Annotated in this window: 52 protein-coding genes (2 of these 52 only partly in view); 27 read left to right on the top strand and 25 right to left on the bottom strand. The window is 68.3% G+C overall.

Annotated features, from left to right (window positions below; all coding sequences use genetic code 11):
* The 3 genes in view from RTK35_RS14560 to RTK35_RS14550 are tightly spaced (at most 1 nt apart) and all read left to right on the top strand, a layout consistent with a single transcriptional unit that may run on beyond the window.
* Positions 1–737 carry the 3' portion of a hypothetical protein gene (locus RTK35_RS14560; protein WP_316908307.1) on the top strand. Its footprint begins 2500 nt before the window's first position, so 737 of the gene's 3237 nt are visible here — the last part of the coding sequence; the start codon falls outside the window, past its left edge; the stop codon is at positions 735–737.
* A complete protein-coding gene (locus RTK35_RS14555) occupies positions 734–1942 on the top strand; it encodes a hypothetical protein (RefSeq protein WP_316908306.1) in 1209 nt (402 codons plus the stop codon). Before RTK35_RS14560 ends, RTK35_RS14555 begins: the two co-directional genes overlap by 4 nt.
* A gap of 1 nt (position 1943) precedes the next feature.
* A complete protein-coding gene (locus RTK35_RS14550) occupies positions 1944–3152 on the top strand; it encodes a hypothetical protein (RefSeq protein WP_316908305.1) in 1209 nt (402 codons plus the stop codon).
* A 25-nt stretch (positions 3153–3177) separates the two neighbouring features.
* Here RTK35_RS14550 and RTK35_RS14545 read toward each other — a convergent pair whose 3' ends face one another.
* The 4 genes from RTK35_RS14545 to RTK35_RS14530 form a co-directional block, all read right to left on the bottom strand.
* The gene (locus tag RTK35_RS14545) at positions 3178–3849 is read right to left on the bottom strand and encodes a helix-turn-helix transcriptional regulator (RefSeq protein ID WP_044412143.1); all 672 of its coding nucleotides are present in this window, start codon (positions 3847–3849) and stop codon (positions 3178–3180) included.
* Positions 3850–3923: 74 nt separating this feature from the next.
* A complete protein-coding gene (locus tag RTK35_RS14540; protein WP_044412141.1) occupies positions 3924–4289 on the bottom strand; it encodes a cupin domain-containing protein in 366 nt (121 codons plus the stop codon).
* A gap of 123 nt (positions 4290–4412) precedes the next feature.
* Positions 4413–5711, bottom strand: a complete 1299-nt coding sequence (locus tag RTK35_RS14535) for an NAD(P)/FAD-dependent oxidoreductase (protein ID WP_044412138.1) — start codon at positions 5709–5711, stop codon at positions 4413–4415.
* A 279-nt stretch (positions 5712–5990) separates the two neighbouring features.
* Positions 5991–6485, bottom strand: a complete 495-nt coding sequence (locus tag RTK35_RS14530) for a heme-binding protein (protein ID WP_316908303.1) — start codon at positions 6483–6485, stop codon at positions 5991–5993.
* Positions 6486–6677: 192 nt separating this feature from the next.
* Between RTK35_RS14530 and RTK35_RS14525 the strand changes: the two genes are divergently transcribed.
* The 4 genes from RTK35_RS14525 (at position 6678) to RTK35_RS14510 (ending at position 10319) form a co-directional block, all read left to right on the top strand.
* Positions 6678–7736 (top strand): extracellular solute-binding protein, encoded by a 1059-nt coding sequence (locus RTK35_RS14525; RefSeq protein ID WP_316908302.1) that lies wholly within the window; start codon positions 6678–6680, stop codon positions 7734–7736.
* Positions 7737–7790: 54 nt separating this feature from the next.
* A complete protein-coding gene (gene hpaR, locus RTK35_RS14520; protein ID WP_044412130.1) occupies positions 7791–8213 on the top strand; it encodes a homoprotocatechuate degradation operon regulator HpaR in 423 nt (140 codons plus the stop codon).
* Between the two features lie 220 nt (positions 8214–8433).
* Entirely contained in the window at positions 8434–9687 is a 1254-nt protein-coding gene (locus RTK35_RS14515) for a HAMP domain-containing sensor histidine kinase (RefSeq protein WP_316908301.1), read from the top strand.
* Positions 9684–10319, top strand: a complete 636-nt coding sequence (locus RTK35_RS14510; protein WP_044412124.1) for a response regulator transcription factor — start codon at positions 9684–9686, stop codon at positions 10317–10319. Before RTK35_RS14515 ends, RTK35_RS14510 begins: the two co-directional genes overlap by 4 nt.
* Before the next feature lie 139 nt (positions 10320–10458).
* Here the strand turns inward: RTK35_RS14510 and RTK35_RS14505 are convergent, their stop codons facing one another.
* The 3 genes from RTK35_RS14505 to RTK35_RS14495 all read right to left on the bottom strand — a co-directional run bounded on the left by RTK35_RS14505 (position 10459) and on the right by RTK35_RS14495 (position 13333).
* Positions 10459–11727, bottom strand: coding sequence for an OprD family porin (locus tag RTK35_RS14505; protein WP_316908300.1), 1269 nt, complete (start codon positions 11725–11727; stop codon positions 10459–10461).
* A gap of 110 nt (positions 11728–11837) precedes the next feature.
* Complete coding sequence (locus RTK35_RS14500; protein ID WP_172434279.1) at positions 11838–12698, bottom strand: MBL fold metallo-hydrolase; 861 nt, start codon at positions 12696–12698, stop codon at positions 11838–11840.
* Positions 12699–12733: 35 nt separating this feature from the next.
* On the bottom strand, positions 12734–13333 hold the full coding sequence (locus RTK35_RS14495) for a glutathione S-transferase family protein (protein WP_316908299.1): 600 nt from the start codon (positions 13331–13333) through the stop codon (positions 12734–12736).
* A 146-nt stretch (positions 13334–13479) separates the two neighbouring features.
* On the opposite strand from RTK35_RS14495, the gene RTK35_RS14490 reads away from it, so the two are divergent.
* The 10 genes from RTK35_RS14490 (at position 13480) to modC (ending at position 23342) form a co-directional block, all read left to right on the top strand.
* Complete coding sequence (locus RTK35_RS14490) at positions 13480–14052, top strand: TetR/AcrR family transcriptional regulator (protein ID WP_142015925.1); 573 nt, start codon at positions 13480–13482, stop codon at positions 14050–14052.
* A 102-nt stretch (positions 14053–14154) separates the two neighbouring features.
* Entirely contained in the window at positions 14155–15375 is a 1221-nt protein-coding gene (locus RTK35_RS14485; protein ID WP_316908298.1) for a DUF5610 domain-containing protein, read from the top strand.
* 106 nt (positions 15376–15481) lie between these two features.
* The gene (locus tag RTK35_RS14480) at positions 15482–15721 is read left to right on the top strand and encodes a glutaredoxin family protein (protein WP_316908297.1); all 240 of its coding nucleotides are present in this window, start codon (positions 15482–15484) and stop codon (positions 15719–15721) included.
* Positions 15722–15915: 194 nt separating this feature from the next.
* Positions 15916–16392, top strand: coding sequence for a MarR family winged helix-turn-helix transcriptional regulator (locus RTK35_RS14475; protein ID WP_044412103.1), 477 nt, complete (start codon positions 15916–15918; stop codon positions 16390–16392).
* Positions 16385–17857 (top strand): efflux transporter outer membrane subunit, encoded by a 1473-nt coding sequence (locus RTK35_RS14470; protein ID WP_142015931.1) that lies wholly within the window; start codon positions 16385–16387, stop codon positions 17855–17857. The genes RTK35_RS14475 and RTK35_RS14470 overlap by 8 nt, the downstream gene beginning before the upstream one ends.
* A 14-nt stretch (positions 17858–17871) precedes the next feature.
* Positions 17872–19059: an efflux RND transporter periplasmic adaptor subunit gene (locus RTK35_RS14465; protein ID WP_044412098.1), complete on the top strand. Its 1188-nt coding sequence runs from the start codon at positions 17872–17874 to the stop codon at positions 19057–19059.
* Positions 19060–19069: 10 nt separating this feature from the next.
* On the top strand, positions 19070–20605 hold the full coding sequence (locus RTK35_RS14460) for a DHA2 family efflux MFS transporter permease subunit (protein WP_316908296.1): 1536 nt from the start codon (positions 19070–19072) through the stop codon (positions 20603–20605).
* Positions 20606–20763: 158 nt separating this feature from the next.
* Positions 20764–21525, top strand: coding sequence for a molybdate ABC transporter substrate-binding protein (gene modA / locus RTK35_RS14455; protein ID WP_107330858.1), 762 nt, complete (start codon positions 20764–20766; stop codon positions 21523–21525).
* Between the two features lie 43 nt (positions 21526–21568).
* Positions 21569–22249, top strand: a complete 681-nt coding sequence (gene modB, locus RTK35_RS14450) for a molybdate ABC transporter permease subunit (protein ID WP_069563663.1) — start codon at positions 21569–21571, stop codon at positions 22247–22249.
* Between the two features lies 1 nt (position 22250).
* Entirely contained in the window at positions 22251–23342 is a 1092-nt protein-coding gene (gene modC / locus RTK35_RS14445) for a molybdenum ABC transporter ATP-binding protein (protein WP_316908295.1), read from the top strand.
* Positions 23343–23348: 6 nt separating this feature from the next.
* Here modC and RTK35_RS14440 read toward each other — a convergent pair whose 3' ends face one another.
* From RTK35_RS14440 to RTK35_RS14415, 6 genes are all read right to left on the bottom strand, one after another.
* The gene (locus RTK35_RS14440; protein WP_107330859.1) at positions 23349–24002 is read right to left on the bottom strand and encodes an HAD family hydrolase; all 654 of its coding nucleotides are present in this window, start codon (positions 24000–24002) and stop codon (positions 23349–23351) included.
* Complete coding sequence (locus RTK35_RS14435) at positions 24002–24988, bottom strand: ABC transporter ATP-binding protein (RefSeq protein ID WP_069561008.1); 987 nt, start codon at positions 24986–24988, stop codon at positions 24002–24004. The genes RTK35_RS14440 and RTK35_RS14435 overlap by 1 nt, the downstream gene beginning before the upstream one ends.
* Positions 24985–25782, bottom strand: coding sequence for an ABC transporter permease (locus RTK35_RS14430; RefSeq protein ID WP_316908294.1), 798 nt, complete (start codon positions 25780–25782; stop codon positions 24985–24987). The genes RTK35_RS14435 and RTK35_RS14430 overlap by 4 nt, the downstream gene beginning before the upstream one ends.
* Positions 25769–26611 carry an ABC transporter permease gene (locus RTK35_RS14425; RefSeq protein ID WP_044408876.1) on the bottom strand — a complete coding sequence of 281 codons (843 nt, stop codon included), beginning with the start codon at positions 26609–26611 and terminating at the stop codon, positions 25769–25771. The genes RTK35_RS14430 and RTK35_RS14425 overlap by 14 nt, the downstream gene beginning before the upstream one ends.
* Positions 26608–27414, bottom strand: coding sequence for an alkaline phosphatase family protein (locus RTK35_RS14420; RefSeq protein WP_142015951.1), 807 nt, complete (start codon positions 27412–27414; stop codon positions 26608–26610). Before RTK35_RS14420 ends, RTK35_RS14425 begins: the two co-directional genes overlap by 4 nt.
* 63 nt (positions 27415–27477) lie before the next feature.
* Positions 27478–28536 carry an ABC transporter substrate-binding protein gene (locus RTK35_RS14415; RefSeq protein WP_208275942.1) on the bottom strand — a complete coding sequence of 353 codons (1059 nt, stop codon included), beginning with the start codon at positions 28534–28536 and terminating at the stop codon, positions 27478–27480.
* A 302-nt stretch (positions 28537–28838) separates the two neighbouring features.
* On the opposite strand from RTK35_RS14415, the gene RTK35_RS14410 reads away from it, so the two are divergent.
* The gene (locus RTK35_RS14410) at positions 28839–29555 is read left to right on the top strand and encodes a UTRA domain-containing protein (RefSeq protein WP_044408867.1); all 717 of its coding nucleotides are present in this window, start codon (positions 28839–28841) and stop codon (positions 29553–29555) included.
* A 457-nt stretch (positions 29556–30012) separates the two neighbouring features.
* On the opposite strand, the gene RTK35_RS14405 is transcribed toward RTK35_RS14410, so the two are convergent.
* The 8 genes from RTK35_RS14405 to RTK35_RS14370 all read right to left on the bottom strand — a co-directional run bounded on the left by RTK35_RS14405 (position 30013) and on the right by RTK35_RS14370 (position 40171).
* Positions 30013–32013 carry a TonB-dependent receptor gene (locus tag RTK35_RS14405; RefSeq protein WP_316908293.1) on the bottom strand — a complete coding sequence of 667 codons (2001 nt, stop codon included), beginning with the start codon at positions 32011–32013 and terminating at the stop codon, positions 30013–30015.
* Positions 32014–32116: 103 nt separating this feature from the next.
* On the bottom strand, positions 32117–32971 hold the full coding sequence (locus tag RTK35_RS14400; RefSeq protein ID WP_316908292.1) for a transporter: 855 nt from the start codon (positions 32969–32971) through the stop codon (positions 32117–32119).
* An 82-nt stretch (positions 32972–33053) separates the two neighbouring features.
* The gene (locus tag RTK35_RS14395) at positions 33054–35168 is read right to left on the bottom strand and encodes a PQQ-dependent dehydrogenase, methanol/ethanol family (protein WP_316908291.1); all 2115 of its coding nucleotides are present in this window, start codon (positions 35166–35168) and stop codon (positions 33054–33056) included.
* A 169-nt stretch (positions 35169–35337) separates the two neighbouring features.
* A complete protein-coding gene (feaR, locus tag RTK35_RS14390) occupies positions 35338–36267 on the bottom strand; it encodes a transcriptional regulator FeaR (protein ID WP_316908290.1) in 930 nt (309 codons plus the stop codon).
* A gap of 172 nt (positions 36268–36439) precedes the next feature.
* On the bottom strand, positions 36440–38386 hold the full coding sequence (lapD, locus tag RTK35_RS14385) for a cyclic di-GMP receptor LapD (protein WP_316908289.1): 1947 nt from the start codon (positions 38384–38386) through the stop codon (positions 36440–36442).
* Between the two features lie 3 nt (positions 38387–38389).
* Positions 38390–39031 carry a cysteine protease LapG gene (lapG, locus tag RTK35_RS14380; RefSeq protein WP_044408850.1) on the bottom strand — a complete coding sequence of 214 codons (642 nt, stop codon included), beginning with the start codon at positions 39029–39031 and terminating at the stop codon, positions 38390–38392.
* Between the two features lie 145 nt (positions 39032–39176).
* Positions 39177–39578: a YbaN family protein gene (locus RTK35_RS14375; RefSeq protein WP_044408847.1), complete on the bottom strand. Its 402-nt coding sequence runs from the start codon at positions 39576–39578 to the stop codon at positions 39177–39179.
* 8 nt (positions 39579–39586) lie between these two features.
* Entirely contained in the window at positions 39587–40171 is a 585-nt protein-coding gene (locus RTK35_RS14370) for a YecA family protein (RefSeq protein ID WP_074970267.1), read from the bottom strand.
* Positions 40172–40309: 138 nt separating this feature from the next.
* On the opposite strand from RTK35_RS14370, the gene recQ reads away from it, so the two are divergent.
* The 6 genes from recQ to RTK35_RS14340 all read left to right on the top strand — a co-directional run bounded on the left by recQ (position 40310) and on the right by RTK35_RS14340 (position 49268).
* Entirely contained in the window at positions 40310–42436 is a 2127-nt protein-coding gene (recQ, locus tag RTK35_RS14365) for a DNA helicase RecQ (RefSeq protein WP_044408841.1), read from the top strand.
* A 175-nt stretch (positions 42437–42611) separates the two neighbouring features.
* Entirely contained in the window at positions 42612–43781 is a 1170-nt protein-coding gene (locus tag RTK35_RS14360) for a diguanylate cyclase (protein WP_074970269.1), read from the top strand.
* A gap of 99 nt (positions 43782–43880) precedes the next feature.
* Positions 43881–44891 carry a DUF2804 domain-containing protein gene (locus RTK35_RS14355; RefSeq protein WP_316908288.1) on the top strand — a complete coding sequence of 337 codons (1011 nt, stop codon included), beginning with the start codon at positions 43881–43883 and terminating at the stop codon, positions 44889–44891.
* A 79-nt stretch (positions 44892–44970) separates the two neighbouring features.
* Positions 44971–45405 (top strand): MarR family transcriptional regulator, encoded by a 435-nt coding sequence (locus tag RTK35_RS14350; protein WP_044408832.1) that lies wholly within the window; start codon positions 44971–44973, stop codon positions 45403–45405.
* Entirely contained in the window at positions 45405–46808 is a 1404-nt protein-coding gene (locus RTK35_RS14345; protein WP_142015976.1) for a DHA2 family efflux MFS transporter permease subunit, read from the top strand. Before RTK35_RS14350 ends, RTK35_RS14345 begins: the two co-directional genes overlap by 1 nt.
* A gap of 252 nt (positions 46809–47060) precedes the next feature.
* Complete coding sequence (locus RTK35_RS14340; protein ID WP_316908287.1) at positions 47061–49268, top strand: FimV/HubP family polar landmark protein; 2208 nt, start codon at positions 47061–47063, stop codon at positions 49266–49268.
* Between the two features lie 66 nt (positions 49269–49334).
* Here the strand turns inward: RTK35_RS14340 and RTK35_RS14335 are convergent, their stop codons facing one another.
* On the bottom strand, positions 49335–51527 hold the full coding sequence (locus RTK35_RS14335; protein WP_044408826.1) for a patatin-like phospholipase family protein: 2193 nt from the start codon (positions 51525–51527) through the stop codon (positions 49335–49337).
* 71 nt (positions 51528–51598) lie between these two features.
* Between RTK35_RS14335 and RTK35_RS14330 the strand changes: the two genes are divergently transcribed.
* Positions 51599–51883, top strand: a complete 285-nt coding sequence (locus RTK35_RS14330) for a SelT/SelW/SelH family protein (RefSeq protein ID WP_044408823.1) — start codon at positions 51599–51601, stop codon at positions 51881–51883.
* A 118-nt stretch (positions 51884–52001) separates the two neighbouring features.
* Positions 52002–52508, top strand: a complete 507-nt coding sequence (locus tag RTK35_RS14325; protein WP_044408820.1) for a hypothetical protein — start codon at positions 52002–52004, stop codon at positions 52506–52508.
* On the opposite strand, the gene RTK35_RS14320 is transcribed toward RTK35_RS14325, so the two are convergent.
* The 3 genes from RTK35_RS14320 to RTK35_RS14310 all read right to left on the bottom strand — a co-directional run bounded on the left by RTK35_RS14320 (position 52501) and on the right by RTK35_RS14310 (position 54558).
* Complete coding sequence (locus RTK35_RS14320; protein ID WP_279814666.1) at positions 52501–53388, bottom strand: DMT family transporter; 888 nt, start codon at positions 53386–53388, stop codon at positions 52501–52503. The two genes, RTK35_RS14325 and RTK35_RS14320, sit on opposite strands and share 8 nt — an antisense overlap.
* Entirely contained in the window at positions 53385–53723 is a 339-nt protein-coding gene (locus tag RTK35_RS14315; RefSeq protein ID WP_074970279.1) for a tRNA-binding protein, read from the bottom strand. Before RTK35_RS14315 ends, RTK35_RS14320 begins: the two co-directional genes overlap by 4 nt.
* 82 nt (positions 53724–53805) lie before the next feature.
* Entirely contained in the window at positions 53806–54558 is a 753-nt protein-coding gene (locus tag RTK35_RS14310; protein WP_083422377.1) for a helix-turn-helix domain-containing protein, read from the bottom strand.
* Between the two features lie 135 nt (positions 54559–54693).
* Here RTK35_RS14310 and RTK35_RS14305 point away from each other — a divergent pair, with 135 nt between their 5' ends.
* On the top strand, positions 54694–55491 hold the 5' portion of the coding sequence (locus RTK35_RS14305; protein WP_044408811.1) for a UDP-2,3-diacylglucosamine diphosphatase. The gene runs 33 nt beyond the window's last position; 798 of the gene's 831 nt are visible here — the first part of the coding sequence; it begins with the start codon at positions 54694–54696; its stop codon lies off the right edge, out of view.

The following is a 55491-nucleotide window of genomic DNA, read 5'->3' as shown; positions in this document are numbered from 1 at the left end:
CCTGGGTATTGGGCGCGGGGGTTGTGCTATTGCTGGGCGGCGCGGTGGCCGCCGCGCTATTGGCCGATGGCGCCATCGAGCAGGCGATCAAGCACGGCCCATTTGGCAAGGAAAAGCGCCTGCCCCATATGAACGACCCCAGGGTCGCCTATCAGCAACTGCTCGGCGCTATCGGCCAGCCCCAGGTACGCATCGAGCGCTTGGGCAATTGGTATAAAAGCGCCTCCGTAGACGATCAGGCGAAGCTGCGGGCAGCGGCAGCCGAGGGTAAAAGCCACCTTGACCCGCTGGACTGGGCCGTCGAGTTGCAGTCCGGCCTGCTGAGCCACTACCCCAGCGGCCAGGGTTTTATCCTGCTGGCGTCCGAGCTCAAGCTGGAGCGTGGTCACTACAGCGGTTGGCAGCCCAGGCCAGCCAAGGTCATCGCGCAGGAAAAACTCGGGGCCGTGGTACTGGACGGCACTCGGGTGCTCTATGTGCTGCCCTATCAACATCCGCCGGCCTTCAAGCCGTTGGCTGTTAGCCAATACGCCCTCAAGGTGCGCGCCCAGTTTCGCCTCAGCCATCAAGCGTGCCGAGTAGGCGATCCTTTCCCGAGGTATGACGACCTGGTCTTGCCGCAGCCAAGCCCGCGCCAGTGGGCGACCTTCAATCCAGCGCTGCGGCCCAAGGACGATCAAGTGATGGATGACGTGCCCTATTGGCTGATCGAACAGAGTGACTACGAAAAACTATGAACACCCCTGTAATAGAACCAAGCCCTTATACAGCCAGCGCCTACGACTCCAGCGCTATCCCCACCCAGCCGCCGCATAAATGGCGGGAGGATGCCAACCGCAGCAACCTGCGGCGCACCCAGTTGCGCTGGGGCCACTATGCCAACTTGCAACCCTGGCAACTCGTCGATCTCCAATTGCAGGCCAAGGAGCAGACCTTTGTCGAACGCACGGGAGAGACTGAGCTGTATTGCGATCAACAGCGTTGGCGGTTTGAGAATTTCAACAAGCTGCTGATGCTTATTCCAGCATTGAAGTTTGCTGCGCTATTTGTGGCGCCTTGGATGTTTTGGATGTTTACGACCGGGGATTTGTTGCCGAAAATACTGTCGCTTCTTTTTTTGCTGGTGCTGTTTACTCTGTTGATGATCGGCGTTAGTTGCTGGCTCTATTGGGAGAAGAGCCTGAAAGCGTACTTAATTCAAGTCGGTACGGGCTTGGTGACGGCCTTGCTTAGCGCAGTATTTACTTACAGTACGTCCAGCTACGGTACCGATCTGTTTTTGTTTTGCGGAATCATGGCCTTCTCCATCTTCATGGGCGTAGTCGGCTTCGATTTTTTGCTGGATCTGTATTTGCGCCTCTTCAAATACGACGGCAGCGAGTTCAACCGGCAAACGGGCATGGTGACCATCGCCCGGCGTTTTCGTAAGCCGTTCGTGGCGCCTTTCTATGAGTTCGACACCACCATGGAGTTTCGCCCCGGGCCTCATGGCAGTGGTGGCATGGCGCTGTGGTTGCATCACCGTTATGCCGATTGCGAGCTATTCCTCGGCGGCAAGATGCATCCGCTGGGCCTTACCCCGGAAGAGGCGCTGGCCTTCTGGGATTGCCTGCAGCGCTATATGGACATCAGCCAGCCGCTACCTGAACTGCCGGTGCTCGAACAGTTCCGCCACCTCGACCCCACCACAGCCGAGCACGACCGGCAGAGCAAGCGAGAGGCGCGTTACTGGCGCGAGATGCCCTACCGTGCCTGGCAAGGCCGTGGCCAACACGAGACGATGAAGCGCAACCAGAAATACCCCTGGCAACAGCACCCCTGCATCCTCCAGGCCCGGATCGATCCGGCGCTGAGCATCGAAGCCTATTACCGCAGCCAGGAAGCCAAGGGCATCCACGCCACACCCAAGGGTGATGACTTCGACGACATCCACAGGGGTTGAAATGAACGCCTCCATCATAGAACCAAGCCCTTATACGGCCAGCGCCTACGACTCCAGCGCTATCCCCACCCAGCCGCCGCATAAATGGCGGGAGGATGCCAACCGCAGCAACCTGCGCCGCACCCAGTTGCGCTGGGGCCACTATGCCAACTTGCAACCCTGGCAACTGGTCGATCTCCAATTGCAGGCCAAGGAACAGACCTTTGTCGAACGCACGGGAGAGACTGAGCTGTATTGCGATCATCAGCGCTGGCGGTTTGAGAACTTTAATAAGCTACTTATATTGATACCCTTTCTGAAGTATATTTCGTTATTTATGGTGCCTTGGATTTTTTGGGCGTTTGCGACTGGGGGATTACTGCCGAAGACATTGCCGCCAAATATTGTGCACGGAATATTTTCGGTCTTGATGATTGGTGTTAGCGGTTGGCTCTACTGGGAAAAAAGCTTAAAGGCTTATTTGATTCAAGTCGGTACGGGATTCGCTACAGCCCTGCTTGGCGCGGTGCTTACCTACAATACATCCAACTACGGCACTGATGTATTTTGGGTTTGCGGAGTCATGGCCTTCTCCATCTTCATGGGCGTAGTCGGCTTCGATTTTTTGCTGGATCTGTATTTGCGCCTCTTCAAATACGACGGCAGCGAGTTCAACCGGCAAACCGGCATGGTGACCATCGCCCGGCGTTTTCGTAAGCCGTTCGTGGCACCTTTCTATGAGTTCGACACCACCATGGAGTTTCGCCCCGGGCCCCATGGCAGTGGTGGCATGGCGCTGTGGTTGCATCACCGTTATGCCGATTGCGAGCTATTTCTCGGCGGCAAGATGCATCCGCTGGGCCTTACCCCGGAAGAGGCGCTGGCCTTCTGGGATTGCCTGCAGCGCTATATGGACATCAGCCAGCCGCTACCTGAACTACCGGTGCTCGAACAGTTTCGCCACCTCGACCCCACCACCGCTGAGTACGACCGGCAGAGCAAGCGAGAGGCGCGGTACTGGCGCGAGATGCCCTACCGCGCCTGGCAAGGCCGTGGCCAACACGAGACGATGAAGCGCAACCAGAAATACCCCTGGCAACAACACCCCTGCATCCTCCAGGCCCGGATCGATCCGGCGCTGAGCATCGAAGCCTACTACCGCAGCCAGGAAGCCAAGGGCATCCACGCCACGCCCAAGGCCGATGACTTCGACGACATCCACCGCCCCTGAGCCCATCGCCTGGGGCTGGATGCCTTCAGTCCCCCTGCAAGAACAACATCCCCACCAGCTCCGTCCGGTTACGTGCGCCCACCTTGCGGAACAGGTTGAGCAGGTGCGTCTTGACCGTGGGCAGGCCGAGGTCGAGGTGGCGGGCGAGGGCCTTGTTGCCGAGGCCGTCGCGCAGGAGCAGGGCGATCTCCCGTTCGCGGGGGGTGAGTTCGGGCAGGGTGGGGGGAAGGGGGGCGAGGTGTTCGGCGCCGGCCTGCATCAGGCCGTGGAGGGCGCCGAGGCTGGCCAGTTCGGTGGGTTCGAAGGCGGGGAGGCCTTCATGGCGCAGCAGGGAGAGGCCGGCGATGGGGCGGTTGCCGGCGCGGGCGATCACTTCCACCACGTCGATCACCCGGTGCTGGCGCAGGAAGCCGAGGTACTGGCGGTTGTCCGCGTCGCTGCGGTGGGCCTGGCCGGTGCGCAGTGGCACCACGGGCAGGCCGATGGCCTGGCAGGTCTGCGGCTGCAGCGGGTCGAGGTGGCGGTAGTGGTTGAGGTAGTCGGTGTGCATGCCCGGCTGCATGTGCAGCAGGTGGAAGTCGTGGGCCTGCAATTGGTCGTCGATGCGGTAGAAAGCGGCGACGGACGCGGGGACGAAGTGGGTGAAGGTGTTCAGGCAGTGCCGGGCGAAGCCGGCGGGGTCGCGGGGGGCGGTCATGGCGGGTTCCTCGCGCTGGGCGGCCGCTCGCGGGCGAGGGCCGCAGGCCTGCCCCATGGGGCAGGCCGGGTGGTTCAGGCCACGGCGTAGTAGTGCTTGACGAAGCCGTCGCCGGGCACTTCCCAGAGCACCGGGGTGCCCTTGGCGACGAACCAGCTGTCGCCGGCCTTGAAGCGGGTGGTCTGGCCGGTGGATTCGTCGGTGAGGATCACCTCGCCGCTGACCACGGTGGCCTGCTCGTTGAAGGGGTAGGTCATGCGGAACTTGCCGGCGGTGGTGCCGAAGTAGGCGGCGCTGACCGGGTCGGTGGGGGCGCCGGCGGTCATCTTGCCGAAGGCCTTGACCTCGCCTTCGAGGATTTCCGAACCCAGGTCGGCCACGGTGCCCCAGGCATCCAGTTCAGCCAGGGTGATTCCGTTCTTGATGGGGGTGAGGGACATGGCAGTTGCTCCTGCGAGTGATGAAAACGGTGATGGTCGTTTAGTGGGTTCCCGCCTTCGCGGGAATGACGGTATTCGCTTTTCCGCTGCATCGCTTCCGACGCTCAGCCGCGTCGATCACTGTTAGCGGCGGCCGGTCCAGAAGCCGGACACCTGGTGCCAGGACTTGCCGGCGGTGAGCAGCAGCGGGCGCAGCTGGTCCTTGCCGACGATGTTGATGCGCCGCACCGAGCTGATCAGGTCGTAGCGCGCCGAGCCTTCGCTCATGCCCTCGGCCAGCACCTTGCAGATGATGTGGCTGGGGGTGACGCCGAAGCCGGAGTAGCCCTGCACGAAGAAGGCGTTGGGCCGGCCGGGCAGGGTGCCGATCTGGGGGAACAGGTTGGCGCTGCAGGCCATGGGGCCGCCCCAGGCGAGGTCGATCTTCACGTCCTTGAGGTAGGGGAAGATCTTCAGCATCAGGTTGCGGTTCCAGGCCTTCAGGTCGCGCGGGATGTGCTCGACGAAGGGGGTGGCCGCGCCGAACAGCAGGCGGTTCTCGTTGGTCACGCGGTAATAGTCGATGACCGGGCGGATGTCGCTGTACGCCCCGCGGATCGGGCTGATGCGCTGGATGAGCTCGTCGGACAGCGGCTCGGTCATCATCTGGAAGGCGTAGGTGTTGATGGTGGTGCGATGCAGCTCGGGCTCCAGCTTGTTGAGGAAGCTGTCGCAGGCCCACAGCAGCTTGCTGGCCTTCACCGAGCCCTGGCCGGTGCGCACGGTGATGCGCTCGCCGTAGGTCACCTCCAGTGCCGGGCTGTATTCGAAGATCTTCACGCCGTGGCTGGCCAGGGCCTTGGCCTCGCCCAGCAGCAGGTTGAGCGAATGCACGTGGCCGCCGCCCATGTGCAGCAGGGCACTGCTGTAGGCATCGGAGCCGATGATCTGCTTCACCTCCGAGCCGCCGAGGAAGCGGATCTCGTGGGGCGAACCGAGGGATTTGAACTCCTTCTCCCAGGCCCGCAGGGTCTTTTCCTGGCGGGCGTTGAAGCCCATGTAGCCGTAGCCGTGGCAGAAGTCGGCGTCGATGCCGTACTTGGCGATGCGGCCCTTGATGATGTCGGCGCCCATGTCGCTGATCTCGAAGATCTGCCGCAGGCCGTCCTCGCCCACGTCGTGGCGGATCTTCTCCAGGTCGTGGCCGATGCCGGCCATGATCTGCCCGCCGTTGCGGCCGGTCCCGCCGAAGCCCAGGTAGCGGGCCTCCAGCACCACGATGTTGGTGATGCCCTTTTCCGCCAGCTCCAGGGCGGTGTTGATGCCGGAGAAACCTCCGCCGATCACGACGACGTCCGCTTCCAGGTCCTGCTGGAGGGTGGGGAAGCTGAGGTCGTACTTCTTGGTGGCCGTGTAGTAGGTGGGTGTCTCGATGTTGATCATGACTGCAGCCTGGACAGTGGGGGGACGGCTGGCGCCGAAGCGCACCTCTAAAAACTACCTGCGTTGTCATCGCGGCGTTAAAAACAGCCTCGTGCGCGAGTCCGATCAAAGTGCTCATTTACCGCACTTAAACTGCGCTTTTTCGCCTGTTTGACGCGCTGGTACGCGCCCTTCGGGCCAGCCTTCGGCTGTTACTCCCGTTGGTCGTTGCGCCTTGCGCTGACTGCCTCGCCTACGTTTTTAGCGGCGCGCCGAGCGGCCCGTGCCTGACGACGGATATTAGGAGCCGCTGCGGGGGATGGCGTCTTGTTCCTCAGTGCCGGGGTTCTTGTCCAGGTTTGACAAGTACCGGGCAACGCTCTGGGACGCGGCCTGGGCGCAGGCGCTGTCGATGGCTTCGGAGGCGCCGGAGATACCGATGGCGCCGATCACCCTGCCGTCATGCAGGAACGGCTCGCCACCGCCGAACAGCGCCAGGTTCGGCTGCAGGGGCAGGCCCTGGCGTACACCGGGAGAGCAGGCGGCCAGGCGCTGGTCCCAGGCGCGGGTGGCGACGCCGAAACCGGCGGCGGTGATGGCCTTGTGCAGGGCGATGTCGCGGCTGGGCTGGGGGGCGCCGTCCATGTGGGCGGTGTGGATCGGCAGGCCGGAGGCATCCACCACGGCGATGCTGATGCGCACGCCATGCTGTTCGGCGGCCTCCAGGGTGGCGTGCAGGGCCCGCATGGCGAGGGCGAGGCCGAGGTGGGTCTGCTGGTACAGCGGGGCGGGCATGGCGGCGACTCCGGGCTGGGCGGTGCCCGATCATGAATAGGTTAACGAGTGGCGGCAATGCCCGGTCGTGCAGCCGGGCAGGGCGGCAGGCAGGGACAAGCGCCCGTGGCAGGCAGCGACATGACGGGCACCCCGTGCCCCGGCCTAATGGCGCGTCCCGGCGCATCGCCGGTTGCCGCAAGGAGTCGCGCAATGAGAGTGCTGGCCGGCCTGTTGCTGGTGTGGGCCCTGGATGCCCGCGCCGACGAGGTGCTGCGGGTGCTGAACTGGAAGAACTACATCGAGCCCCAGGTGCTCGAGGCCTTCCAGCAGTCGACCGGTATCCGCGTCGACTACCGCACCATGACGGCAGCCGAAGAGCTGGACGCCGCCCTGGCCACCGGCGAGGCGTTCGACGTGGTGGTGCCGTCGCATTTCCAGCTCGCCCGGCTGCTCCGCGAGAAGCGCCTCCAGCCCCTGGATACCGGCGCCCTGAGCCATTACCGCCAGGTCGACCCGGGCCTGCTGGCGATGCTCGCGGGCATCGACGGCGCCAATCGCTACGCCGTGCCCTACCTCTGGGGCTCGGTGGGGTTGGTGATCAACCCGGGGCCGGCCGAAGCGGCCTACGGCGGCGCCCTGCCCAACAGCTGGAGCCTGCTGTTCGACGAGCGCCAGGCCACCCGCCTGGCCACCTGTGGCATCGCCCTGCTGGACGCCCCGGAAGAGACGGCCTCGCTCTGGTTCAACTACCGTGGTCGCAGCCTCGCCCTGCAAGGCCCCCGGCAGATCGAGCGGGGCCTGCAGGCGCTGCCCGACATCGCCCGGCAGGCCCGCTACCTGGACAACGAGGCCTACATCGCCGCCCTGGCGGAAGGCCGGCTGTGTCTGGCCATGGGCTGGGTGGGGCACGCCCTCACCGCATCGGCCCGCAACCCGGCGTTGCAGTACCGCATTCCCGACGAGGGCGCGATGGTCTTCATCGACAGCCTGGCCATCCCCGCCAACGCCCCGCGGCCCGACCTGGCGCTGCGCTTCATCGACTTCCTGCTGGAGCCCCGCAACGCCCTGGCCGATGCGCGCGCCAGCCAGTTCTACTCGCCGCTGCCGGCGGATTCCGCCGAGCAGGCCGAACTGGCCCGTGAACGCCCGATGCAGGTGCTCAAGGCCGAGGAGCGGCGCCGCCTCTATCTGCTCGAACGGCTGACGGCCGAGCAGAAGGCCGCCCTCGACAAGGTCTGGGCCCAGGTCAAGGCCGCCCGCGCGCCGTGACGCCTGAAGGCTTGATCGTTAAACTGTGAACAATTTTTTCGACCCACCAGACCCATGTCCAACACCCGCACATCCCTGACCCTCAGCCTGCTCCAGGCACGCGAAGCCGCCATGCGCTTCTTCCGTCCGCAACTCAACCTCCACGGCCTCACCGAGCAGCAGTGGCGGGTGATCCGCATCCTGCGCCAGAACGGCGAGATGGAGAGCCACCGCCTCGCGCGGCTGGCCTGCATCCTCAAGCCGAGCATGAGTGGCGTGCTGCTGCGCCTGGAGCGCGACGGCATGGTGCGCCGACGCAAGCAGGAGCAGGACCAGCGCCGCGTGCTGGTCAGCCTGGCGCCCAAGGGCGAGCAGTGCTTCGAGTCCATGAGCGTGGAGATGGAGCGCAACTACCAGCGCATCCAGGAACGCCTGGGGCCGGAGAAGCTCGCCGAGCTGCTGGCCCTGCTGCAGGAGCTCAAGGGCATCCGCCCCTGACCCTCGGCTGACCAAAGTAGGAGCGCGACCGGTACCAAGGTAGTAATCGGCTTGCCCGGGGGTACGCCTAGCATGGGCGCATCGGAAAATCCGCTCGAGGATCGGCCATGCGCGTGCTCAAGGCCCTGCTGCTGCCCCTGCTGCTGATCATCACCCTGATCGGCCTGGACCGCGTTCATGGCCCGCAGCCGCCCAGCGCCCAGCCGGAGCGGGCGCGGCCATGAGCACGGCCCTGCGCATCCAGCTCTGGGTCAGCCTCTGCTTCGCCGCCGTGGCGCTGCTCTGCAGCCTGGTGCTGGTGCATCAGGGCGCCCAGTCCCTGGCCGAGGAACTGGCCACCGAGCGGGCCGCTGCCCATTACCTGCGCCAGGCCGCCGAGCAGGACCCGAACGTGCTCGACTCGGCCCTCGCCGCCGGGCTGCGGCACCTGCAGATCGTGCGCCTGCCGATGAATGCTTCGTCGCCCTTGACCCGCAGTGCCCCGAGCTGGCCCTTCCCACCGGCCGAGACGGTGGGCGACCCGCTGCCCCTGGCTGGCGGCGAACAGGCCTGGCTGCTGCTCGACCCCCGTGACGGCATCGACGAGGTACGCAACGGCGTGCTGCAGCTGCTGGTGCTGTTCGCCCTGGCCCTGGCGCTCAGCCTGGCCGCCATCCGCTGGGCCCTGGCCCGCGGGCTGCAGGCGCTGGAGGAGCTGCAGCAGGCCTTCGACGCGGTGGCGGAAGGGCGCCTGGACGTACGCCTGGCAGGGCACCCGCTGGACGAGGCCCAGCGCCTGGTGGGGCACTTCAACGGCATGGTCGGCACCCTGGAGCGGGTGCGCGACGAAAACGCCGCGCTCACCCAGGCCCTGCTGGACCTGCAGGAGCACGAGCGCAAGCACCTGGCGATGGCCCTGCACGACGACATCGGCCAGTACCTGGTGGGCATCCGCGCGCAGTTACTGCTGCTGCGCTCGCTGTCCGGCCAGGCACCGGGCACCGTCACGGTGCTGCAGGACCTGGAGGGCAACTGCCAGCGCATGCAGGCCGCCTTCCGCGCGCTGGTGCGCGACCTCTACCCGACCGCCCTGGAACGCCTGGCCCTGGACGACGCCCTGCGCCTGCTCGCCGAGCAGTGGCAGCAGGCCCAGGGCATTCCCCTGCGCCTGCACCTGGGAACGTCGCTGCCGACCCTCGCGCCGGGCGAGCGCGCGCACCTCTACCGCCTGCTGCAGGAGGCGCTGACCAACGTCGCCCGGCATGCCGGCGCCAGCGCCGTGAGTGTGCGCCTGGAGCGACGCGGGCAGCGGCTGTGCCTGCTGGTGGGGGACAACGGGCGGGGCGCCGAGCGCGCCCCGCAGCCCGGCATCGGTTTGCGCTCCATGTCCGAGCGTGCCCGCTGCCTCGGTGGCCGCCTGCGCCTGCGCACCCGCGCCGGCCGGGGCTGGCTGTTGCGGGTGAGCATGCCGCTGGACGGCCTGGAGGGCCCATGAAGATTCTGTTGGTGGATGACCACTCGGTGGTGCGCCAGGGCTACGCCAGCCTGCTCCGCGCCTTGCTGCCCGAGGTGCAGGTGAGCGAGGCGGCCAGCGGCGAGCAGGCCCTGCAGGCGGTGCAGGAGAGCATTCCCCACCTGGTGGTGATGGACTTCACCCTGCCGGGCATCAGCGGGCTGGAGACCACCCGCCGCCTGCGCCAGCGCCTGCCGCAGCTGCGGGTGCTGTTCTTCAGCATGCACGACGAGTTGCCCCTGGTTCGCCAGGCGCTGGAGGCCGGTGCCTCGGGCTACCTCACCAAGAACGCCTCGCCGGAGGTGCTGGTGGAGGCGGTGCGGCGCATCCTCGCCGGGCACGCCTACATCGAGCAGCCCCTGGCCACCCAGCTCGCCTGCCACCCCAGCCGGGAAGCGGGCGACCCGCGCCTGTCGGGCATGACCCAGCGCGAGCTGGAGATCTTCACCATGCTGGCGCGGGGCATGCCGGTACGGCGCATCGCCGAGCACCTGTGCATCAGCGGCAAGACGGTCTCCAACCACCTGACGATGGTGAAGAACAAGCTGCAGATCGGCTCGCAGGCGGAGCTGGTGCACCTGGCGATCGACACGGGGGTGTTGAGGGTGGGGTGAGGGGCGCCACGGTTCGGAGGGGCTCGGCTGGTCGAGCGAGGCCGAGCTCGATGATCCGCCTGGTCCCGAGCCGGTGATTACCGGCCCATGAAAAACGCCGCCCGGTTCAGGGCGGCGTTTTCAACGCTGGCGGCTCGTCTTACCAGAGCGGAATGACGTAGCTGACGATCAGGCGGTTCTCGTCCAGGTCGTTGCCGAAGTTGGTGGAGCGCACGGTGGCGTTGCGCCATTTCACGCCCAGGTTCTTCAGCGGGCCGTCCTGGAACACGTAGGCGATGTCGGTGTTGCGTTCCCATTCCTTGCCATCCGGCCGGCCGGCGCCCAGGTCGACGTTGTCGCCGGAGAGGTAGCGGGTCATGAAGGTCAGGCCGGGGATGCCCACGGAGGCGAAGTTGAAGTCGTAGCGAGCCTGCCAGGACTTCTCGTCCTTGTTGGCGAAGTCGCCGATCTGCACGAAGTTCACCAGGTACGGGTCGGTGCCGTTGATGTAGGCGTAGCCGGTGTCGCCGCTCATGCTCTGGTAGCCGAGGCCGAAGGCATGGCCGCCGAGGGCGTAGGTGAACATGGCGCCGAAGGCCTTGTTGTCCACGTTGCTGGTGCCTTCGTCGGTGGAGCGGGCGTAGCGGATGTCGCTCTTCAGCGACTGCTTGTCACCCAGCGGCAGCGTGTGCACCAGGGTGAAGATGTGCTGTTTGTAGAGGTCGTCGAGGTTGCCGTAGTTGTAGCCGGTGGTGAGGTTGTCGTTCCACTTGTAGGTGGCCCCGCCGAAGTTGAACGCATCGCTGGTGGTGCCGCTGCGGAAGGTGATGCCGCGCGCGCCGCCGCTGGTGATGGTCATGTCCTCGTAGTCGGAGGAGTCGCGTTGGTTCACCTGGGTCAGGCGGCCGGCGTCGAGGGTCAGGCCGTCGATTTCCAGGGAGTTCAGGTGGCCGCCCTTGAAGGTCTGCGGCAGCAGGCGCGAGTCGTTGTACTGCACGCTGGGCAGTTTGGGCATCAGGGTGCCGACCTTGAGCACGCTCTTGGAGGCGCGCAGCTTGGCGGTCACGCCGAGTTCGCCGTATTCGTCCTGGGCGCGCTTGCTCTCGCGGTCGCGCTTGAGCAGGCCGGTGCCGCTGCGGTCCGGGCTGGAGTCGAGCTTGACCCCCAGCAGGCCGATGGCGTCGACGCCGACCCCGATGGTGCCTTCGGTAAACCCGGACTCGTAGCGCAGCAGGAACCCCTGGGCCCACTCCTCGGCCTTTTTCTGGGAGGCACCCGGCTGGCGGAAGTCACGGTTGAAGTAGAAGTTGCGCAGCTCGACGCTGGCCTTGCTGTCTTTCAGGAATTCGGCCTGGGCGAGGCCGGGCAGGGTGAGGCCGGTGCCGAGAGCCGCCAGGGTGATGGCGGACGCGAGCGAGGTCTTGCTCATTGTTCTTGTCTCCTCGTTGGGGTTGCAGGGCGGTTGGGGCCGCCCTGTTACAACGCGGAAAAATTAAGCACCCGGTAACAATTTCGTCACCTTAGACATTGGTCGCGCACTTATTGGGTCCACTGCGGGTAGTAACCAATACGGTCCTGCACGGCGGCGTCGTGGGCTGGCACCACGGTCAGCGCGGGGTCGGCCTGGATCAGGTCGTGCACCCGCTGGAGCTGGGCCCGCGTGCCTTCGCGGTCGTTGTCGACCATCCGCCGGCTGACCCAGAACTTCTCGTTCGGGCCGGTGAAGCCTTCCAGGCGCCAGCTGGTGTCGCCGGTGAAGAAGAAGCGCCGTCCGTCGGCCAGTGTCAGGAACGCCCCCACCGAGCCCGGTGTATGCCCGGTCAGTGGCACCAGCACCACGCTGCCATCGCCGAACAGGTCGAGGCTCTCGTCGAAGCCCATGTAGGGCGTCGGCTCGAACTCGAAAGGCTGCCAGCGCACGCCATGGGTGAACTGGCTGGGCAGCACGGCGGGCGGGGTGGCTATGTGGCTGAAGTCGATCTCCGCCCAGGGCGCCCACACCGGCACCTCGGGGAAGTCGGCCAGGGCCGAGGCATGGTCCCAGTGCGCATGGGTGAGCAGGATGCGGTCGACGCGGATGCCGTCCCGGTCCAGCTGGTCGCGGGCGGGCGTCACCGTCTGGTACTTGAACAGCGGCTTGTCCCACCAGGGCATGTCCTTCTCGAACTGCGCGTCCACCTGCCGGCCGAGGCCGGTGTCCAGCAGCAGGGTGGCGGCGTGGTGCTGGATGAGCACGGCGGTGTGGTTGACCGGGACGGTCCGGGTCCACTGGCCGCCCTCCACGGTGAAGGCGTCGAGGGTTTCCGCGCCGGAGGTCTTCACCAGGGCGAAGCGCAGGCCTTCGGCCTGGGCGAAGGCGGTGACGAGCAGCAGGGTCAGCAGCAGGGCGAAGCGGGGCATGGTGCGGCGTCCTTGGCAGGGGAGGGGGTGGGCGATCAGCCCGGCAGGCGGGGCGTGTCGATGAAGCCCGGCAGAGCGCGGATGCGCGCCAGCCAGTCGCTCAGGTGGGGATGGGGCGCCAGGTCGAGCCCGCCTTCGCCGGCCATCGCCAGGTAGGGGAAGGCTGCCACGTCGGCCACGCTCGGGGTCTCGCCTTCGGCCAGCCAGCGGTGCCGGGCGAGGTGGGCATCCACCAGGGCCAGCACCTGCTCGCCACGGGCCTGGGCGGCGGCCAGGTCGCCGGGGCGCTTGAACAGCTTGAGCACCCGCGCCTGGGCCGGGCCGTGGTGGATCTCGTTGGCGGTGAAGCTCAGCCAGCTTGCGACCCGCGCCAGGGGCAGGGGGTCCAGCGGCAGCCAGGCGGGGGCGTAGCGGCTGGCCAGGTAGACGAGGATGGCCTGGGAGTCGCCGATGGCCTGGCCGTCATCCTCCAGCAGCGGCACCTGGCCGCGCGGGTTGAGGCCGAGGAATGCCGGCTGTTTCTGCGCGCCGGCCGGCAGGTTGACGAAGACGGTCTCCGCCTCCTGGCCGATCAGCCCGAGGAACAGGCGCACCTTGTAGCAGTTGCCGGAGAGGGGGAAGTCGTGGAGGCGCATGGCAGGTCATCCGTGTGATGGAGGTGGGGTGAAAAATAATAGACAGACCTGTCTGTTTATTTCAATCTTCTTTTCGCCACACCGCGAACCACGCGGTTTGAGCCGCTGCCGGGGGATGCGCATAATGCGCCGTCCAGGAGATTCCAATGGCTTCCAGCAAACGCGACCAGCTCATCGATACCGCCCTTACGCTGTTCTACCGCGATGGGTTCCATGCCACCGGCATCGACCGCATCCTGGCCGAATCCGGCGTGGCGAAGATGACTCTCTACAAGCACTTCAAGTCCAAGGACGAGCTGATCGAGGCCGCCCTGCAGAAGCGCATGGAAGCTCCCCGCGAGCGCATGGCCTGGGCGCTGGAACACCTGCCGCCGCGCACGGCGATCCTGGCGGTGTTCGAGGGGCTGCACGGCCTGCTGCACGAGGCCGAGTACCACGGCTGTGCCTTCGTCAACGCCGCCGCGGAGTTCCATGACCGTGACCACCCCATCCACCGCGTCGCCGCCTCCCACAAGGGCCATACCGAGGCGCATTTCCGCGCGGCGCTGGAGCGCCTGGAGGTGGCCGAGCCGGCGCGGCTGGCGCGCCAGCTGCAGTACCTGCTGGAGGGGGCCATCACCATGGCGCACATCCAGGGGCCGGGTGACCAGGCGCTGGAGGCTGGCGCCGCTGCCGAGGTGCTGCTGTGCGCCGCCGGGGTGCCCGACCCGCAGGCATGAATGCAGCCGACCGTCCATCGGTTGCCCCCTAAATAGTCCTCAAGGTTTTTCTGTAGTCGCCGTCAAAAAATTCTGTACATCCGCTCAGACGGGGCTGCCACCATGAACTCGCTCGATTCCCTGGCTTCGGCCACCAGCCGCCCGAACTACCTGACCCGTAGCGACAGCGCCAACCGCAACGCCACCAACGCTCAGAACGTCCTGGCCAACCGTGTCGCCCAGCGACTCGGCGTCGACCCCGCGACCCTCGCCGGCAAGACCCAGGACGACTACACCCCCGACAAGGTTGCCGGGCGCATCCTCGATTTCGTCGGCGGCCGCATCCAGGCCGAAGCGGCCAATGGCGCCGACCCCGAGAAGCTGCAGAAGATGCTCGACCAGGCCCGCCAGGGCGTGGAGAAGGGCTTCGCCGAAGCCAAGAAGATCCTCCAGGGCATGGGTGTGCTGGGCGGCAAGATCGCCAGCGACATCGAAGACACCTTCCAGCGCGTGCAGGACGGCCTGGCCAAGATCGGCAGCACCTATGGCCTGGGCAACGCCCCGGCTGGCGACACCTCCAGCGTCTCCCGCACGGCGGCCAGCGCCAGTACCAGCACCCTGGTGGCCCGCTCCAGCACCTTCGACATGGAGGTGACCACCCGCGAAGGCGACAAGCTGAAGATCTCCATCGCCCAGGCCTCGGCCAACTGGTCCAGCACCTCGGCCAGCGCCAGCAGCACCCGCACCTCGGGCAACGGCGGCACTTCCACCAGCACCAGTGCCCAGGCCAGCGCCTCCAGCGGCAGCCTGCAGATCGGTGGCTGGTCGGTGCAGATCGAAGGCAACCTCAACGACGACGAGAAGGCCGCACTCACCGACCTGCTCGGCCAGGTGCAGGACATCTCCAGCAAGTTCTACTCGGGCGACCTGTCCGGCGCCTTCGACCGCGCCCTGGCCCTGAACATGAACGGCGACCAGCTCGCCTCCATGTCCCTCAACCTGTCCCAGACCACCTACGCCCAGGCCACCAGCACCTACGGCGCGGTGTCGGAGGAGGGCGGCCAGCCCGCCAGCGCGGTGAACACCTCCCTGCGCGACTACGCCCGTGGCCTGCTGGATGCGATGAAGAGCGCGGCGGGCGTCAGCGACGACGCCAAGGGCACCCTGCAGCAGTTGCTCGACGGCGGCTTCTCCCTCAACCAGAACCTCAGCGAAGGCCAGCTGGAGAAGGCCAAGACCCTCAACGCTCGGCTGCTGGAAGGCCTGGCACCGCTGCTGCAGGGCACTGCCGGCACACCGGCCGAGAAGAGCCCGGTCGACGCCAGCGCGCCCAAGGCCAGTTGATGCCTGGCGGGGGCTGGCACCGTGCCGGCCCCCGTCTGTCCCGCCCGGCAGAAGGGCCGGGAGGCCGTGATAAACTGCGCGCCCTTCCCCTTGCGCGAGCCCTGTGATGCTTCCTGAATGCAGCCTGTTCGGCACCCTCGGATGCCACCTGTGCGAAATGGCCGAGAGCGTGCTCATGCCCTTCGTCGAGCACGGCCTGCTGGTGGAGGTGCTGGACATCACCGATCAGCCCCAGTGGGTGGATGCCTACGCCCTGCGCATTCCCGTCCTGCGCCGCAACGACACTGGTGCCGAGCTGAACTGGCCGTTCGACGCGGCCCAGGTCGCCGCCTTCCTCGAACCCTGACCGTCGGTCGGGCGGATGGCTGCCCGGCGTCCCGCGTTTCATCCCCGCCGCGAGGCCCTGAATCGGGGCTTCCGCTGATCAATCCGTTTGCGGCGGAACGGATTGTCGCGCAAACGCAACAGTGACTGTCTTGCCAAATGTGTCTTCAGGCGTAACATCGCTGCATCGATAGCTGCCTAGGCAGATATTAGGAAATGAAGCACTACAGCCCCTCCGATTACCCCTTCAACGGCTCCATCGGCCAGTACCTCGGTCGATCGGCGCTGCTCAAGGACCGCCTGCTGGACCTCCACCTGGCCCCGCTGGACATCACCGCCGCGCAGTTCAAGGTGCTGGTGTTCATCTTCATGGGCCGCGCCAGCACCCCGGCCGACCTGTGCCGCCAACTGGCCGTGGACAGCGGCTCCATGACCCGCATGCTAGACCGCCTGGAGAAGAAGGGCCTGCTGCTGCGCCAGCGCTGCGAAGAGGACCGCCGCAGCGTGCGCCTGCACCTCAGCGAGCAGGGCCTGGCCCTGAGCCGGGAGACCCCGCGCATCGTCGCTGACGCCATGAACGAGCTGACCAGCCCCTTGACCGCCGAGGAGCTCGGCACCCTGCTCGGGCTGCTGGGCAAGATCCTCCAGGGGCGCGACCCCTTCCTCTCTGCCGGAGACCCGAACCATGAATGAACGCCGTCCCGCCCTGCGTCTGGGGCTGGTGCTCGGTGCCAGCCTGGCCCTGGGCGCCTGCGCCAGCTACAGCGGCCTGGAGCCCGCCGGCCAGCGCCTCGACCCGGCCGGCCTGGCCGCTGGGGACAGCCTCGCCGGCCACGCCGTGGGGCCTGCCGCCTGGCCGCGCCAGGACTGGTGGACCCGACTGGGTGACGCCCAGCTCGACGGGCTGATCGGCGAAGCCCTGGCCGGCTCGCCCGACCTGGCGGCCGCTGCGGCCCGTACCCGCAAGGCCCTGGCCGATGCCCAGGTGCGCGATGCCGATCGCCAGCCCGGCGTCAACGCCAGTGCCGGCTACTCCGGCGCCAGCGCCCCGGAAAGCGTGGTGCCGGCGCCCATCGGCGGGCACTACGCCGGCATCAAGTACCTGTCCCTCAGCTTCAACTACGACCTCGACCTCTGGGGCGGCCGGCGCGCCGCCTGGGAAGCGGCCCTGGGCAAGGCCCGCGCCGCCGAGGTGGACCAGCAGGCCGCGCGCTTGACGCTGTCCGCTGACATTGCCCGGGCCTACAACCAGCTGGCCTATGCCTTCGTTGCGCGGGACCTGGCTGCCGAGGAAGTGAAGCGCGCCGAGCAGCTCTACACCCTCAGCCGCCAGCGCATGGCCGCCGGCCTGGACAGCAAGGTGCAGCTGCAGCAGAGCGAATCCCAGCGCGCCACCGCCCGCCAGCAACTGCTGGCCGCCGAGCAGCAGATCGACAGTGATCGCACCACCCTGGCGGTACTGCTCGGCCAGGGGCCGGACCGCGGCCGCGCCATCCAGCGTCCGCAGGTGCTGCAGCCGGCGGCCCTGGCGCTGCCCTCGGAACTGCCGGCCGAGCTGCTGGGCCGTCGCCCCGACGTGGTCGCCGCGCGCTGGCGGGTGGAAGCCGCCAGCCGGGGCATCGACTCGGCGAAGACCGGCTTCTACCCCAACCTCAACCTCAGCGCCATGCTCGGCCTCGCCGCCCTGGGCGGGGATGGCCTGTTCAAGGGCGACAGCCGCTTCTACCAGGTGGCCCCGGCGCTGTCCCTGCCGGTGTTCGACGGCGGCCGCCTGCGCGCCGAGCTCGACGGCGTCGACGCCGACTACGACCTGGCGGTGGCCCAGTACAACAAGGCCCTGGTGGGCGCCCTGGGGGATGTCAGCGAAGACCTCAGCCAGCTCGACTCCCTGGCCCGGCAGATCGAGGCCCAGCGCGAGGCCCGCGACATCGCCCGCTCCAACTACGACCTGGCCATGCGCCGCTACGGCGAAGGCATCGGCAACTACCTCGACGCCCTCAGCGTCGAGCAGCAGCTGCTGGTTGCCGAGCGCCAGCTGGCCAGCCTGGACGCCCAGCGCATCGACGCCTCCGTGCGCCTGGTGCAGGCCCTGGGCGGCGGCTTCCAACCCGACAGCACCCCGCTGGCCCAGGCAGGCCAGCCGACTGCCACCGAATGAACGAGGCACCGACCATGAGCACCGAAACCCAAGACACCCCCGAACAGGGCAACCCCCGCCGCAAACGCCTGCTGCTGGGCCTGCTGGCCGTGATCGTCATCGGCGGCGGCGCCAGCTTCGCCTGGCAGCAGCTGGTCGGCCAGTGGAGCGAAGGCACCGACGACGCCTACATCGGCGGCAACGTGGTGCAGATCACCCCGCAGACGGTGGGCACCGTCACCCGCATCGGCGCCGACGACGGCGACCTGGTGCAGGAAGGCCAGGAGCTGGTGAGCTTCGACCCGGCCGACGCCGAAGTGGGCCTGCAGCGCGCTGAGGCCAACCTGGCCCACACCGTGCGCCAGGTGCGTGGCCTCTACAACAGCGTGGACGGCTACCGTGCCGAGGTGGCCGCCCGCGAGGTGGCGATGGAGAAGGCCCGCGCCGACTTCGCCCGCCGTCGCAACCTGGCCAAGGACGGGGCCATTTCCCAGGAGGAGCTGGCCCACGCCCGTGACGCCCTGGAGTCGGCCCGCAGCGCCCTGACCAGCGCCCAGCAGCAGCTCAAGTCCAGCAGCGCGCTGGTGGACGACACCGTGATCGCCTCCCACCCCGAGGTGAAGGCCGCCGCCGCGCAACTGCGCCAGGCCTACCTGGAGAAGGCCCGCACCACCCTGGTGGCGCCGGTCACCGGCTACGTCGCCAAGCGCACCGTGCAGCTCGGCCAGCGTGTGCAGCCGGGCACCGCGCTGATGGCGGTGATCCCCCTGGACCAGGTGTGGATCGACGCCAACTTCAAGGAAACCCAGTTGAAGAAGATGCGCATCGGCCAGCCGGTGGAGATCGAGTCCGACCTCTACGGCGGCGACGTGAAGTACAGCGGCACCGTGGACAGCCTCGGCGTCGGCACCGGCAGCGCCTTCTCCCTGCTGCCGGCGCAGAACGCCACCGGCAACTGGATCAAGATCGTCCAGCGGGTGCCGGTGCGCATCCGCATCAACGCCGACCAGCTCAAGGAGCACCCGCTGCGCATCGGCCTGTCGATGAACGTCAAGGTCGACCTGCACGACCAGAGCGGCCCGGCCCTGGCCCAGCAGCCGCCCAAGCAGGCGCTGTTCGCCACCGACGTGTACCAGCGCCAGCTGGCCGAGGCCGACCACATGATCGAGCAGCTGATCCACGCCAACGGCCCGGATGCCGCCCGCCGCACCGCCCTGCGCTGAGGCCGCGACCATGAGCGAGAACGCCGCCGCCAGCTTCACCCCGCCGAACCTGGTCCTGGCCACGGTGGGCCTGTCCCTGGCCACCTTCATGCAGGTGCTGGACACCACCATCGCCAACGTCGCCCTGCCCACCATCGCCGGCAACCTGGGGGTGAGTTCGGAGCAGGGCACCTGGGTCATCACCTCCTTTGCGGTGAGCAACGCCATCGCCCTCCCGCTCACCGGCTGGATGAGCCGGCGGGTGGGGGAGGTGCGCCTGTTCATCGCCGCCGCGCTGCTGTTCGTGCTGGCGTCGTTCCTCTGCGGGGTGGCCCAGTCGATGAACAGCCTGGTGGCCTTCCGCGCCCTGCAGGGCTTCGTCGCCGGGCCGCTGTACCCCATCACCCAGACCCTGCTGCTGTCCATCTACCCGCCGGCCAAGCGCGGCATGGCCCTGGCGCTATTGGCGATGGTCACGGTGGTGGCGCCCATCGCCGGGCCGATCCTCGGCGGCTGGATCACCGATGACTTCAGCTGGCCGTGGATCTTCTTCATCAACCTGCCCATCGGCCTGTTCGCCGCCTTCGTGGTCTACCAGCAGCTGCGCAAGCGGCCGGTCGCCCTCAAGCGCGAGCCCATGGACTGGGTCGGCCTGGCGACCCTGGTGATCGGCGTCGGCGCGTTGCAGATCGTGCTGGACAAGGGCAACGACCTGGACTGGTTCGAGTCGAGCTTCATCGTCACCGGCAGCGTGATCGCCGCCATCGCCCTGGCCGTGTTCGTCATCTGGGAGTTCACCGACCGCCACCCCATCGTCAACCTGAGGCTGTTCCGCCACCGCAACTTCAGTGCCGGCACCCTGGCGCTGGTGGGCGGCTACGCGGCGTTCTTCGGCATCAACCTGCTGCTGCCGCAGTGGCTGCAGACCCAGCTCGGCTACACCGCCACCTGGGCCGGCCTGGCGGCGGCGCCCATCGGCCTGCTGCCGGTGATCATGTCGCCCTTCGTCGGGCGCTACGCGCAGAACTTCGACCTGCGGGTGCTGGCCAGCCTGGCGTTCTTCGCCATCGGCGCCAGCTGCTTCATGCGCGCGTCCTTCACCACCGAGGTGGACTACACCCACATCGCCCTGGTGCAGCTGTTCATGGGCTTCGGCGTGGCGCTGTTCTTCATGCCGATCCTCAGCATCCTGCTGTCGGACCTGCCCCAGCACGAGATCGCCGACGGCTCGGGCCTCGCCACCTTCCTGCGGACCCTGGGTGGCAGCTTCGCGGCGTCCCTCACCACCTGGATCTGGATTCGCCGCGCCGACCAGCACCATGCGTACCTCACCGAGCACATCAGCACCTACGAGCCGGGCACCCGGCAGATGCTGGAGCAGATGGGTGGTGTCACCCAGCAGAACGCGGCAGCGCTGGACCGCATCGTCACCGGGCAGGCCTACATGATGTCGACCATCGACTACTTCACGATGATCGGCTGGGGCTGCATGGGCCTGATCCTGCTGATCTGGCTGGCCAAGCCGCCCTTCGGCGCCAAGGCGGGGGCGGCGGCAAACGCGCATTGATGTGCGCTGACGGCCTCGCCTGGGCGGTTCCACGGGCTGTTGCGACAGTCCGTGGAATTCCTTTTTTCGCTGTGTGGTTTTGTATATAGCGACTGGTGTAGAGTCTCCACCCGCTCACCGCTTCGCCCTTCCCGCACAAGAACAAAGGAGTGCTTCCCATGCTTCAGCTGTCCCGCGTGTTCGTCGCCCTGGCCGCCAGTGCCGCCGCCCACCTGGCCCTGGCCCAGGACGTCCAGGTGGCCGTCGCCGCCAACTTCACCGCGCCGATCCAGGCCATCGCCAAGGACTTCGAGCAGGACACCGGCCACAAGCTGGTGATCGCCACCGGTGCCACCGGCCAGTTCTATGCGCAGATCCAGAACGGCGCGCCGTTCGAGGTGTTCCTCTCCGCCGACGACAGCACCCCGGCCAAGCTGGAGCAGGAGGGCGCCACCGTGCCCGGCTCGCGCTTCACCTACGCCATCGGCACCCTGGCCCTGTGGTCGGCCAAGCCCGGCTACGTGGACGCCCAGGGCGAGGTGCTGAAGAAGAACGACTACCAGCACCTCTCCATCGCCAACCCCAAGGCCGCCCCCTACGGCCTGGCCGCCACCCAGGTGCTGGAGAAGCTGGGCCTGACCGCCCAGGTCAAGGGCAAGCTGGTGGAAGGCCAGAACATCACCCAGGCCCACCAGTTCATCGCCACCGGCAATGCCGAGCTGGGCTTCGTGGCGTTGTCGCAGATCTACAAGGATGGCAAGGTGACCGGCGGCTCCGCCTGGATCGTCCCGGCGGCCCTGCATGACCCGATCAAGCAGGACGCGGTGATCCTCGCCAAGGGCAAGGACAACCCCGCCGCCCAGGCCCTGGTGGACTACCTCAAGGGCGAGAAGGCGGCCACGGTGATCAAGTCCTTCGGCTACCAGATCGAGAAACCCTGACGCGGCGGCCGCCCGCTGCGTGCCCTGATTCAAGGAACCCTGCATGCCCCTGAGCGGTGACGACTGGGCGGCCATCCGGCTGACCCTGGAACTGGCGACCCTGACCACGGCCCTGCTGCTGGTGCTGGGCACGCCCATCGCCTGGTGGCTGTCGCGGACCGACTCCTGGCTCAAGGGCCCGGTGGGCGCGGTGGTGGCGCTGCCGCTGGTGCTGCCGCCCACGGTCATCGGCTTCTACCTGCTGGTGAGCATGGGGCCCCACGGCTTCGTCGGGCAGTTCACCCAGGCCCTGGGGCTCGGCACGCTGCCGTTCACCTTCGCCGGGCTGGTGGTGGGCTCGGTGTTCTACTCGATGCCCTTCGTGGTGCAGCCGCTGCAGAACGCCTTCGACGCCATCGGCCCGCGCCCGCTGGAGGTGGCCGCCACCCTGCGGGCCGGCCCCTGGGACACCTTCTTCCACGTGGTGCTGCCGCTGGCCCGGCCCGGCTTCATCACCGCGTCCATCCTCGGCTTCGCCCACACGGTGGGGGAGTTCGGCGTGGTGCTGATGATCGGCGGCAACATCCCGGAGAAGACCCGCGTGGTGTCGGTGCAGATCTTCGACCACGTCGAGGCCATGGAGTACGCCCAGGCCCATTGGCTGGCGGGCGGCATGGTGGTGTTCTCCTTCCTCATCCTGCTGGCGCTGTATTCCAGCCGCCGGCTCAAGCCGGGCTGGAGCTGAGATGAGCACCGACGACCGTATCCGTGCCCGCCTGCGCCTGGCCTGGCCGGGCTTCGAGCTGGACACCGACCTGGACCTGCCGGGGCGCGGGGTGACTGCGCTGTTCGGCCACTCCGGCTCCGGCAAGACCAGCGTGCTGCGCTGCCTGGCCGGGCTGGAGCGGGCCGAGGGCCGCGTGGAGGTCAACGGCGAGGTCTGGCAGGACAGCGCCCGTGGCCTGTTCGTGCCCACCCATCGGCGCGCCCTGGGCTACGTGTTCCAGGAGGCGAGCCTGTTCGAGCACCTGTCGGTGCGGCGCAACCTGGCGTTCGGTGAGCGGCGCATCCCGGCGGCCCAGCGCCGCGTGCCCTTCGACCAGGCGGTGGCGCTGCTGGGCATCGAGCACCTGCTGGAGCGCATGCCGGCGCGGCTGTCCGGCGGCGAGCGGCAGCGCGTGGGCATGGCCCGGGCGCTGCTCACCAGCCCCCGGCTGCTGCTGATGGACGAACCCCTGGCGGCCCTGGACGGCAAGCGCAAGGCGGAGATCCTGCCGTACCTGGAACGCCTGCACGACGAACTGGACATCCCCGTGCTCTACGTCAGCCATTCCCCGGAAGAGGTGGCGCGCCTGGCGGATCACCTGGTGCTGCTGGAGGCCGGCCGCGTGCTGGCCAGCGGTCCCCTGGGCGAGACCCTGGCACGGCTGGACCTGCCCACGGCCCTGGACGACGACGCCGGCGTGGTGGTGGAGGGGCGGGTGGTGGCCCACGACGCCGCTTACCAGCTGCTGACCCTCGGCCTGCCGGATAGCGGCCTCAGCGTGCGGGTGGCCCATGCGCCCGCCGAGGCGGGGCGGCGGGTGCGCTTCACGGTGCGCGCGCGTGACGTCAGCCTGAGCCTGCAGCGGCAGGCGGACAGCAGCATCCTCAACCTGCTGCCGGCCACGGTGCGCGACAGCATCCCGGCGGACAACGCCGCCCACGTGCTGGTGCGCCTGGATGTGGAAGGCACGCCGTTGCTGGCGCGCATCACCCGCTACTCCCACGACCAGCTCGGGCTGCACCCGGGCCAGGCGGTCTGGGCGCAGATCAAGTCGGTGGCGCTGCTGGCCTGAGCGGCCTCAGCGCCAGGCCAGGATCGGCCAGCCGGCCTGCTCGGCGTGGGCGCGCAGCACCGGGTCGGGGTTGACCACGCGGGGGTTGTCCACCATGCCCAGCAGCGGCAGGTCGTTGCGCGAGTCGGAATAGAAATAGGCACCGTCCAGGCGCTCGCCGTGTTCGGCCAGCCAGGCGTTCAGGCGGGTCACCTTGCCGTCGCGGTAGGTCAGCACGCCCCGGGTCTTGCCGCTGTAGTGGCCGTGTTCTTCGGCCAGGTCGATGGCCAGGACTTCCTCCACCCCCAGCCGCTCGCCGATGGCGCTCACCAGGAAGTGCGCCGAGGCGGAGATGATCAGTAGCCGGTCGCCGGCCTGGCGGTGCCCGGCCAGGCAGCGCATGGCGTCGCTGTGGATGATCGGCTCGATCACGTCCTCGACGAAGGGCTCCACCACCGAGGCGACTTCCTCGGCGGTGCGGCCCACCAGGGGCGAGAGGCTGAAGGCCATGTAGTCCTCCATGGCCAGCTTGCCCTCGGCGTAGAGGGTCATCAGCTCGTGGTCCCTGGCCAGGAAGGAGTCGCGGTCGACCCAGCCGAGGTCGGCCATGTGCGCGCTCCACAGGCTGGCGCAGTCGCCGTCGATCAGGGTGTCGTCGAGGTCGAAGATCGCCAGGGCCATCACGCCACCTCCCGGACAGCGTCCGCGTCGATGCGCAGGCCGATGCGCCGGCCCACCGGGTGCAGGTCGTCGGCGGAGCGGTTGAGCACGTCCACCAGCAGCTCCACGCCCTGGGCCTGGACCCGGTAGCGGATGACGTTGCCCAGCAGGCTGTGGCTGCGCACTTCGGCCTCGATGCCGCCTTCGCCCAGGGCGATGGCCTCCGGGCGGATCGCCACGCGGGCGCTGACCGGCCGTTGCAGCAGGCGGCTGGCGGCTTCGGCCTCCAGCAGGTTGTAGTTGCCGATGAAGCCGGCGGCGAAGGCGTCCACCGGGGCGGTGTAGAGGGTTTCGGCATCGCCGCTCTGGACGATGCGCCCGGCGTTCATCAGGAAGATGCGGTCGGACAGGGTCAGCGCCTCCTCCTGGTCGTGAGTGACGAAGATGGTGGTCAGCCCCAGCTCCTGCTGGATGCTGCGGATCTGCTCACGCAGGTGCTTGCGGATGCGTGCGTCGAGGGCCGAGAGCGGCTCGTCCAGCAGCAGCAGGCGCGGGCGGGTCACCAGGGAGCGGGCCAGGGCCACGCGCTGGCACTGGCCGCCGGAAAGCTGGTGGGGGTAGCGCTCGGCGTGCTGGTCCAGCTCCACCATGGCCAGGGCTTCCTGCACGCGGCGGGCGCTGTCGTCCTTGCCGACCTTCTGCATGCGCAGGCCGAAGGCGACGTTCTGCGCAGCGGTCATGTTGGGGAACAGGGCGTAGCTCTGGAACACCATGCCGATGCCGCGCTTCTGCGGTGACAGCGGCACCAGGTCCTGGCCGTCCAGCAGGATCTGTCCGCCGTCCACCTCGGTGAGGCCGGCGATGCAGCGCAGCAGGGTCGACTTGCCGCAGCCCGAGGGGCCGAGCAGGGTGACGAACTCGCCCTTGCCGATCTCGCAATCGATGTCGGTGAAGATGGTGGTCTGGCCGTAGCGTTTGTGCAGGCCGCGGATCGAGAGAAAGCTCATGCCTTGTCCTTGTTCAGACGGTTGGCTGCCCAGGTGCCCAGCAGCACGAAGAGGAAGTAGGAGATCACCAGGGCGCTGTTGAAGTGGCCACTGCTGTTGCGCATGTTGTTCAGGTACACCTGCAGGGTCTCGTAGCGGGTGCCCACCAGCAGGTTGGCGAAGACGAACTCGCCGAAGAGGAAGGAGAACGACAGGAACAGCGACACCATCAGGCCCTTGCGCAGGTTCGGCAGCACCACCAGGAAGGCGGCCTTCCAGGTGCTGGCGCCGAGCAGATGGGCGGCGTCCATCAGGTCGCGCAGGCTGATCGCCTGGAGGTTGTTGGTGATGGCCCGGTACATGAAGGGCAGGGCCACGGTGAAGTAGCAGCCGATGAGGATCCACGGCGTGCCGATCATCGCCAGCGGGCCGGAGCCGTAGAGCTGCAGCAGGCCCACCGAGGACACCACCGGCGGCACCGCGAAGGGCAGCAGGATGAGGATGTTCATCAGCGCGTCCAGCTTCGGGAAGTGGTAGTGCACCACGAACAGCAGCGGCAGGATCAGCACCACCGACAGCGCCAGGGCGCCGAAGCACACCAGCAGCGACTGGCCGAAGGCGGCGAGGAAGCGGGCGTCGCTCCACAGCGCCAGGTACCACTTGAAGGTCAGCCCGTCCGGCAGGATGGTCGCCGACCAGCTGGTGGACAGCGAATAGAGCAGGGTGCCGGCCAGCGGCAGCAGCAGGATCAGGAACAGCACCCAGACCACCAGGCGGTGGTACAGGCCGGCGGCCCGGGTTTCAGCGCGCGACATGGTAGCTCCTCTTCAACAGCCACTGGTGGACGACGGTGATCAGCGCCATCAGCCCCACCAGCACCATGGCCAGGGCGCTGGCCAGGGTCGGGTTGAGGGCGATGTCGCCGGCCACCATGGCGGCGATGCGGATCGGCAGCACGTTGAAGTTGCCGGTGGTCAGCGCGTACACCGTGGCGTAGGCGCCCAGGGCGTTGGCCAGCAGGATGATGAAGGTGCCCAGCAGCGCCGGGGTCAGCACCGGCAGGCCGATGTAGCGCCAGAAGTGCCAGGTGCCGGCGCCCAGCAGTGCCGCCGACTCGCGCCAGTCCTGGCGCAGGGCGTCGAAGGCGGGGTAGAGCAGCAGCACCCCCAGGGGAATCTGGAAGTAGGTGTAGAGCACGATCAGGCCGGTCTTGGAGTAGAGGTTGAAATCCTCGATCAGCCCGCTCTGCTTGAGCAGCAGGGTCAGCGCGCCGTTGAAGCCCAGCAGGATGATGAAGGCGAACGCCAGCGGCACCCCGGCGAAGTTGCTGGTCATGTTGGAGAAGGCCATGACGAAGTCGCGCAGGCGGCTGTCCACCTGGCGCAGCGAGTAGCTGCCGAGCACGGCGATGACGATGCCGAACAGGCTCGACCAGAAGGCGATCTCCAGGCTGTGCCTGATGGCCTGCAGGTAGAACTTGGAGCTGAACACCTTGGCGTAGTTGCCCAGGCCCCAGCCTTCGGGGCTGTTCAGGCTGTTGATGGCCACCCAGGCCAGCGGGGCGATCTGGAAGACCACGAAGAAGACGGCGAAGGGCAGCAGGCACAGGAGGGCCAGCCATTTGCCGCGGTTGGCTGAATTCACTTCAACAGCTCCCGGCAGAAGGGTTTGTCGTGGGGGATGCCCAGCAGCTCGCAGAGGGTGCCGCAGAGTTCGGTCTGCAGCGGGCGGGCGGTCGGGTCGAGGCTGAAGGCGTCGCCGATGACGAACAGCGGCACTTCGCGTTCCTCCGGCAGGGTGCCGTTGTGGGAGCGGTCGACGTTCATGCCGTGGTCGGCGGTGACCATCACCTGGTAGCCGGCATCCACCCAGCGCTGCAGGTACTCGGCGAGGATGACGTCGGCCATGCGCGCGGCGTTGCGGTACTGGGCGCTGTCCAGGCCGTGCTTGTGGCCGGCGTCGTCGATGTTCATCGGGTGCACCAGCAGCACGTCGGGGCTGTGGCGCAGGCGCAGGTGCTCGGCGTCGGCGAACAGGTGCGCGTCGGGGTAGTGGTCGGCCCAGTAGAAGTGCCCGTACTGGATGGGCAGCTCGGGGGCCTCGGTGTGGCGGTCGCGGGCCGGGTCGAAGGGCGAGCGGTTGTACAGCTCGCTGAACCAGTGGTAGGCCGCGGCCGCGGTGCTGAGCCCGGCGTCGCGGGCGATGTGGAACAGGCTGCGCTCGCGGGACAGCCGCGAGACGTCGTTGTGGACGATGCCGCTGTCGATGGGCGGCACGCCGGTGAGGATGCATTCGTAGAGCGGGCGCGACAGCGCCGGCAGCTCGCAATCCAGGCGGTACAGCGCGGCACGGTCGGCGGCGCACCAGGCGAGCAGGTGGCCCATGGCGTGGCTGGCCACCGGGTGGTTCAGCCCGTCGAGCAGGACGAGGACGGCTTTTCTCTTCATTCTGACTGCCTCAAGCGGGGGCTCGCCCCGGCGCGCGTGGCGCACCGGGGCGGGCGACCGGGCTTATTCCATCTCGATGATGACCTGCTCCTGCCATTGCTGCGGCAGGGCCTTCGAGGTGGCTTCCCAGGCCTTGGCATCCTTGATCGGCTGGACCTTGGCGTACTGCTCGTTGGGCAGCAGCTTGGCCTGCACCTCGGCCGGCAGGGTCAGGTGCTCGGCGCGGATCGGGCGGGCGTTGCCCTTGGCCAGGTTGATCTGGCCGGCGTCGCTGAAGATGTACTCGCGGGCCAGCTTCGCGGCGTTCGGGTTCTTGGCGTACTTGTTGATGATGGTGGTGTAGCCGGAGATCACCGAGCCGTCGGAGGGGATCAGCACCTCGAAGCGGCTGGGGTCGATCTGGTCACGGTAGGAGAGGCCGTTGAAGTCCCAGACGATGCCCACTTCCACCTCGCCCTTCTCCAGGGTCTGGATGGTCGGGTTGGACAGCGACAGGCGCTTCTGCTTGGCGATCTCGGCGAAGAATTCCAGGCCCGGCTGGATGTTCTTCTCGTCACCGCCGTTGGCGATGGCGGCGGCCAGCACGCCGTTCACCGCCTGGGCGGCGGCGCTGACGTCACCGATGGCGACCTTGTACTTGCCTTTCTTCAGGTCTGCCCAGGACTTGGGCACTTCCTTGACCAGCTGCTTGTTGACGATGAAGGCGATGGAGCCGGTGTAGGCGAGGGCCCAGTGGCCGTCGGCATCCTTGGCCCAGGCGGGGACCTGCTCCCAGGTGCTGGGCTTGTAGGGTTGGGTAACACCCTGCTCCTTGGCGATGGGGCCGAAGGCGGCGCCGACGTCACCGATGTCGGCGGTGGCGTTGTCCTTCTCGGCGGCGAACTTGGCGATTTCCTGCGCCGAGCTCATGTCGGTGTCCATGTGCTTGAGGCCGAACTTCTTCTCCAGGTCGACCCAGGTGTCCTTCCAGTTGGCCCAGCTGTCGGGCATGCCCACGCTGTTCACGGCGCCTTCCTTGCGGGCGGCTTCTTCGAGGGTCTTCAGGGCAGCGTCGTCAGCCATGGCCAGGTTGCTCATGGCCAGGGTCGTTCCAATCAGTGAAGCCAGCAGCAGGCGTTTCATATGAAGCTCCTTAGCGGGGTTGTGTTGTTGGTCTAGATCAGCAAGACCCAGGCCAATCTAATGGCCCTGGATGACGGTTTTATTTCACGGCACGCCGCGACCTCGCCTGCGGTCGCGGCGAGAGCAAGCGTAGACCATGGCTATAAGGTGGATGGCGCGTGGGCTGGGGCTATGCTCCTGGCATGGGCCATGCAGGCGCGGGGTGGTGTCACGGAACGGTCATGCAGGCTGCCTAGGATGGCGACGACCCCGCCGGCACCGCACTTTTATGGTGCTGGTCTATTCCAGATTGGAGTCTTTCGATGCGCGATGAGGCGCCCCGTACCGTAACCGCCATCTGCCATGCACTGCAGGCGCAGATCGAGCACGGCCTGCTGCCCCTGGGCGGCAAGCTGCCGGCCGAGCGCCGGCTCAGCGAGCTGTTCGACACCACCCGCATCACCCTGCGCGAGGCGCTGGGGCAACTGGAGGCCCAGGGGCTGATCTACCGCGAGGAGCGTCGTGGCTGGTTCGTCTCGCCGCCGCGGCTGGCCTACAACCCGCTGGTGCGCAGCCACTTCCACGCGATGGTGGCCGAGCAGGGGCGGGTGCCGGGGACGGAGGTGCTGGGGGCGCGGCTGATCCCGGCCAGCGTGGAGATCTGCGAGCTGCTGGAGCTGCCGGCACTGTCCAGCGTCTACCAGATCCGCCGGGCCCGGCGGGTGGATGGGCGGCTGGTGCTGTACGTGGAGCACTACCTGAACCCGGCGTACTTCCCCGGCATCATCGAGTTCGACCTGACCCGCTCGCTCACCGAGCTGTACGCCAGCGAATACGCCATCCGCTACGGGCGGGTGCGCTTCGACATGGTGCCCACCGCGCTGCACCCGGAGGCCGCCACCCACCTGAAGGTGACCGCCGGCAGCCCGGCGCTGAAGATCACCCGCATCAACCGCGACCAGCACGGTCGGCTGATCGACTGCGACCTGGAGTTCTGGCGCCACGACGCCATCCACGTCAGCGTGGAGGTGCCGGAGTAAGGCATCTTGTGAGCCTCCAAAAGGCTGTGTCCCGAAAGCGTGTTGCTGACTATCGAGTGCTGCTGATGTCACCTGTTTCGCCTTGCCTGGCGAGTTTCTTTTTTCAGTCGCCAAAAAAGAAACCAAAAAGGCTCGCCCCTGCATCCGGGTCCCGCTTCGCGGGACTTCCCTCGCTCCGTCATTGCTCCGGGGGCCGGCGCGATGGGCCATCCATGGCCTGGCGCGCCTCTCGCGGCATCCATGCCGCTCGTCCCCCTGCGCAACGACTGCGCTCTGCCTCCTGAAGGGGCAGATTCCCTGCCTCAATCTCTGAGTCCGGCATGGCTCCACAGCGCGCTTCGGGTTTGCTCCCTTCTCCCTTCCGGGAGAGGGCCAGGGCACCCGGTGGATACAGGAATGGAGAGTCGCTCTGACCGCCTAGGCGATGACGATACGGGGTGTTTTTTAGACGCGCCCTTCAGAAGCTCAGGCTGGCGCCGGCATAGATGACGCGGCCGGGGCCGGGCTCGAAGTAGCGGGCGTTGCCGTCGTTGATGCGGATGTTGTCGTAGTAGTCCCGGCCGAACAGGTTGTCGATGCCCAGGTAGGGCTCCAGGGCCTGGCCGTTCCATTCCAGGCGGGTGCCGAGGCGGGCGTTGACCAGGGTGTAGCCGCCGACCCGCACGTTGTTGGCGTTCTCGGCGTAGAGCCGGTCCTGGGTGACGCTGTTGAGGCGGGCGTAGCCGCCGTCCCATTCGTAGGCCACTTCGGCGAACAGCGACTGGCGCGGGATGCCGGGGATGGCGTTGTGGCCGTAGTCGGCGTTGCCGCTCTTGAACTCGATGAAGCGGTAGTCGTTGTAGCTGTAGGCGGCGGCCAGGCGCCAGTGCGGGTCGAGGCGCCAGTCCAGGCTCAGTTCCAGGCCGTCGCGTCGGGACTTGCCGGCGTTGGCGTAGTAGGTGATGCCGCTGCCGTAGGGCACCAGTTCGTCGTCCAGGTCGATGCGGTAGAGCGCCGCTTCGTAGCGCAGGTCGTTCCATTCGCCTTTCAGGCCCACTTCGCGGTTGGTGGCCTGGGCCGGGCCGAGTGCGGGGTTGAAGCCGCCGCCGGCCGGGTTGGCCAGTTCGTTGGCGGTGGGCGTTTCGAAGGAGGTGGCGTAGCGCGCGTAGAGCACGTGGTGTGCGTCCAGCCGGTAGCTCAAGCCCAGGCTGCGGTTCCAGTCGCTGTAGGTGCGGGCACTGGAGTCGTCGCCGTTGCTGAGGAAGCGGTCGTCCACCTCCAGTTTCACGCTGTCGCGGCGCAGCCCGAGGGTGGCTTGCCAGCGTTCGCCGAGCTGGATCGCGTCTTCCAGGAACAGGCCCTGGCTGCGCGCCTGTTCCCGTTGCTCCAGGGTCAGGGCGCCGGTGCGGCCGTCGAGGTTGTTGTGGCGGTCGCGGTCGTCGCGCTGGGCTTCCAGGTCGAGGCCGCCGGTGAGCCGCTGGGGCAGGCCGAACCACTCGGCGTGGTGGGTGTACTGGGCGCCAAGGCCGCTGAACAGGCGGTCGTAACGGGTCTGGCCGTTGTTCTGCAGGGGCAGGCGGTTGCCGAACTGGCGGCTGCCGACCCAGCTGCGCAGCAGGTAGCTGTCGTCGCCGGCGGCCTGGCCTTCCCAGGTCAGCGCCAGGCGTTGCTGGCGGATGCGCTCGTCGGAGTTGAAGCGCAGGCTCTGGGCCCGCGCCTGGCTGCGGTCGGCGCGGACTTCGGCGCGGGTCAGGGCGCCGGGGTCTTCGGAGCGGTTGTCCAGGGCGCTGAGGCTGAGTCCGAGGCGGCCGGCCTCGGCCTGCCAGGCGAGCTTGCCGGTGAAGCTGTTGGCTTCGGCGCGGCCATGGTCGCGGTAGCCGTCCAGCTGGGTGCTGTTGAAGGCCAGCAGGCCGCCGAGGTTGTCGACGCTGCCGCTGGTCTCGGCGCGCACGCGGTGGTAGCCGAGGCCGCCGGCGCTGACATCCACTTGGCTGAAGGGCGTTTCCCCCGGCTCGCGGGTGCGGATGGCCAGCACGCCGCCGGCGGCGTTGCCGTAGCTGCTGGCGGCCGGGCCGCGGATCACTTCGAGGCTTTCCACCAGGGCGGTGTCGACGCCGTCCATTTCGGTCTGGCCGTCGGGCATGGTCAGCGGCACGCCGTCCACCAGCACCCGCACGCCGCGCACGCCGAAGCTGGAACGGGCGCCGAAGCCTCGGATGGCGATGCGCATGCCCTGGGCGAAGTTGTAGCGGCTCTGCACGTAGGTGCCGGGCACCTGGGCGAGCTGGGTGTCGAGGGTCAGGCCCTGCTCACCGGGGCGGTTGGCGGTCTCCACGGCGCTGACGGCGACCGGGGCCGTGAGCCAGTCGGTGCGGGTGCGCGAGGCGGTGATCTCCAGCGGGTCCAGTTCGGCGACTTCCTCGGCCAGCAGCGGGCTGGAGGCGGCGAGCAGGGACAGGGTCAGGGCGGCGGGCTTCATGGCGTGTCGTTCTTATGGCTGGCTCGGGCTGTGCCGATCATAGGGGCCCGTGCCGGGGGATGCACGGCACGGGCCCTGGGCCTTTGGTAGGAGGCGGTGGGGGTCAATAGAAGTAGGCGAGGCGGAATTGCAGGGAGTTGTCGATCTTCACGCCCTCGCGCACCTGGGTGTCGTGCATCACCTGGCCCATCAGCTGCAGCTGCTTGCTGACCATGGTGGCCAGGGAGACGCCCACGGTGCCGTTGTCGCGGCTGGTGGCCAGGGTCTGGCCGTCGAGGGTTTCGCGGCCGCCCCAGTTGTGCCGGTAGGTGAGGGCGGCGTAGGTGTCGGGGGTGAAGTTGTAGCGCAGGTGGTTGTGCAGCTGGATCAGCGGGTCCTTCCTGGCATCGGTGCTGCGCTGGTCGCCGTAGAACTCGGTTTCGGCGATGACGTCCCAACTGATGCGCTCGGTGAGGCCCTTGATGTAGCCGACCTGGAAGTCCACCGCCCAGCGGTTGTTGCTGAGGGCGAAGCCGTCGTTCTTGTCGCTGCCGGTGGGGGCGGTGACGAACACCGACCAGCCCAGGTGCTCGTTGCGCGCCAGGTCGCCAATGGTCCACAGGGTGCCGCCGAAGGTGATGTCGCCGAGGCCCGAGGTGCGGGTGTCGCTGGCGCCCACCTCCTGGGTGCCGAAGGGGATGACGATCTGCGGGTCCCAGGTGTAGCCGGTGCCGAAGAAGTCGGTGAAGTGGATCAGCCTGAGCACGCCGACGGTCATGTCCAGGTCGAGGTTGTCGGCCACCTTGTGGCCGCCGGAGTAGACCTCGTCGCCCCGTGGGTTCTGCTGGTAGAGCACCACCACGTCGGTGCCCTTGGGCAGGGCGGTGTAGTCGCCGGCATCGGGCTTGACGTCGGCCTGGGCGAGGGGGGCGGCCAGCAGCAGGCCGGTGGCGAGGGTAAGGGCGTGGCGTGTGGGCATGGCGGGGCTCTCTTGTTGTTTTTCGGGCATGGCTGCGCCCGGACGGCGCCCGGGTGGGCGTCGCCTGGGAACAGCGGTGGGGTCAGCGGGGGGCGTCGGCCTGTTTCAGCTCGGCCTGGAGGTCATGGGTGCGCTTGACCAGGTACTGGCGGATCAGCTCCATGTCCTCGGGCTTGAGGATGTCGGAGAAGTTGGGCATGCCGCGCCGCATCAGCGCGCCGCTGAGGTAGGCGGGGAAGGCGGCGTGCTTGTCGGCGGTGAGGTAGCGCAGGTCCGGGACTTCGCCACCGCTGATGGCGTTGAGGCCGTGGCAGCCGGCGCACAGACCGTTGAACAGGTCGCGGGCCTGGGCCAGTTGCGTGGGCGTGGCGTTCAGCGGCAGGTCGGCGTTGGGGAACACCGGGGCTTCGCGCGGCGGCGGCAGTTCGCCCTTGGCACCCAGCTTGAAGGCGATGACCCGGGCTTCGGCGCGCACCTTGCCCTTGTTGGTCAGCGGGCCGGTGAGGCGCGGGATGATGCCGCCCCAGCCCACGGAGAAGGCGACGTACTGCTCGCCGTTGACGCTGTAGGTGACCGGGCCGGCCATGACGCCGGAGTTGGCGCGGTGCTCCCAGAGGGTGTCGCCCTTGTCGGCGCTGTAGGCCACCACGCGGCCATCGGCGGTGCCCTGGAACACCAGGTTGCCGGCGGTGCTGAGGGTGCCGCCGTTACCCGCGCCGGCGTAGGGGTGGGACCAGGCCGGGGCCTGGCGCACCGGGTCCCAGGCGATCAGCTCGCCGGTCCAGGCGTTGCGGATCTGCTCCAGCACCTTGGGGTCTTCCGGCAGGCTGGGCACGTCGAGGCCGAAGTTCACCACCGATTTGTTGGGCAGGAACATCGGCTCCTTGGCCGCCTTCAGCTCGGCCAGGGTGTGCTGGGCGGGGATGTAGACGTAGCCGGTGACGGGGTTGTAGGACATGGGGTGCCAGTTGTGCCCGCCGAGGAAGCTGGGCTGCACCACCTTGGGTTCCTTGGCGTAGTCGGCGGCGCCGGTGAGGATGGGCCGGCCGGTGGCGAGGTCGATGCCGCTGGCCCAGTTCACCGGGACGTAGTTGCGGGCAGAGAGCAGCTTGCCGTTGGTGCGGTCGAGCACATAGAAGAAGCCGTTCTTCGGCGCCTGCATCAGCACCTTGCGCAGCTGCCCGTCGATCTTCAGGTCGGCGAGGATCATGTGCTGGGTGGCGGTGTAGTCCCAGCGGTCCTGGGGGGTGACCTGGTAGTGCCAGACGTACTCGCCGCTGTCCGGGCGCAGGGCGACGATGGAGGAGACGAACAGGTTGTCGCCCTTGCCGTTGCTGCGGAACTGGTAGTTCCACGGCGAGCCGTTGCCGGTGCCGATGTAGAGCAGGTCCAGCTCGGGGTCGTAGGCCATGGAGTCCCACACGGTGCCGCCGCCGCCCCACTTGACCCAGCCGTCGCCGTCCCAGGTCTTCAGCGCCATGGCCATGGCCTTGTTCTCGGGGGGCAGCTTGGGGTCGCCGGGGACGGTGTAGAAGCGCCAGGCCTCCTGGCCGGTCTCGGCGTCGTAGGCGGTGACGTAGCCGCGCACGCCGAACTCGGCGCCGCCGTTGCCGATCAGCACCTTGCCCTTGACGATGCGCGGGGCGCCGGTGATGGAGTAGCTCTTGCTGCGGTCGAGGATGGTGTCGACGCTCCACACCGGCTTGCCGGTGGCGGCGTCGAGGGCGATCAGCCGGCCGTCGAAGCTGCCGACGTAGACCTTGCCGTTCCACACCGCCACGCCCCGGTTGACCGGGCCGCAACAGCCCTGGCCGAGGTTCTCCGGCGGGACCTGGGGGTCGTACTTCCACAGCACGGCGCCGCTGGTGGCGTCGAGGGCGTAGACCACGCTGAAGGCGCTGGTGGTGTACATCACGCCGTCGACCACGATGGGGGTGGCTTCGACGCCGAAGTCCAGCTCCAGCTTGGTGGTCCAGGCCAGGCCGAGCTGGCCGACGTTGCCGGCGTTGACCTGGTCCAGCGGGCTGAAGCGCTGTTCGTCGTAGGTGCGGCCGTGGCTCATCCAGTTGCCCGGCTCGCGGTCGGCCTGGACCAGGCGCTGGGCGTCGACACGGGCGGGGCCGGTGGCATCGGCGGCGACGCCCGGCAGGCTGGTAAGCAGAAGGGGTAGCCCTATCAGCAGCGGAAGGGTCTTCACGGTCGTGGTACTCCGACTCAGGGTTTCTTGTTATGGGGGCCCGCTCGCGGCGGACTACAGGGTGGCAGCGGCACGGGTGCCTGGGGGTATTAGAGGGTTGGCCCCGGCCGGTCGCTTGACCCTGGCTGCCATTCTTTCTTGGCATTCCTTGCCAGGCCGGGGCGGAGGGTCAGGCGCAATGGGCCCGTGCGCGGTAGTCCCGGGGCGACAGCTCGAACTGGCGCTTGAAGGCGCGGCTGAAGTGGGCGGCGTCGAAGAAGCCCCATTTGAAGGCGATCTGGGTGATGGACTCGTGGCGCAGCACCTGGGCGCTGAGGTCCTGGGCGACCTTGTCCAGGCGCGCGCGCTGGATGTAGCGGCAGACGCTCTCGCCCTGGTCCTCGAACAGCCTGTACAGCCGCCGCACCGAGATGTGCAGGCGCTCGGCGAGCAGGGCGGGGGACAGTTCGGCGTCCTGCAGGGATTCGCCGATCAGTTGCAGCGCCACGCCGTAGAGCTCGCCGGTGTGCTCGGGCAGCGCCTCGACACGTTCGGCCAGGGCCGGCACCAGCAGGGCCAGCAGGGCGTCCTGCAGGGCCTGGCCGTCGGCGCTGGGGTCGAGGGTGCCGGCGCTGTCGCCGATGGAGCCCACCAGCGCGCGGATCATCCGGCTCGACAGGCTGTTGCGGGCCAGGCGGCCGAAGGGCTGCTGGCCCTGGAAGTGCTCCATGACCCGTTGCCGGGCCAGGTGCACCGAGACGTTTTCGATCAGGCCCTGGGGGCGGATCTCGAAGGGCAGGGCGGAATCCACCAGGGCGAAGTCCCCGGCGTGCAGCTCCAGTTCCACCCCGCGCTGGCGGATGCACTGGCGCCCGCTGCGCTGGAAGATCAGGAAGCAGTGGCGGTCGTCCTCGCCGTCCACACCCACCCGTTCCCGGGCGATCAGCCCGGCGTTGGTGCGGATGTGTGCCGTTTCCAGCGGGCCGATGCAATGCGCGTGGATGTCGCCGATGAACTGGTTGTGCTGGGTGGATGGGCGGGTCTCGAAATTGCCGCAGACCGCGCGCAGGGACTGGCTGAAGGTGTCGAACGCGGCAAGGGTGCGAGTCGGAAAGGCCATGGCCGTCTCCTGTTCTTGTTTTTCGTTAACATATTATCGATGCCGGCATGGAGCAAGGAAAAAGCGCGACGAAGGGGAGGGCGTCAGGGCATGAACGAGGCGCCCCGTCACCGGGGCGCAATGGGGACACCGTCAGAAAACCCGGTGGGTGCTGGCGGTGCCGGGGGCGGGATCAGTCCTTCCAGGGCGCCGGCGCACCCACCAGGCGGCCCATGGCGCCGAGGATGCCGAGGGCCTTGAGCGCCTCCAGTTCGCCGGCGCTCTCCACCATTTCGGCGATCAGCGGCAGGTCGATGCTGTTGGTGGCGCGGTACACGGCTTCGATGAACACCCGCTTGTCCTGCTCCACGTCCAGGTGGCGGATGTAGGCGCCGTCCACTTTCAGGTAGGCGAGGCCAAGGTGGGTGAGGTTGCCGATCAGGCTGAAGCGCCCGCCGAAGTGCTGCAGGCCGATGTTGAAGCCGGCGTCGCGCACCCGCTGGCTGAAGGCTTCCAGCTCGGCGGGCGGGGGCAGGTGGCGTTCGTCCACCTCCAGGGTCATCAGGGTGCTGTGTTGCGGGTGGGCCTTGAGCACGGCCAGCAGGCGGTCCTGGGTGGCGGCATCGCGCAGGGTGGCGGCGGAAAGGCTGAGGGCCAGCGGGGCGGGGTGCAGGTCGAGGTGGTCGAGGGTGTGCTCGAGCATCGCCAGGTCAAAGCGGGTGGCCCAGCCCAGGCGTTCGATCCAGGGCAGGAAGCGGCCGGCGGCGACGGCCTCGCCCTGGGGGTCGAGCAGGCGCGCGAGCACCTTGTGGTGCAGCAGGCGGCCGGTGTCGGCGCACTCCACCACGGGTTGGAAGTAGAGCTGCAGCTTGCCTTCGTTGAGGGCCTGGTCGATCCAGCCGCGCCAGTCGTGCAGGCCCTGGCCGGCGTTGGCCTGGAAGTCGTCGAGGCGCTCCCAGTGACGCGAGGGGTTGCTCTGGGCCTGGGCCAGGGCCTGGTCGGCACGGGCGAGGACGTCGGCCGGGGTCTCCCCGGGGCGGAAGGCGGCGATGCCCAGGTGGGCGACCGGGGTGCAGTCGCTGGCGCCGGTGGCGCGCAGGTTCTCCAGGGCGGCAGTGAGCACCTCGGCGAGGCGGTCGGCGCCGTCGCCTTCAAGGCCGGGGGCCAGCAGGGTGAACTCGCCACCGCGGTTGCGCGAGGCGAACCAGTCGGGCGTGCCGCTTTCGGCCAGGGCATGGCCGAGCACTTCGCCGACATCGCGGATCAGCGCGTCGGTACGCTGGCCGCCCAGGCGCTGGTTGAGCCCGCCGAGGTCGTTGACCCGCAGCAGCACCAGGTAGCCGTCGGCGTTCTGCTCGGACGGGTCGAGCTGGTTGGCCAGGCGGGCGTCGAACTGGCGGCGGTTGGCCAAGCCGGTGAGGGTGTCCTGGTAGGCCTCTTCGCGCAGCTTCTCGCTGCGGGCGGCCTCTTCGGCGAACAGGGTCTTGAGCTTGTCGACCATCTGGTTCATGGCCAGCACCACGCGCTTGAGCTCGGGGGTGCGCGGTACGCGGGGCAGGGTGAGGAATTCGCGGCGGCTGATGGCTTGGGCCTGCTGGACCATGTTGTCCAGCGGGCGCAACTGGGTGCGCAGGAGGAAGCCGCCGAGCACGGCGCTGACCAGCCCGCACACCAGCAGCCAGGCGAGCATGCCCAGGGCGCTGTCCCACAGCTTGGCCAGGGCGAACTGCGGGTGGCTGACCACCTCGACCCGCGCGGCCTGCTCCCAGCCGCGCATGATCAGCGCATCGCCGCCCTGGGGACGGAGGTCGACGATGCGGGCGAACCACTGCGGGACGGTGCCGGTGACGGTGTCGGTCTGGCGCTCCACCTGCACCTCGCCGTCGCTGATGCGTACCACGCGGATGCGGGCGAAATAGCCGCTGTCGAAGATGGAGCTGACCATCAGCTCCAACATGGCCGGGTCGTCCACGTGGGGCGTCATGGACAGCGCCAGGGCGGTGGCGGCGTCCTGGGCGTGGGAGCGCAGCTGGCTGCGCAGCTGCTCGCGGGAGCTTTCCACGCCGGCCAGGAAGCTCCCGGTGAAGGCCACCACCAGGAACAGGCAGATCGCCAGAAACAGCTGCTTGAGTAACGACATCGTCTATCCCTCTCCGATCGGGAAGCCTTCGGCGCGCATCTTCTGCAGGATGTCCTGCCAGCGCGAGAGCTTCTTGCTGTCACCACTGCGCTTGCCCCCGGTGTAGAGCCCCTCGGCGTTGAAGGCGTAGACCGGCAGCAGGTCCTTGCGCTGGGAGGCGGGGCGGATGTCGCTGATCAGGTTGTCCAGGACCAGCGGATCCGCCGTGGGGGTGGCGTAGAAGGTGAGCACCATGTGCGCCTGGTTGTAGTTCAGCGCCTTGACGTAGGTGATGCGCAGCTTCTCGGCGGGAATGCCGAGGCGGCGCAGGGTGAAGTACTTGGCGATGGAGTAGTCCTCGCAGTCGCCGGCGCCCTTGACCAGGGCCTCGATGGGGGTGGCCCAGTAGTCGTTCTGGCCCCAGTTGCGCTGGTCGTCGACGAAACGCAGCTTGGCGTTGAAGAAGCGGTTGACGGCGGTGAGCTTGTCCTTCTCCGGCAGCTCGCCGCTGCGCTGGATCAGGTCGCTCCAGTCGAGGATGCGCTGGCGCGCCGGGCCGAGGTTGCCGTAGCGCTTCTCGGCGTTCTTGAGGATCACCTCGAAGTCCCAGTCGGCCAGGGCGAGCAGGCTGAGCAGGGCACAGGCGACCAGCAGCAGCCACGCCATGCGCGGTCCGGCTGTGCGGGAGTGCTGGTGGTGCCCTAGCTGCATCGTCAGGGTCTCCGCCCCTTGGGTTCATGCAGTCTAGGCAGGCACCTGGCCTTTTGCCTTGCAGGGCGGTCGGAAAGTTCGGGAGGGCGTCGGGGCCGCGTCAGTCGCGGTGCAGGGTCTTCTGCCGAAGGATGTAGACGCTGACCAGCACCGCGCTGGTGAGCATGAAGCCCTGGGCCCAGGGACGCGGTACCAGGTAGCAGGAGAACAGGATGCTCGCCCACATCAGCACCAGGGCGTAGACCTTGCCGCGCAGGGGAATGCCGTTGCCTTCGAGGTAGTCACGGATCCACGGGCCCAGGTGGGGGTGGTCCACCAGCCAGTGGTAGAAGCGCTCGGAGCTGCGCACGAAGCAGGCCGCCGCCAGCAGCAGGAAGGGGGTGGTGGGCAGCACTGGCAGGAAGATGCCGATGACCCCCAGGGCGACGCTCAGCCAGCCGATGCACAGCAGTCCGTAGCGGACCGCTGCGCTGCGGGCGCGAGGGATGTCGCCGTGGGCCATCGCGTGACTCAGTGGCGCGGCTTGAGCAGGGCGGGCTTTTCTTCGGGGGCGTGGCAGAGCAGGAACAGGGCGGTCAGCAGTTCGGGGATCTGCTCGATCATCTCGTCGACCAGGTTGCGATCGGCGGCGATGTCGGCGAATTCCGGCTGTTCGTCGAACAGGCCCGAGCCCACCATGATCGGCAGCAGCAGTTCGCTGACTTCCTCTTCGGCGTGTTCGAACCAGGCGGCTTCACGCAGGAACACGCCTTCCATGAAGCCGATGCACCAGCCGCGCAGGTCGGAGTCGTCGGGCTCTTCGCCCAGGTCCAGGTCGCAGGGCAGTTCGAGGTCTTCGTCGCTGGCCAGTTGGCGGGCGATGTGGGCCTTGAGTTGGAGGAGGGCTTCTTCGATGGCTTCGTGCTCGGCGGCGTCGCGGTAGTGCGGCGGCTCGGCGAACAGGGCGTCGATCCACTCGCGGTCCGGCACCGGCTCGGGGGAAATGTTCAGGGCCGTCAGGTAGCCGTGGGCTGCCACGTAGTCCAGGGCTTCCTCGTGCAGGTCGTCGGCATCGAGAAAGGCTTGCAGGCGGGACAGTTGCTCAGCGAAGGACATCGGGGGGACTACCTTGAGGGGATAAATGAGCGTGGATTCTAGTCCAGTGCGCCGCAGGCGGCAAAAGCCGCGGCGATGGGCGAGGGCATCGCGACGGGCGGGCTGACGTATAATGCGCGGCTTGTTTCGGAGACCCCCATGCTCGACCACGCGCTGCGCATCCTCAAAGACGTATTCGGCTACGACGCCTTCCGCGGCAACCAGGCCGCCATCATCGAGCGCGTGGCCCGTGGCGGCGATGCCCTGGTGCTGATGCCCACCGGGGGCGGCAAGTCCCTCTGCTACCAGGTGCCGGCGCTGATGCGCGAGGGCCTGGCGGTGGTGGTTTCGCCGCTGATCGCGCTGATGGACGACCAGGTGGCGACCCTGGAGGAGCTGGGCGTGGCGGCGGTGGCGCTGAACTCCACCCTCGGCGCGGACGAGCAGCGGGAAATCGCCGACCGCATCCGCCGGGGCGAGATCAAGCTGCTCTACCTGGCCCCCGAACGGCTGGTGCAGCCGCGCATGCTGGCGTTCCTGGAGCGCCTGGACATCGCCCTGTTCGCCATCGACGAGGCTCACTGCGTGTCCCAGTGGGGCCACGACTTCCGTCCCGAATACCTGCAACTGGGCCAGTTGGCCGAGCTGTTCCCCGGCGTGCCGCGCATCGCGCTCACCGCCACCGCCGACCGCCGCACCCGCGAGGAGATCGTCCAGCGCCTGCACCTGCAGGAGGCGGAGCGCTTCCTGTCGAGCTTCGACCGGCCGAACATCTTTTACCGCATCGTGCCCAAGGACAATCCGCGCAAGCAGTTGCTGGGCTTCCTCGCCGAGCGCAAGGGCGATGCCGGCATCGTCTACTGCCTGTCGCGCAAGAAGGTGGAGGAGGTGGCGGCCTTCCTGTCCGAGCAGGGCTTCCCGGCGCTGCCCTACCACGCGGGCCTGGAGAACGAGCTGCGGGCCTACCACCAGCGGCGCTTCCTCAACGAGGAGGGGCTGATCATGGTGGCGACCATTGCCTTCGGCATGGGCATCGACAAGCCCAACGTGCGCTTCGTGGCCCACATGGACCTGCCGAAATCCCTGGAGGCTTACTACCAGGAGACCGGCCGCGCCGGGCGTGACGGCCTGCCGGCGGACGCCTGGATGGCCTATGGGCTGCAGGACGTGATCTTCCTCAAGCAGATGCTCAACAACTCCGAGGGCGACGAGCGGCACAAGCGCATCGAGCAGCACAAGCTGGAGGCAATGCTGGCGCTCTGCGAGGAGACCCGCTGCCGCCGCCAGGCGCTGCTGGCGTACTTCGATGAGGAGCTGCCGCAGCCCTGCGGGCACTGCGACATCTGCGTCGACGGGGTGCAGACCTGGGACGCCACCGAACCGGCCCGCCAGGCCCTGTCGGCGGTCTACCGCAGCGGCCAGCGCTACGGCGTCGGGCACCTGGTGGACATCCTCCTCGGGCGCGACAACGAGAAGGTGCGCGCCGCAGGCCACCAGCACCTGTCGGTGTTCGGCGTGGGCAAGGCCTTTTCCGAGACGGAGTGGCGCACGCTGTTCCGCCAGCTGGTGGCGCGTGGCCTGGCCGACATCGACCTCGAAGGCTTCGGCGGGCTGCGTCTGAGCGAGGCGTGCCGGCCGCTGCTGCGCGGCGAGGTGACCCTGCAGCTGCGCCGCGACCTGTCCACCAAGGCGCCCAAGCCGGCCGCCAGTGCGGCCAGCCAGCTGGTGCGTGCCGACGAGCGCGAGCAGTGGGAGGCGCTGCGTACGCTGCGCCGCAAGCTGGCGGAGGAGCACAGCGTGCCGCCCTACGTCATCTTCCCCGACGCGACCCTTCTGGAGATGCTGCGCAGCCGGCCGTCGAGCCTGTCGGACATGGCGCGGGTCAGCGGCGTGGGCGCACGCAAGCTGGAGCGCTACGGCCAGGCCTTCCTCGAGGTGCTCAATGGCGCCGAAGCCGAGGCGCCCCGCGCCGTGGCGGACCTGCGCCACGAGTTGGTCAGCCTGGCCCGCGCCGGCATGACCCCAGCGCAGATCGCCCGCCAGCTGCAATGCACCGAGAAGAACGTCTATGCGCTGCTGGCCGAAGCAATCGCCGCGCAACAGCTCAGCCTGGAGCAGGCGCTGGACCTGCCCGAGGACACCCTCGGCGAGGTGCAGGACGCCTTCCTCGACGGCGAAGGCGAGCTGCCACCGGTGGCCGAAGTGGCCCAACTGCTGGGCGGCCGGGTGCCGGAAGGCGTGCTGTATTGCGTGCGTGCGGCGCTGCAGGCGGAGTTCGAGGCCTGACGCCAGGCGCTCACTTGTAGGCCATCCCGCCGGCTACTAATGTGCAACGTGGCGTGCGCGCAGCCGTCGAGGCGCGCGCAGTCTTCGTCATCCATGTGAGGTGGATGCCCGGAGCGCGCCGACGCTGCATGGCCGGGCGCAGCAGTAGGTCCCGGCCCCATAACAAGAGGTGGCCGTGACCACACCCCATGCCTGGCTGGACGATGTGCGTCCGAATCCCTATGCCGACCAGCTCGCCGTCGGCTTCCGCAAGCTGCGTTTCGTGCGCCCTCTGGAGCACGAGTACCGGCAGTTCTTCCTGGAACAGTCCTTCGACCTCAAGCGCATCGTGCTGCTGCTGTCGCTGCCCATGTGGCTGGCCTTCGCTGTGCTGGATTTCCAGCTGGTGAGCACGGCGGAGCGCTGGTGGATGCTGGCGGTGCGGGTGGTGGTGCTGGTGCTGCTGGTGATCTGTGGCGGCCTGGTGCTGCAGCGGCGTCATGTGCACCTGCTGGCGCCCCTCAGCCAGGCGTGCGTTGCCGCGCTGGGGCTGGGGGCGGCAGCGGTGGTGGCCATCGCCCATCGGGTCGATCCGTCTTTTCCCTATGAAGGCTTGCTGCTGGTGTGCATGGCGGCCTACTTCGTGGTGGGCCTGCGCCTGGGGGAGGCGCTGCTGGTGGCGGTGTTGGTGCTCTCGGTCTACGTGGCGCTGGAGCTGTGGGCGGGCCTGCCGCCGGCGCGGCTGGCGAACAACCTGCTGTTCCTGGTCTGCGGCAACCTGCTGGGTGCGGTGGGCGGCTACCTGGTGGAGTACAAGTCCCGCGAGCATTTCCTGGTGAGCCGGCTGATGCGGGTGCTGGCCGACCACGACAGCCTCACCGGCCTGCACAACCGCCGCAGCTTCAACCGGCAGCTGGAGCGGGTCTGGCGGCAGGCTCAGCGGGAGTCGAGGCCGCTGGCGTTGCTGCTGTGCGACGTGGACCACTTCAAGGCCTACAACGACCTCTACGGCCACCAGCGCGGTGACGTGGCGCTGCAGCGGGTGGCCGGGGTGCTGGAGGATGCGGCGCGGCGCCCCCTGGACATGGCCGTGCGCCTGGGGGGCGAGGAGTTCGCCGTGCTGCTCTACGGCACCCCGGAAGAGGAGGCGCGCCAGCATGCCGAGCGCATCCGCGCTGCGGTGCAGGCCCTGGCGGTGCCCCACGAGGGCTCCAGCACCGGCGCGGTGCTGACCCTGTCCATCGGCCTGGCCTGCCTGGCCCCCGAGGCCGACAGCCCCATCGCCCACCTCTACGCCCTCTACGAACATGCCGACCGGGCGCTGTACCAGGCCAAGGCGTTCGGCCGCAACCAGGTGGTGGCGTGAGACTGGCGTAGATGGTCGCTCCGGCTGGCGCCATGGGTGACTGTGCCGCGGGGAGGGCGGTGCTAGCATCCCTCGCCCCTGAACCGGAGAGCCCGACCCATGGACATGCTGATCGGCCCGGACGGCCAGCCCCGCTACGGCCAGTTCGACACCACCCCGACCCTCATCAACTACCGGGATTTCGACTTCCGCTCGCCCATGGGGCGTCGCCGTGGCGCGTTGGCCAAGTGGCGGCGTTTCCACCAGTTCCAGTACTTCGGGATCATCAGCAACGAGCTGATCGGCGGCTGCGCGCTGGCCAACCTGAGCCTGCTCGGGGTCGGCTTCGTCTACCTGTTCCACCCGGCCAGTGGGCGCATGATCGAGCGCCAGTTCAAGCTGCCGCTGGGTTGGGGCACACGCTTCTCCCAGTCACCCGACAGCGGCACCTGCGAGCTGCGCGCCGGCCACAACCTGCTGCGACTGGAGAACCAGGCCGAGCGCCGGGAAAAGCGCCTGCGCGTGGAGCTGGACGACGGCACCCGCATCGATGCGCTGTTCGCCGAGCAGGACTTCCAGCCCATGGGGTTGTGTACCCCGGCCGGGGCGGACGGCTGGGTCTATGCGCGCAAGGTGGCCGGTGTGCCCTGCCAGGGGCGGATCGAGAGCGCGCTGGGGCAGTTCGACCTTGGCACGCTGGGGGCCTACGCCCACCACGACTGGTCGGCCGGCTACATGCGCCCGGAAACGGTGTGGAACTGGGCCTGCCTGTCCGGCGAGGCGGCGGGGATTCGCCTCGGCCTGAACCTGTCCTGCGGGGTCAACGAGACCAGCTTCACCGAGAACTGCTTCTGGCTGGACGGCGAGCTGGTCAAGGTCGACACCGTGCGCTTCGCCTTCGATCGCCAGCAGCCGCTGGAGCCCTGGCACATCACCTCCCATGACGGGCAGGTGGACCTGCGCTTCCGTGGCGAGGGGTTGCACAAGGAACGCCTCAACGCCGGCTTCCTGGCCAGCAACTTCAAGCAGGTCTTCGGCCGTTTCGACGGCGTTCTCCGCCCCCACGGCCGTCCAGCGATCCCGGTGGAGGGGTTATGGGGCTTTGTCGAAGATCAATATGTGAAGTGGTAGTTACAGTCTGCGGCTTGCTCCGGATCGCCGCCTATGGTTAGCTCGCTAATTATTAGTTTTGGCTGTCAGAGTCCGTTTCATGTCCCACACCGATCAACACCGCTTCGCCATGCAGCTTGCGCAGATGTCGCGGGCCTGGCGAGCGGAGATGGACCGTCGTCTGGTCGACCTAGGCCTTTCCCAAGCTCGCTGGCTGGTGCTGCTGCACCTGGCCCGCTTCGAAGAGCTTCCCACCCAGCGCGAGCTGGCCAAGAGCGTCGGCGTCGAAGGCCCGACACTGGCGCGCCTGCTCGATAGCCTCGAAGCCCAGGAACTGGTCCAGCGCCTGGCCGTGGCCGAGGACCGCCGGGCGAAGAAGATCACCCTCTGCCCCAAGGCCAGGCCGCTGATCGAGAAGATCGAGTCGATCTCCAGCCAGCTGCGCCGTGAGGTCTTCACCGGCATCGACGAGGACGAGCTGCGTCGTTGCCAGCAGGTGCACGCGAAGATCCTGGCCAACCTGGAACGGCGCTGATGTCGCAGGACCTCGAGGCCCTGCACACCCGCTACGGTTCCCGTTATCCCCACTGGCTGCTGGCGCTGCTGATGGTCGGTAGCATGGCGATGATCCTCGCCTCCACCAGCATCAACGTGGCCTTGCCGACCCTGATGGCGGAGTTCGCCATCGGTCGGCCCATGGCCCAGTGGCTGGCCACGGGCTTTCTCGCTGCGATGACCGCCGGGCTCCTGCTCTCGGCCTGGGCCCAGGCCCGGCTGGGCGCGCGGCGTACTGTCCAGCTCGGCATCGGGCTGTTCATCCTCGCCTCGCTGCTCGCGTTGCTGGCCCAGGCGGCCTGGCAACTCATCGCACTGCGCATTGTCCAGGGCGCCTGTGCCGGGGTGATCCAGCCCCTGGCGATGGTGCTGATCTTCCGCGTGTTCGCTGATGGCGGGCGCGGCATGGCCCTGGGCAGCTACGGCCTGGGGGTGATGGTGGCGCCGACCCTCGGCCCCACCATCGGTGGCTACCTGATCGACCAGTTCGGCTGGCAGGCCGTGTTCTGGCTGCCGCTGCCCATGTGCGTGGCGGCGCTGGTTGGCGCGCAATGGCTGATGCCCAGCGACCGCAACCGGCAGACGCCGGGCGTGGACCTGCTGGCCTTCGGCTTCCTTTGTGTGGCGCTGTTCGCCCTGCTCGGCGCCCTGGCCGAAGCCCAGCGCTTCGGCTGGCTGGCACCGTCGTGCTGGGTACCCGGGCTGCTGGGGATCGCGGCAGTCGGCGGATTTGCCTGGCGCAGCCGGGTGTCGACCCGGCCGCTGTTGCCGATGCGCCTGTGGCGTCATGTCGCGTTCCGCAAGGCCAGCTGGGTGGCCCTGGCATTGGGCCTCGGGCTGTACGGCTCCACCTACCTGATCCCGCTCTACCTGCAGACCGTCGATGGCTACAGCGCCGGGCGTGCCGGGCTGCTCCTGTTGCCCACCGGGGTGGTGCTGGGGCTCGCGTCGTTCGCCGGTGGCTGGCTGAGTGATCGGCTGTCGGCCGCCGCGTTGCTGGTGGGCGGCCTGCTGGTGTTCGCCCTGTCCTGCTTCGGCCTGGGGCTGGTGGGGGAGGGAGCGAGCTTCCTGGTGCTGTGCTTCTGGGCCTGCGTCGGCCGTCTCGGCCTCGGCCTGCTGCTGCCGGCCCTGAGCACCGGCTCGCTGGACGTGCTGAGCGCCGAGGAACTGGCCCAGGGCGCCGGCGCCATCACCTTCGTGCGCCAGCTGGGCGGCGCATTCGGGGTCAACCTGGTGACCTTCTTCCTCGAGTGGCGGCACCTGGCAGGCGGCGGTGATCACGCGGCCAATGCCTGGGCCTTCCAGCAGACCTTTTGGCTGGTAACGCTGCTTTTCCTGCTGGCGATCTGGCCCGCCCTGGGCGTGCGCGCGACAAAAGCCTGACGAAGCCGCTATAACCGCCCAGCGGTTGTGTGAATTCCGTCACTTTCATGACGAAAATCCAGTAAGATTCGTCCGTAATGGCCCGATGCCTTTACTTAGGGCGTTTCGGGAAATTGCATCCATACTAGTTTCAGCCGGGTTACACAGGGATCGGCCCGACATCACATCGTTCAATGCCAACGCCCGCTTTGGCCATTCCATGGATCGTGGAGTCGTCGTGGCGTTCGAGCCGGCATGACCGGGGGAGGGCTCATGGCTCGAGTCAACAAGTTCCTGGTGGCGCTCGCCTCGGGACCGCTGCTTTATTCAGGCCTGGCGTCGGCGCTGGGCCTGGGCGACATCACCCTGCATTCCGCGCTCAACCAGCCGCTGGAGGCGGACATCGAGCTGCTGGACCTGGGCGACCTGGGGGAAAGCGACATCAAGGTCAGCCTGGCGCCGAACGAGGTGTTCGAGCGCTCGGGGGTCGAGCGCTTCATCTTCCTCAACGACCTGCGTTTCAGCCCGATGATCCGTGGCAGCCGGGGCCATATCCGCGTGGCGTCGAGCAAGCCGGTGCGCGAGCCCTACCTGAATTTCATCGTCGAAGTGGCGCGTCCCAACGGCCGCCTGCTGCGCGAGTACACCCTGCTGCTGGACCCGCCGGAGTCCTCGGCCTACCGACCGGTGGCTGCGCCCCTGGCGGATGCCCGTACCGCCAGCGCCCGGCCGACCCAGGCAGTGCCGGCCGCGCCCCGCGAGGCGCCCCCGGCCACCCAGGGCAAGCGCTACACCGTGGCCCGTGGCGACAGCCTCTGGGGCATCGCCCAGCGCCTGAGCGCCGGCAGCGGCATGAGCACGGCGCAGATGATGAACGGCATCCACGCTCTCAACGCCGCGGCCTTCGCCAATGGTGATCCGAACCGCCTGAGCGTCGGCCAGAGCCTGCTGCTGCCGGATGCCGCGCGTGCCGAGCCGGCTGCGCCGGTGGCCCCGATGTCCGCCCCCGACAGCCTGCGCCTGTCCGAGCCCGATGCCCCGGTCGCGCCCAATGCCCCGGCTCCCCACGAGCTGCCGCAGCAACTGGCCGAGGTGCAGCGTCGCGTCGACACCGAACTGGCCAACAGCGAGAGCGAGCGCCTGCAGCTGCGCCAGGACATCGCCGACCTGCAGCTGAAGCTGGAATCGCTGCAGCAGCTGATGGCGGAAAAGGATGCCCAGCTGGCGAGCCTGAAAGGGGCCCTCCAGCAGGGCGCCACTGTGCAGCCTCCGGCCGAGCCGGCCGCACCCGCTGCCACCACCGATACGCCCCCCGCCGAGCAACCGGCTGCACAGCCCCAGGCCGAAGCGGCTCCGGCGCCGGCCCAGCCGAGCGCAGTTCCCAGCGTCGAGCCCGAGGACACCGGCCTGTTCACCTGGCCCAACAACCTGCTGTTCCTCGGCGTGCCGGCCATCCTGCTGGCGCTTCTGCTGCTGGTCGCGCGTCGGCGCAAGCCCGCGCCTGACGACACGCCGGCCGAGCCGGTGATCGTCCCGGCAACGGAGCAGCAGCGTCCCCGCGCCACCGTCACTCCGCTGGTGCGCCCGGCCGCGCCTGCTGCCGTCGCCACCCCGGTGGAGGCCCCCGTCGCCCCGGCGGCCCGGGTCGAAGCCCCGCTGTCGGCACCCCGCCCGTCCAGCGATTCCCTGGACGGCGCGAACATCTACATCGCCTACGGGCGTTTCCGCGATGCCGAGTCGGCGCTGCGCACCGCCATCGTCCAGGAGCCGCGTCGCACCGACCTGCGCCTGCGCCTGCTGGAGGTGCTGGGCGAGCTGGGCGAGTCCGCCGCGTTCGCCAGCGAGGCGCACACCCTGGCCGAGATGGGCATGGAGCCGGCGCGCATCGATGCGATCAAGGCGCGCTACCCCGCTGTCGATGTGCCGTCCGAGGCGGCGCCGATGCTGGAGGAGACTACCTTCATCCTCAACGAGACGCCCCTGGTCGACGAAGCGCCCAGCGCCCCGCGCAACGGCCTGGACGACGAGTTCACCGACGAGTTCCAGCTCAACCTCGCCGACCTGCCCCTGGATGCCGATTGGGACAGCCTCAGCCCGTTCAAGCCCGATGCGCCCAAGGGCCGTGCGGCGCGTGATGCCGAAAGCTCGGCGAAGGCACCGGAGCCGGTGGTGGACCCGTCGTTCAAGAGCAACCTCCACGAGCTGCCCGAAGTGTTCGAGCTGGACCACTTGGGCGAACCGGAAGAAGCCGAGCCGCTGCCCCTGGCCGAGGCCGACGAGGAACTGGTGTTCGACCTGGGCGACGACGACCTGGATCACCTGGCCGCGCGCCAGGAGAACATCATGCGGCTCAACCTGGCCCTGGCCTACATCGACCAGGGCGATATGGAAAGCGCCTGCAACATCCTCAACGAGGTCATCGACCAGGGCGACGAGGAGCAGAAACAGGAAGCCCGCGAGCTGCTCGCGCGGATCGCCTGATCACGCCCCCACCTCCAACCGGCGCCCCAGGGCGCCGGTTTTCTTTGCGCTGTCGTCAGCCCTGGCTCAGAACGTCCGCCCCAGGTTGAGGTAGAGCGCCCGCTCGGCGGCATCGTTGAGGCCGTAGCTGAAGTCCAGTGGGCCCAGGGGCGTGTCGAAGCTGACGAACAGGCTGCCGGCGTTGATGTAGCCGCTGTCGAAGCTGTTGTCCCGGTTCCACGCACGGCCGCGCTCCAGACTGGCGCCCACGTAGAAGGGGAAGTCCAGCGGCAGGAACGAGCGCTGGGTCATGCGCCGGTAGTAGATCGCCCGCGCCAGGCTGATGTTCTGCCCGGCCACCGAGTTCTCGCGGAAGCCCGACAGCTGGCGCGCACCGCCCAGCTGGAAGCTGGAGAGCACCACCTCGGTGCTGTCCAGGGTGCGCCCGTAGCGGCCGCCCAGCACCAGGGTGTCGGGGCCCCGGGTGAAGGCCTTGTCCAGGCTGAGTTCCCACTGCCGGTAGCGGTCGTCGGCGCCCAGGCTGGGGTCGAACTGGCGCACGGTGAGCTTGATGTCCTCTCCGCTGTGGGGGTAGTCGACGTTGTCCAGGGTGTCGAAGGAGTACTTCGCCTCGTAGTAGCCGTTGCTGAAGCTGAAGCTGGGCAGGCGCCGGTCACCGATGCGCACGTCGGCCTCGCCCCATTCCTGGCCGATGCCGAGGCGCAGTTCGCCGTTGTTGGCGATCTGCCGGCCCAGGTTGAAGCCGTAGCCGTAGCGCTGCAGGCGGTATTCGGCGATGGGGTCGTTGTCCAGCGCGGCTTCGATGTTCTGCGCCGATGCCGCCAGGTAGGGCGCGACGAAGTAGCGCGAGCCGTAGTCCAGCGGCTGGTAGAACTCGCTGTAGAGCACCTGCTCGCTGCCGATCTGGGCCCGGGTCAGCCATTCGGCGCCCAGGTCATTGAGGCCGTTCACCCGGTAGCTGGCGCCGAGGTTGTAGGTACCGCCGCCGCGCATGTCGTCGGAGAGGTTCAGGCCCAGGCGCAGGTAGTCGGTGCCGTTGCGCTTGCCCCGGGCGCTGATCACCAGGGTGTTGCCGTCCTTGTGCTTGACCACGCGGTAATGCACCTGCTCGAAGTAGTCGAGGCCGTAGAGGGTGCCCATGTCGGCCTGCAGGCGCGCGAGGTCCAGGGGCTCGCCGAGCTCCTGGCGGATCTGCCGGCGGATCACTTCGTCGCCCACCTTGGAGTCGTTCTCCACCTGGATGCGGGTGATCACCGGGCGTCGTTCTCCCGGTTGGCGCGCCTGCACCAGTTCCGCGTCCTGGCCGGGGCGGGTATCCCGGCGCAGCGTCGCCAGGCGGGCCTGGAGGATGGTGGCGGCTCGGTAGCCGGCGTCGATCACTTCGCGGGCGTGGCTGAAGTCGGTGGCGCTGTAGCCGGCCAGGGGCGGCTGCACGAGGATGTCGTCGGGGCCGAGGGTGGCGAGCTGCGCCTCGGAGTTGCGCCGGGTCATTAGCGTCACCGACTGGTTGAGCACGTCCACCACGGTGGTCAGCTCCTTGCGGCTGCGCAGGGGCGTGCCGATGTCGACGGTGATCACCCGGTCCACGCCCATCTCCCGCGCCACGTCCACCGGGATGTTGTCCACCATGCCGCCGTCCACCAGCAGGCGCCCGTCCACTTCCACCGGGGCGAACACCGCCGGGATCGACATGCTGGCGCGGATGGCCTGGGGCAGGTGGCCCTTGCGGAACACCACTTTCTCGCCGGTGGAGATGTCGGTGGCCACGGCGCGGAAGGGGATCCCCAGGCGGTCGAAGTCCCGGGTGTCGCTGGTGTGCACCAGCAGGCTCTCCAGCAGCAGCGCGAGGTTCTGGCCCTGGATCACGCCGAGCGGTAGGCCCAGGCTGCCGTCGTCGCGGAAGCTGAGCTTCTGCTTCACCAGGAAGTCGCGGTCGTCCTGCTTGCGGCGGAACGGCACGTCCTCCCGCGCGGGGGCGTCGGAGAGGGCCTGGCGCCAGTCCAGGGTCAGCGCCAGCTTTTCCAGCTCCTCCACGCTGTAGCCGGAGGCATAGAGCCCGCCGATCACCGCGCCCATGCTGGTGCCGGCGATGGCATCGATGTGGATGCCCTGCTCCTCCAGCGCCTTGAGCACGCCGATGTGGGCCAGCCCACGGGCGGCGCCGCCGGAAAGCACCAGGCCGACGCGGGGCCGTGCGGCATCGGCCACGGCGCAGCAGGTGGTGAGCAGGAGGGTGAGGGCGAGGAGCACGCGGCGCATAACGCTTCCCTGGTCAGGCGGGGGAAAAAGGTCGCTATTATAGGCGCCCGCCCGACTGCCCCGAGCCTGAAATGAGCGCTGCCAAGCCCGAGATCGTCATCACCTATTGCACCCAGTGCCAGTGGCTGCTGCGTGCCGCCTGGCTGGCCCAGGAGCTGCTCAGCACCTTCTCCGACGACCTCGGCCGGGTGGCGCTGGAGCCTGGCACCGGTGGCGTGTTCCGCATCACCTGCGATGGCGTGGAGATCTGGGAGCGCAAGGCCGACGGCGGCTTCCCCGAGGCCAAGGTGCTCAAGCAGCGGGTCCGCGACCGCATCGACCCGGCCCGTGACCTGGGCCACAACGACCGCCCCTGAGCAGCGTGTATCAGAACGTTTACCGCCCCTTTACACAGCACTGACCGCGTATCGACCGGGCGCGGCGAATAATTCGCCCGTGGCCGCCGTATGCGGCTGTCCTGCGATGAGGTGAGCGATGTCGGTGAAACGAACCCTGGTCCTGGCGCTCGTGGCGCTGGGTCTGTCCACCCAGGTGCTGGCCGGTCCGCCCGGCCCGGGCGGTCCCGGTGGGCCGGGGCCTGGCGGCCATGGCTGGGGCAACTGGGGGCCAGGCCCGGGAGGCGGCCATGGCCACGGGCTGCCGGACGGAGCCCGCGAACTGTGGATCGGCAGCATGCTGTACTTCGTTGCCGCCGGTTCCTACTACCTGTGGAACAGCACGGCACAACGCTACGAGGTGGTCGCCCCGCCCCCCACGGTGCAGGGCAACAGCGTGGCCAGCTACGAAGTGATCGCCTACCCGGCCAACGGCCAGAGCGTCGACCAGCAGGGCCGTGATCGCTACGAGTGCCACGGCTGGGCCGTCGGCCAGAGTGGCTTCGACCCCGCCACCGCGACGCGCCCGGTGGGCGCCGAGGCCACCGAGCGCTACCGCCGGGCCCTGGGCGCTTGCCTGGCCGGGCGCGGCTACAGCGTCAACTGACCTGGCGTTGCCCGGCTGCGCCGTCCACCGGCGGTGCAGCCCGAGCGGGCAGGGCGATGGCGGCGATGATCAGCACGCCGCCCACCAGCATCCGCAGGGACGGCTCCTCACTGAACAGCCACCAGGCGAAGGCGATGCCGTAGACCGGCTCCAGGGCGAAGATCACCGCCGTGGTCCGTGCCTTGAGCACCTTCAGGCTGGCCACGAACAGGCTGTGGGCGAGGCCGGTGCAGAGTACGCCGAGCAGGGCGATCCACAGCCAGTCCAGCGCGCGGGGCTCGGCGAGGCTCGGCCACACCGGCAACACCAGCAGCCCGACGATGGTGAGGTTCTGCCAGAGCGCGGCGTGCACCGGGTCCAGCCCCCGGGTGGTGGCGCGGTTGAGCAGCGACAGCAGGGCGAACAGCAAGCCGGAGAGCACGGCGGCGATCAGCCCCTGGGTGGCATCGCTGGCCAGGTCGAACTCCGGCGTCACCAGCACCAGGCCGACGCTCACCAGGGCCACCACCAGCACTTCGCGCAGGTGGATGCGTTCGCGGAACAGCAGCGCCTCCAGCAACAGGGTGAAGGCCGGGAAGCTGGCGAAGCCGAGGGTGGCGATGGCCACGCCGCCGACCTTCACCGCCTGGAAGAACAGCACCCAGTGCCCGCCCAGCAGCAGGCCGCCCAGCAGCAGCGCGGGCAGCTGGCGCCGCCCCGGCCGTGCGCCACGGTCACCGCCGACGAAGCGGGCGAACAGCGCCAGGGCGATGACGGCGAATGCCGCGCGACCCAAGGTGATCACCGTCGGCGAGGTTTCCGCCAGCTTGCCGAAGATGCCGGAGAGGCCGAACAGCAGCGCGCCCAAGTGGATGGCGAGCAGGGCGTTGCGCGGCGTCATGCCAGGCGTGCGCCGTTGGGCAGGGGCTTGTCGAAGCTGGCCAGCACCACCTTCCCCTCGGCGTCATAGACGCCGGTGACCAGCACCTCGGAGCGGACGCCGGCGACGCGCTTGGGGGCGAAGTTGCAGACGCACAGCACCTGCCGGCCCACCAGGTCTTCGGCGGAATAGTGGGCGGTGAGCTGGGCGCTGGAGGTCTTCAGGCCCAGTTCGCCCAGGTCCACTTCCAGCACGTAGGCGGGCTTGATGGCCTTGGGATTGGGTTGGGCGGAGCGGATGGTGCCGACGCGGAGGTCGACGTTCAGGAAGTCTTCCCATTCGATGGTGGTGGTCATGCTGATCCCCAGTGGAGCGATGGCGGCAGTCTAGAGGCTCGTGCCGCCGATGTCTGTCGCGGGGCTCGCGGGCTTTGTCGCGCTACTCGCGCTGGCGGCGCAGGGCGCGGGGCGTGGTGCCCAGGCCGCGGGAGAGGGCCGCGGTGAAAGCGCTCTGGGAGCTGTAGCCGACCCGCGCGGCGATCTCGCCCACCGGCAGGTTGCTCTCCAGCAGCAGGCGGCGCCCCTGCAGCAGGCGACGGGTGCGCAGGTAGTCCATGGGCGTCTGCCCGGTGGCATCGAGGAAGCGGCGGTGGAAGCGCGCCACCGAGAGCCCGCAGAGGCGCGCCAGGTCGGCGACTTGCAGCGGGCGGTCGAGGTGGCTGTCGAGGTGAGCATCCAGGGCAGCGAGGGGCAACTCGCCAGGGGCCTCGCATGCGCCGTTGGGTGCCACCAGGCTGGCCAGCAGCAGGCCGACGCCCTGGTTGGCGATCACCGCGTCGTTGATCGGGCTGGCCGCCAGCCAGCCCACCAGCTGGCTCTGGTTCGGGTCCAGGCGCAGGGCGCCGGGGCGCTCCAGCAGGCGCCGGCCGGCGTCGTAGTGATGACCGAGGGTGTGTTTCAGCCAGGCATCGTCGGGCACGTCCAGCACCAGGCACAGGCTGCCGCGCGGGCTGCCGCAGGCGTGGTGCTCGCCAGGCGGAACCACCGCCAGCTGCTGGCGCTCGACGCGGGTGCCCAGGCTGCCCACTTCGAAATCCAGGCTGCCGCTGAGGCCGAACACCAGCTGGGCGTGGTCGTGGCTGTGGGCGAGCAGGTCGTGGGTGTAGCGGCGCAGGCTCAGCATGGGCTTCATGGGGCGGTCCTCGGCGAGGCGGCCAGTCTACCTGCTGGCGCTGGCGGCCGCAGTGTCATCGTTTTGCAGCCTGCCGGTCACCTGCACTTCACCACCCCCGCGCAAGATCCGGGAAAAGCCGCTGGAGGCCACACGATGAGCAGTGTCGAACGCCTGGAGCCGGTTGACCCGGCGCGTCCCCGCAAGCAGCGGGTGAGAACCCTGTGGATCTCCGACGTGCACCTGGGCACGCGGGACTGCCAGGCCGAGCACCTGGCGCGCTTCCTCAAGCGCCATCACGCCGACCGCATCTACCTGGTGGGCGACATCATCGATGGCTGGAAGCTGCGTGGCGGCATCTATTGGCCCCAGGCGCACACCAACGTGATCCGCCGGCTGCTGACCATGAGCAAGCGCGGCACCGAGGTGATCTATGTCACCGGCAACCACGACGAGTTCCTGCGCCGCTACTCCAGCCTGATGCTCGGCAACATCCAGCTGGTGGACGAGGCGATCCACGAGACCGCCGACGGCCGCCGCCTGCTGGTGATCCACGGTGACCAGTTCGACGTCATCACCCGCTACCACAAGTGGCTGGCCTTCCTCGGCGACTCGGCCTACGAGTTCACCCTGACCCTCAACCGCTGGCTCAACCACTGGCGCGAGCGCTGGGGCTACGGCTACTGGTCGCTGTCGGCCTTCCTCAAGCACAAGGTGAAGAGCGCGGTGAACTTCATCAGCGACTTCGAGGAGTCCATCGCCCACGAGTGCGTCAAGCGCGGGCTGGACGGTGCGGTGTGTGGCCACATCCACCACGCCGAGATCCGTCGGGTGGGGGAGGTGGAGTACATGAACTGCGGTGACTGGGTGGAGTCCTGCACGGCGCTGATCGAGCACTGGGACGGCACCATCGAGCTCTACCGCCTGGCCGAGGACCAGGCGCGCCAGGCTGAG

Source organism: Pseudomonas sp. zfem003 (assembly GCF_032621675.1).
GTDB classification, from domain to species: domain Bacteria; phylum Pseudomonadota; class Gammaproteobacteria; order Pseudomonadales; family Pseudomonadaceae; genus Metapseudomonas; species Metapseudomonas otitidis.
This window is presented reverse-complemented; position numbering and strand designations above follow the sequence as displayed.

Bases quoted from the DNA above. Each gene is read 5' to 3' on its own strand.
- RTK35_RS14555 (WP_316908306.1), top strand. From the start codon at position 734: ATGAACACCCCTGTAATAGAACCAAGCCCTTATACAGCCAGCGCCTAC.
- RTK35_RS14550 (WP_316908305.1), top strand. From the start codon at position 1,944: ATGAACGCCTCCATCATAGAACCAAGCCCTTATACGGCCAGCGCCTAC.
- RTK35_RS14545 (WP_044412143.1), bottom strand. From the start codon at position 3,849: ATGACCGCCCCCCGCGACCCCGCCGGCTTCGCCCGGCACTGCCTGAAC.
- RTK35_RS14540 (WP_044412141.1), bottom strand. From the start codon at position 4,289: ATGTCCCTCACCCCCATCAAGAACGGAATCACCCTGGCTGAACTGGAT.
- RTK35_RS14535 (WP_044412138.1), bottom strand. From the start codon at position 5,711: ATGATCAACATCGAGACACCCACCTACTACACGGCCACCAAGAAGTAC.
- RTK35_RS14530 (WP_316908303.1), bottom strand. From the start codon at position 6,485: ATGCCCGCCCCGCTGTACCAGCAGACCCACCTCGGCCTCGCCCTCGCC.
- RTK35_RS14525 (WP_316908302.1), top strand. From the start codon at position 6,678: ATGAGAGTGCTGGCCGGCCTGTTGCTGGTGTGGGCCCTGGATGCCCGC.
- hpaR (WP_044412130.1), top strand. From the start codon at position 7,791: ATGTCCAACACCCGCACATCCCTGACCCTCAGCCTGCTCCAGGCACGC.
- RTK35_RS14515 (WP_316908301.1), top strand. From the start codon at position 8,434: ATGAGCACGGCCCTGCGCATCCAGCTCTGGGTCAGCCTCTGCTTCGCC.
- RTK35_RS14510 (WP_044412124.1), top strand. From the start codon at position 9,684: ATGAAGATTCTGTTGGTGGATGACCACTCGGTGGTGCGCCAGGGCTAC.
- RTK35_RS14505 (WP_316908300.1), bottom strand. From the start codon at position 11,727: ATGAGCAAGACCTCGCTCGCGTCCGCCATCACCCTGGCGGCTCTCGGC.
- RTK35_RS14500 (WP_172434279.1), bottom strand. From the start codon at position 12,698: ATGCCCCGCTTCGCCCTGCTGCTGACCCTGCTGCTCGTCACCGCCTTC.
- RTK35_RS14495 (WP_316908299.1), bottom strand. From the start codon at position 13,333: ATGCGCCTCCACGACTTCCCCCTCTCCGGCAACTGCTACAAGGTGCGC.
- RTK35_RS14490 (WP_142015925.1), top strand. From the start codon at position 13,480: ATGGCTTCCAGCAAACGCGACCAGCTCATCGATACCGCCCTTACGCTG.
- RTK35_RS14485 (WP_316908298.1), top strand. From the start codon at position 14,155: ATGAACTCGCTCGATTCCCTGGCTTCGGCCACCAGCCGCCCGAACTAC.
- RTK35_RS14480 (WP_316908297.1), top strand. From the start codon at position 15,482: ATGCTTCCTGAATGCAGCCTGTTCGGCACCCTCGGATGCCACCTGTGC.
- RTK35_RS14475 (WP_044412103.1), top strand. From the start codon at position 15,916: ATGAAGCACTACAGCCCCTCCGATTACCCCTTCAACGGCTCCATCGGC.
- RTK35_RS14470 (WP_142015931.1), top strand. From the start codon at position 16,385: ATGAATGAACGCCGTCCCGCCCTGCGTCTGGGGCTGGTGCTCGGTGCC.
- RTK35_RS14465 (WP_044412098.1), top strand. From the start codon at position 17,872: ATGAGCACCGAAACCCAAGACACCCCCGAACAGGGCAACCCCCGCCGC.
- RTK35_RS14460 (WP_316908296.1), top strand. From the start codon at position 19,070: ATGAGCGAGAACGCCGCCGCCAGCTTCACCCCGCCGAACCTGGTCCTG.
- modA (WP_107330858.1), top strand. From the start codon at position 20,764: ATGCTTCAGCTGTCCCGCGTGTTCGTCGCCCTGGCCGCCAGTGCCGCC.
- modB (WP_069563663.1), top strand. From the start codon at position 21,569: ATGCCCCTGAGCGGTGACGACTGGGCGGCCATCCGGCTGACCCTGGAA.
- modC (WP_316908295.1), top strand. From the start codon at position 22,251: ATGAGCACCGACGACCGTATCCGTGCCCGCCTGCGCCTGGCCTGGCCG.
- RTK35_RS14440 (WP_107330859.1), bottom strand. From the start codon at position 24,002: ATGGCCCTGGCGATCTTCGACCTCGACGACACCCTGATCGACGGCGAC.
- RTK35_RS14435 (WP_069561008.1), bottom strand. From the start codon at position 24,988: ATGAGCTTTCTCTCGATCCGCGGCCTGCACAAACGCTACGGCCAGACC.
- RTK35_RS14430 (WP_316908294.1), bottom strand. From the start codon at position 25,782: ATGTCGCGCGCTGAAACCCGGGCCGCCGGCCTGTACCACCGCCTGGTG.
- RTK35_RS14420 (WP_142015951.1), bottom strand. From the start codon at position 27,414: ATGAAGAGAAAAGCCGTCCTCGTCCTGCTCGACGGGCTGAACCACCCG.
- RTK35_RS14415 (WP_208275942.1), bottom strand. From the start codon at position 28,536: ATGAAACGCCTGCTGCTGGCTTCACTGATTGGAACGACCCTGGCCATG.
- RTK35_RS14410 (WP_044408867.1), top strand. From the start codon at position 28,839: ATGCGCGATGAGGCGCCCCGTACCGTAACCGCCATCTGCCATGCACTG.
- RTK35_RS14405 (WP_316908293.1), bottom strand. From the start codon at position 32,013: ATGAAGCCCGCCGCCCTGACCCTGTCCCTGCTCGCCGCCTCCAGCCCG.
- RTK35_RS14400 (WP_316908292.1), bottom strand. From the start codon at position 32,971: ATGCCCACACGCCACGCCCTTACCCTCGCCACCGGCCTGCTGCTGGCC.
- feaR (WP_316908290.1), bottom strand. From the start codon at position 36,267: ATGGCCTTTCCGACTCGCACCCTTGCCGCGTTCGACACCTTCAGCCAG.
- lapD (WP_316908289.1), bottom strand. From the start codon at position 38,386: ATGTCGTTACTCAAGCAGCTGTTTCTGGCGATCTGCCTGTTCCTGGTG.
- lapG (WP_044408850.1), bottom strand. From the start codon at position 39,031: ATGGCGTGGCTGCTGCTGGTCGCCTGTGCCCTGCTCAGCCTGCTCGCC.
- RTK35_RS14375 (WP_044408847.1), bottom strand. From the start codon at position 39,578: ATGGCCCACGGCGACATCCCTCGCGCCCGCAGCGCAGCGGTCCGCTAC.
- RTK35_RS14370 (WP_074970267.1), bottom strand. From the start codon at position 40,171: ATGTCCTTCGCTGAGCAACTGTCCCGCCTGCAAGCCTTTCTCGATGCC.
- recQ (WP_044408841.1), top strand. From the start codon at position 40,310: ATGCTCGACCACGCGCTGCGCATCCTCAAAGACGTATTCGGCTACGAC.
- RTK35_RS14355 (WP_316908288.1), top strand. From the start codon at position 43,881: ATGGACATGCTGATCGGCCCGGACGGCCAGCCCCGCTACGGCCAGTTC.
- RTK35_RS14350 (WP_044408832.1), top strand. From the start codon at position 44,971: ATGTCCCACACCGATCAACACCGCTTCGCCATGCAGCTTGCGCAGATG.
- RTK35_RS14345 (WP_142015976.1), top strand. From the start codon at position 45,405: ATGTCGCAGGACCTCGAGGCCCTGCACACCCGCTACGGTTCCCGTTAT.
- RTK35_RS14340 (WP_316908287.1), top strand. From the start codon at position 47,061: ATGGCTCGAGTCAACAAGTTCCTGGTGGCGCTCGCCTCGGGACCGCTG.
- RTK35_RS14335 (WP_044408826.1), bottom strand. From the start codon at position 51,527: ATGCGCCGCGTGCTCCTCGCCCTCACCCTCCTGCTCACCACCTGCTGC.
- RTK35_RS14330 (WP_044408823.1), top strand. From the start codon at position 51,599: ATGAGCGCTGCCAAGCCCGAGATCGTCATCACCTATTGCACCCAGTGC.
- RTK35_RS14325 (WP_044408820.1), top strand. From the start codon at position 52,002: ATGTCGGTGAAACGAACCCTGGTCCTGGCGCTCGTGGCGCTGGGTCTG.
- RTK35_RS14320 (WP_279814666.1), bottom strand. From the start codon at position 53,388: ATGACGCCGCGCAACGCCCTGCTCGCCATCCACTTGGGCGCGCTGCTG.
- RTK35_RS14315 (WP_074970279.1), bottom strand. From the start codon at position 53,723: ATGACCACCACCATCGAATGGGAAGACTTCCTGAACGTCGACCTCCGC.
- RTK35_RS14310 (WP_083422377.1), bottom strand. From the start codon at position 54,558: ATGAAGCCCATGCTGAGCCTGCGCCGCTACACCCACGACCTGCTCGCC.